Genomic DNA, 55891 nt, shown 5'->3' with positions numbered 1-55891 from the left:
CACGGCGAGGCGCGGACCCACGTGTGGGCCAACTGCTCGATGAGGTCGGTTTGGCCGGCACCGGCGCGGCGTTGCCCAAGCAGCTTTCAGGCGGCATGGCGCAACGCGTGGCGCTCGCGCGTGGCCTCTTCTCCCAACCCGACCTGTTGCTGCTCGACGAGCCGTTCAGCGCCGTCGACGCGATGACTCGCATGCGTCTGCAGGACCTCTTGTTGTCTCTGACGCGTGCGCACGGCACGGCGGCGCTGATCGTCACGCATGATCTGGATGAGGCGTTGTATCTGTCCGATCGCGTCCTGCTGCTCAACAGGGCGGGCCAGCGTGGCGCTCGGCTGGTGCGCGACATCGACGTTGCCGGACCGTATCCGCGTGACCGGCGCGACACGGCGCTCGCCGGCGTGCGAAGCGAATTGCTCGATGGGATGGGCGAGGCGCGCAACGCCTACGCGTAGTAACCCGACTCGGGTTGTGCGTTAGAAGCGCGAGCGAATCGCTCTTGGGCGCGAAAAACCACTACAGCCGGTCCGCCCGCCTGCGCGCGCGGACCGGTCACTGCTTTCACACCGGCTTGATGTCCGCCGCCTGCTTGCCCTTCGGTCCCTGCTTGATTTCGAAGCTGACCTTCTGGTTTTCCTGCAGCGATTTGAACCCTTCGCTGCGAATTTCCGAGAAATGGGCAAACAGATCCTCGCCACCGTCGTCCGGTGTGATAAAGCCAAAGCCCTTTGCGTCATTGAACCACTTCACTGTACCGGTTGGCATGTCGATCCCTCGTTTGCACCTTGGTTGATTGGGTTGCATTCGCCGGCTCCCGCCGGTTCCTGCTACTGCTGCTTGACTTTACGCCTGTTTGCGCGGCGCCGCTCACGTAACCCTCAGCTACCCGTTTGTCCACCGCGGCAATCGGAGTAGCAAAGCCCGTGCCGACCGCCGCCCGTGGGCGCTGCGCCGATGCAATCGCGCGCAATCAGATAAGATGATTGGTATCGGCAGTCCATTCTTGGTCGCGCAGCGTCAGCCCAATGCATCACGACCGCGCGACCTATCGTTCTCCCCATTTACAGGAACCCAGCATGGCCACCTCGATCTATACCGACACCCGTCTTCTGATCAACGGCGAATGGTGCGACGCAGCCAGCGGCAAAACCCTCGACGTCATCAACCCCGCCACCGGCAAGCCCATCGGCAAGGTGGCTCACGCCGGCATCCCTGATCTGGATCGCGCGCTGGCCGCCGCACAGCGCGGTTTCGAAGCCTGGCGCAAGATTCCAGCCAACGAACGCGCTACCACCATGCGCAAGGCCGCGGCGCTCGTGCGCGAGCGTGCTTCCGACATCGCCCGCCTGATGGTGCAGGAACAGGGCAAGCCGTTCGCCGAGGCGCGCATCGAAATGCTGTCCGCGGCGGACATCATCGAATGGTTCGCCGACGAAGGCCGCCGCGTCTACGGCCGGGTCGTGCCGCCGCGCAATCTCGCGGTACAGCAAACCGTGCTCAAGGAGCCGATCGGCCCGGTGGCGGCCTTCACGCCGTGGAATTTCCCGGTCAACCAGGTCGTGCGCAAGCTGAGCGCGGCGCTCGCGAGCGGCTGCTCATTCCTCGTCAAGGCACCGGAAGAAACCCCGGCGTCGCCGGCGGCGCTGCTGCAGGCGTTCGTTGAAGCCGGTGTGCCGGCCGGTACGGTCGGCCTCGTGTTCGGCGATCCGGCGGAGATTTCCAGCTACCTGATTCCGCATCCGGTGATCCGCAAGGTCACGTTCACCGGCTCGACGCCGGTCGGCAAACAACTGGCCGCGCTGGCCGGCTCCCACATGAAGCGCGCGACGATGGAGCTGGGCGGTCATGCGCCTGTCATCGTGGCAGAAGACGCCGACGTAGCACTCGCCATCAAGGCCGCAGGCGCCGCGAAGTTCCGCAATGCCGGCCAGGTCTGCATCTCGCCGACGCGCTTTCTGGTGCACAACAGCATCCGCGAAGAATTCGCCGCGGCGCTCGTCAAGCATGCTGAAGGCCTCAAGCTCGGCGACGGTCTGGCGGAAGGCACAACCATCGGACCGCTCGCCAATGCGCGCCGTCTCACCGCGATGAGCAAGGTGCTCGACGACGCGCGCAAAACCGGCGCGAAGGTCGAGACCGGTGGTGAGCGCGTGGGCTCGGAAGGCAACTTCTTCGCGCCGACCGTGCTGACCAACGTGTCGCTCGACTCGGACGTGTTCAACAACGAGCCGTTCGGCCCGATCGCCGCGATCCGTGGTTTCGACACGCTCGAAGAAGCGATTGCCGAAGCGAACCGTCTGCCGTTTGGTCTCGCCGGTTATGCGTTCACGAAGTCGTTCCGCAACGTGCATCTGCTGTCGCAACAGATGGAAGTCGGCATGCTGTGGATCAACCAGCCTGCTACGCCCTGGCCGGAAATGCCGTTTGGCGGCGTGAAGGATTCGGGCTATGGCTCTGAAGGCGGCCCGGAAGCGATGGAAGCCTATCTGGTCACGAAGTCGGTTTCTGTGACCGCGGCATAAGACGCCGCAGGCCATCGTCAGGCTTTAGGTTCAGGGCGAGGTTTCTGACTTCGCCCATCTGATTGATTGCTGTGCCAGGTCCGCGAGCGCTCGTTCGCGGACTTTTTATTTATTGCAACTTCTCCCTCACGTTCCTCACATTCCTCACGTCATGCAGCCCACACTGATCGGACAGGCCGTCGAACTCAGGCCACTTCTACCGGAACACGCCCAGGCATTGCTCGATGCCGCCGCGGACGGGCAATTGTGGAATATGAAGCTGACTGTCGTGCCGGGTCCTGAAACCGTCGGCAGCTATATTGCAACCGCGCTCGACGGGCGCGCGGCCGGCACCGTGATGCCGTTTGTGATCGTGAGGCGCGATACCGGGGCGATTGTCGGCAGCACGCGGTTCTGGAAAATCGACCGCGTGAACCGGAAGCTGGAAATCGGCCACACATGGCTGGGCGAATCGGTGCAGCGCTCGGCGGTGAACACCGAGGCGAAATACCTACTGCTGAGTCATGCCTTCGAAGCGATGCAGTGCGTGCGCGTGCAGTTCACGACCGACGAGCTCAACGAGAAATCAAGAGCGGCGATTCTGCGGATCGGCGCGAAACAGGAAGGGATTGTCCGGCACGAGCGGATCATGCCGGATGGACGCAAGCGCAACTCGGTGCGCTTTAGCATCATCGATGAAGAGTGGGCGGAGGTGAAGGCGATGTTGGAGCGGAAGCTGGGGCGGTGAAGCCCCGCCCTATCTCACGTGACTCGCTGCACTTCGTCGCGTTGAGGCGCAAACCAGCCGCCCCACTCCTTCAAACGTGCACGTCCCGCTCGTTGAGCGGCTGCGGCGGCGTCGTCGCAGCCGCAAACTCCTCACGCAGCGCATCGCGTGCATGATGCCGGCGCACCCATAGCGCGGTCAGAATCGGCACCAGAATCGCGGTCACGAGACATGCCGTCGCGACCATCGCCGTCGCCGCCGGCACCAGCGGCTTGAAGCGCGGAATCATCTCGCCGATGATCGCCGGATTTGCCACCGCAGCCCCCGCTGTCGACGAAGCCGCTAACCCCGCCGCCCCATTGCCGCCCGCGATCCAGCGGTCCGCGAGGATCAGCGGAATGCCCGTCACGACGATCACCCCGAGGCCGAGCACGATACCCGGCAAGCCGCTCGTGACGATCACATTCAGGTCGATACCGTTGCCGAGCGCGAAGCCGAAAAACGGAATCAGCGGATGCACGCAGCGGCCAAAGAACTCGCGCAGCTCGCTGTCCAGGTTACCCAGCGCGAAGCCGATCAGGAACGGCAGCACCGCGCCGACAAACAACCGCGGCTCGAAGAACGCAACGCCCGTCGCGCCGAGGATGATCATGCTGACGAGCGGCCCCGATTCGATCGACATCAGGACGAACGCGCCCGCCTCTTCCTTGCTGCCGTATTGCTGCATCACGGCTGCATAGAGACCGCCGTTGGTCATGTCCATCGACGTCGTGATCGCGAGCACCGAGAGGCCGGCGAACAGGCCCGCCTTGACGCCGTCGATCGGAATGAAGTGCGACGCAACGATCGTTGCAATCCACGCCACCAGCATTTTGGTCACGAGCAGCGTGCCCGACTTGCGCAGCACGACGCCGGTTGCTCGCAGGTCGATCGTCGCGCCCATGCAGAAGAACCACACTGCGAGAATCGGCACGGTGCCGGTAATCAAGCCATTGGTGAACGACCCGAGGTACTTCCCGCCGCCCGGCGCAAACGTGTGGACACAGGCGCCGAGCAGCAGCGGCACCAGCATCAGGCCGCCTGGAATGCGGTCGATGGCCTTCTTGAGCTTCATGCCTCCTCCATGGACTTTGCGTCCAGTTGCCGGGTGGATTACCCGATTAATGTCCCGTTCTTGCGCCGGGCGTCTCCCCTTTCGGCGCAATATAGCACCGCGATAGGAACAACGTTCCGATTTTGATAGACTTCCTGATCATCGTTTACCCGCGTGTCATTCAGAAGTCTTGCCACGCTTGATGTGGCGGCGCAATATTTTCGGACCGATGTTCCATATTTAAAATTCTGCGCTACAGTCGAGAACAGAACGCCGTCGTAAAACGGCACGGCTAGACACCCCATCCGATCGGAGGCAAGAGCAATGGAAGTGAGACAGAGCATCAACAGCGAGCACGCGAAGACGCTGGATACCGCCGGGCTGCGCAAGCAGTTCCTCGTCGAAGACGTGTTCGAACGCGACGCGCTGCGGCTCACGTACAGCCACATCGATCGCATCATCGTGGGCGGCGTTTGGCCGGCTACGCGCGCGGCCGAGGTGCCTGGTTCGCTCGGCAAGGCAATTGGCGTCGGCTATCTGCTGGAGCGCCGCGAGCTCGGCGCGATCAATATCGGCGGCGATGGCTGGGTCGACGTGGACGGCACGCGCTATACGGTGCGCAACGAAGAGGCGATCTACATCGGCAAGGGCAAACAGGCCGTCGCGTTCGGCAGCGACGATGCGGCGCGCCCCGCGAAGTTCTACCTGAACTGCGCACCCGCGCACGAGTCGCATCCCACCCGCACGATCTCGCTCGCACAAGCGTCACCTGAAACGCTCGGCGACCCCGCTACGAGCAATCGCCGCACCATCTACAAGTTCATCGTTCCCGAGGTGCTGCCCACCTGCCAGCTCTCGATGGGCATGACCAAGCTCGAACCGGGCAACCTCTGGAACACGATGCCGTGCCACACGCACGAGCGCCGCATGGAGGTGTACTTCTATTTCAACGTGGCTGACGACGCGGCCGTCTTCCACATGATGGGCGAACCGAACCAAACGCGGCACATCCTCGTGCATAACGAGCAAGCCGTGATCTCGCCGAGCTGGTCGATTCACTCGGGCGTCGGCACGCGCGCGTACACGTTCATCTGGGGCATGGTCGGCGAGAACCAGGTGTTCAGCGACATGGATCACATTGCGGTGCGCGATCTGCGTTGACGGCTCGCATGTTTCCATCCTGGACAGCAGATACCCCAACGTCGCCGAGGACCTACGCACAGTGAACAGCTTCGATCTGACCAGTAAGGTCGCCATCGTCACCGGCAGCAATACGGGCCTCGGTGCGGGCATGGCCATCGCGCTCGCCACGGCCGGCTGCGACATCGTCGGCGTGAGCCGCGCGGACGCCGGCGATACGGCCGCGCAAGTCGCAGCGACGGGACGCCGCTTCGCGGATGTGCGCGCCGACCTCACCTCGATCGCTCCGGTCGACGACATCGTGCGCGCCGCAGTCGAAGCGTTCGGCCGCGTCGACGTGCTCGTGAACAACGCGGGCATCATCCGCCGCGAGGACGCGCTCGACTTCAGCGAAGACGACTGGGACGCCGTCATGGACGTCAATCTGAAGAGCGTCTTCTTTCTTTCGCAGGCCGTGGCGCGGCAGTTCGTGAAGCAGGCAAGCGGCGGCAAGATCATCAACGTCGCGTCGATGCTGTCGTTTCAGGGCGGCATCCGCGTGGCGTCGTACACAGCGTCGAAAAGCGGCGTGCTCGGTCTCACGCGGTTACTCGCGAACGAGTGGGCCGCGCAGGGCATCAATGTGAACGCGATCGCACCTGGCTACATGGCCACCGCGAACACGGCGGCGCTGCGCGGAGACGCGCAGCGTAACGATGAAATCGTCGGACGTATTCCGGCGGGCCGCTGGGGCACGCCGGCGGATCTCGCAGGACCGGTCGTGTTCCTCGCGTCGTCCGCATCGGACTATGTGCACGGCCATACGCTTGCAGTAGACGGCGGCTGGCTTGCGCGCTAGCGTGATGGCAGCAGAGAGGTCACGCAGCCCGCGCGACGCGGTATGCTCTCGGCACTGAGAGCGATCGGCATCCGGCAGTAAGCGGACTTTGATCGGTTTGGCATCAACAGGGAATGACGGACATGGCAGCAATGGGCAAGCAGCGCAAAGACGATGACGACGCAAACATGCAGGAAGCGGACAGCGCGGGCGGCATGGCTAACGACAGAGGCGAATCGGCCTCGTCGATCGGCAGGGTCTTCGCGATTCTTGGCGCGATTGGCGACAGCGGGCAGATCGGCATCAGCGAATTGTCGCAGCGGCTCGGCATGTCGAAGACCACCGTGCACCGCGTGATCCAGACGCTGAAAGCGCTCGGCTATGTGACGCAGGAAATCGAAACCGAGCGCTACCGCTTGACGATCCGCCTGTTCGAACTCGGCGCGAAGGCGCTGGAAAGCGTCGATCTCGTACGCGAGGCCGATGTCGAGATGCGCCGCATCGGCCAGGTGACGCGCGAGGCGGTCCACCTCGGCGCCTTCGACGAAGACGCGATCATCTACATCCATAAGATCGACGCCGATTACGGGCTGCGCATGCAGTCGCGCATTGGCCGCCGCAATCCCCTGCACAGCACGGCGATAGGCAAGGTGCTGCTTGCGTGGATGGACCCGGCCGAAGCGCGCGAAGTCCTCTCGCACGTGGAATTTCGCAAGTCGACGCAAAAGTCGCTCGCCTGTGCCGACGCCGTGTTGAGCATCCTGCCGCGCGTTCGCGAGCAAGGCTACGGCGAGGACAACGAGGAACAGGAAGAAGGACTGCAGTGTCTCGCGGTGCCAGTGTTCGACCGCTTCGGCCGCGTGATCGCCGGCCTGTCGATTTCGTTTCCGACAATGCGCTGCGGCGCCGATACGAAATCGCACTACGTTGCGCTACTCAAGGAATCAGGGCTCGCGATCTCGACGCGGCTCGGGTATCGTGAAGCCACGGCGTCGGAACATGTAGTTACCGAAGGATTGGGCTGAAAACGCAGGCACCCCGCAGAAATTCGTCGAATTTTTGCGGGGCGCATTCATCACGTATGCAAGCGGTGTGAGCGGCATGCGCAGTGTGCGCATGCATAAGCGGCCCGCGACGTTCAGGCAGCCTTCACAGCAGGATTCGGTTCAACGCTGCGCGTAAAGCTGCGGCGACCATCGACGCTCACCGGCACGTCACCCTTCAGCGTCACGCGACGCACCACGCGGTGAGCATCGCCGTAATCGTTGACCGCATAGTGCTGGGTCGCACGGTTGTCCCAGATCGCGACGTCGCCCGTCTGCCAGCGCCAGCGCACGATGTTCTCGAGACGCGTCACATAGCCCTGCAGCAGTTCCAGCACATGCGCCGATGCGCTCGGCGTGAGGCCGACAAAGCTCTTCACGAAATGACCGAGAATCAGCGTCTTTTCGCCGGATTCCGGATGCACGCGCACGACCGGATGTTCGGTCTCATAGCGTGTCGACAGGAACACCTCGCGATAGCGTTTGAGCGCTTCGGCGTCACGCCCGCGCTCGCCGACGTTGCCGTAGTTCGCGTAGTCGTATTCGTTGCTGTGCACGGCCCACAGTTGCTCGGCGAGCGCTTTGAGCGGCGGCGGCAGATCGTCGTAGGCGGTGGCGGTGTTGGCCCAGACGGTGTCGCCGCCCACTTCCGGAATCGTCACGCCGCGCAGGATCGATGCTTGCGGATACGCGTCGACGAAAGTCACGTCCGTATGCCACGAATTCGCGCGGCCACCGCGATGTGAATCGAGTTCGAGCAGATAGTCGCTGCCGTCCACCACCGGCACCGTGGGATGCGAGACCGGTTCGCCGAGCAGCTTGGCGAAGGCTTCCTGATCGGCATCCTGCAGATGCGTCTGGCCGCGGAAAAAGATCACCTTGTGGCGTATCAGCGCGGCGCGAATCGCTTCTATCGTCGCCGATTCGAGCTGCCCCGACAGGCGCACGCCGCGAATTTCCGCGCCAATGCGGCCGGTGACGGGATGAATGTCCAATGCGTTGGACGTCGCGAGACTGAGATTCGACATGCGATGCAACTCCTGGGTTTGAGGACGAGACAGGTCAGCGCACCGGTTGAATCAACACTTGAGTGGCTCTGCCCGCTGAATCGATAAACCATTATCGGCAGGGTGAGCGCCGCGAATCTATCGCGCTTTGGACACTTGATAGAAGCGCTTTTTATATCGTTATGAGTTTTCTCACGCGGCGTCGCTCACTTCCCGCAATGCGTCCATATCGATCACGGTGATCCGGCTATAGCGCACGTCCACGATGCCCTGCTGCACGAGCCAGCGCAGTTCCTTGTTGATGCTTTGCCGGGAAGCCGCCAATAACGCGGCGAGATCCTCCTGCGAGAGCTTGATCGTCAACTCCACGCCCCGCTCCGTTTTCTTGCCGTGCCATTCGGCAAGCCCGAGTAACTGATCAGCGAGGCGCGCGCGGAATCCGGCCAGCGCCGTCTTGCCCATCCGGCTGTGCAGCGCCCGGCTTCGCAGGCAGATCAGATCGAGCACGTTGCGTAACAACGCCGGCTCGCGAGCGAACAGTTCGAACAGTGCGTTGCCGGGAATGTGGAACAGCGTCGTCGAGCCGTGCGCGCGCTGGTCGTGCATCGAGCCGCGCCGGTCCATCACCGGAATGAAGTTGATGACTTCGTTCGCCCACATGTACACCGCTACCGCACGCACGCCGGCCGAGTTGGTCCAGCTCATCTCGATCGCGCCGGAGAGGACGACCTGGATGTCGTCGCACGCTTCATCGCGCGCGAAGATCAACTCGCCGTTGGTCCAGGTGCGCAATTGGCCGGCGTCGCATAACGCGTCGATTGCGTGCGCGGGCCAACTTTTCAGGCACGGGTTGGCGGTGAACGCCGCGTGAATTGCAGCACGAACACTGACGTCGAGCGAGCGGCCGTCACGCCGCGACGCGAACAACGGCACGGGCCACGCAGGCGGAGGGACTACGGAAAGCGCTGCAGAGGGCGGCCCTGCGGAGCGCACGACGGACGAGCGCGCCGTGGAGGGCCGCCCCGCGGATGGCCGCCCCACGGATGGCCGCCCCACGGAATCCGGGTTGAATGCTTCGCTAAGTGTGCTCGTGGCTGACCGGCAAGAGAAGCGGTGGACCTGAATGACTGACAGACAGTCGATCCTCCGATCTAACCAGTGTTAGCGGCGCGCGTAAAAGACTTGTTTTTTATGTGCTTATCACGCACACGGGAGTGCGATCCCACGCCGATGCAATGACGTCGAAACCGCCACGATCCAGGCATCGGGAAGGATATCGGTGGACCCTGCTAGCCGCGGACGGAACCTGGCACACACACGAATGACAAGCCGCTAACGCACGCTAACGAATCACGGCAGCATCCGCTGCAAGGTCTGATCCTTGAGCACGAAACGATGAAACAACGCCGCCACGATGTGCAGCGCGATTAGCGCAAACAACACCCAGGCCAGATAGCCATGAATGTCGCCCATTTCATGCCCCACTGGCGAGCCGACCGCCGAGATGCTGGGATACGGCAGCACGCCAAGCAGCTTGACGGACCATCCGCGCGAAGACGCATTGGCCCATCCCAACAAAGGCACGGCCACCAGCGCGAGATAAAGAAGACCATGTGTGATGTGCGAAACGACGCGGAAGAAAGGTGACAGCGTTGCAGGCGCGGGCGTGTGCGTGAGACGCCAGACGATTCTCACCACCACGGCGGCAATCAGCGTTGCACCCACGCCGAGATGCCACGCGATCAACCCATCGGGCCGCGTGCCCTTATGAATATCCGGCATAGTCCAACCGATCACGAACTGCGCAGCGATCAACAGGACCACCAGCCAGTGAAGAAACCTGGCTACACCGTCATAGCCTGCTGCATAGCGTGAAAAACTGGCCGGGTCCGTTCGCATGGTCATGAGAATGTGTTAGCGGCAGTGAAGCCATTGGATGGAGAGAGCGTATTTGCGCCGAGCATACACCCATGCTGGGCGCGCTCACGCAGGATGCTACGGATCAAACCTTAAGAGAAGCTGATGCCGCGTTTGACGATCTTTTTCATGCGTATGAGGCTTTGACGTATCAACAACGCATCAGCGACCGCATAGAAAGTGCAAACAGCAACACATCGCGTCAACCCACATCCCTAGTCTGCAACTGAATGTATCCGTCCGGCATACACATGCCGACCTGCCACGCCCTGCCTGCTCCAGTCGTTCATACGCATGCACTTCCATCTGCCCGAACACCGCGGATGCATGAGGGCCCGACCTTTTTCATAGCGCGCTCAACGGGTTGCCCACCAATTTCTCGCTAGCGGAACGACTCATTGCAGCGCTGCAACGCGTCCCGATACCGTGTCACATGCGTGGCCAAAACGCGAATGAATCGACACGTCCTGTTACACACGAACACACCGGTAATCCAGCCGCTCAGTAGAGTTCGATCACACCTAAAAGGGAAGGCAACGTCATGAAACGAATTTTCGCGCTGGTGCTGTTGGCTGTCACTCTCGGGAGTGCATTGGGCGGTTGTATCGTCGTGCCAGAAGGCGGCTATCACGACCACTACCACGATCACGACCATTACTAATCGCTAAGCGCTGCCCGTGCGGCGCACTCCACTCTCAATCGTAAAACCCGAGAATAAAACATGAGCAATTCACGAAACCGCTGGCTGTCCATGGCGATCGTTGCAGGCCTGGGGATCGGTGCATCATCTGTCGCACTGGCGCACGTCGATGTGGGTGTGAACATCGGCATTCCTGGCGTGGCCTATGCGCCTGAGCCGGTCTATGCTCCGCCTCCGCCTGTCTACGCACCCGCTCCGCCGGTGGTGATAGTGAGTCCAGGCTGGTACGGCGAGCGCTATTACGACGGCCACCGCTACTGGGAACGACGCGAATGGGAAGAACGCCATCATGAGCGCGAGTGGCATGACGCGCGCGGCTATCGCGACGGCCCGCACGGCGACTGGCACGGGCACGGGCACGACGGCGACCATGGCGATTGGCACGGCCACGGCGATGACCACGGCCGGGGCGACCACTAATGCATGGGCCGGAGCAGCGTCGCTGACACCGGCACGCGCAGGCATTCGCGCCACACCTTTTTAGGAGCGACGATTTGCAACGCAGCGATCCACGGCGTGTAAGCGCACAAATCGACGGCACGCTGATTTCCGCCGAATACAGCGAACAAACCGGCCAATTGTGTTTGCGTCAGGACGGCGCCGTGCTCCGCGAATGGTTTCCCCCTCATTCGTGGATCGCGATTGCATCGGTAGCCGGCGCGCGGCACTGGGGTACGCGGCCCACCGACGATGACCTTCACGCTCTGCTGCGCAATGAGATGACCTTGTTGCGCACGCCGTAACAGGGTGACGGCCATGAAAAAAGGCCGGTCATCGGACTTGTTCCGATGACCGGCCTCTTATTTTCAACTCGCAGATTCTGAACGAGCCTGATAGCGCCGCAATGATCCGCGTGTTCTGTTGTGCCCTATCGTTGAGCCCTTAACGCGCGTTATAGATCGGCGGCGAATACGAGCTTACCGACATGTCATTGCCGTGACCTGCTTGCCACGTACCACGGCTGGCCGAACCATAACCGCTGGTATCGGCTTGAGCGGTGCCCTGCTGCGCGGAAACTTGCGCTTGCGTGCCCTGCGCGTCTTGCGGGGCCGGCTGATTCGATTGCGCAAACGAAGCGATCGGGGCGCCAAGAACAACTGCAATAGCAACAGCTTTGATGAGCGATTTCATGAAACCACCTCTAGAGAATGTCTTATACGCGCTGCAGACGTCACATATCGTGCAGTCGGTGGAAGCAGTCTAGAGGTCCATCAGGCGCGGATAAATCCTCCATTCCTGAATTCAGTGTTGCTTTTGAGACGACAATCGCGGAAGCCCGCCCATCAAGGGTTTGCAGGAGTGCGCGGGTCCCGCCGGGGTTCGCCCGAGCGAAAATTTCCCGCGCGCATTCTATAAACGCTGGCGACACAAAAGCTGCGCGCGCAGATCGCCGCCCCTCTTATACCGCAGCGATGCCCACGTAGTTCTCCGCCATCGAGGTAGCAGCCGCACGCGACGTGGTCACGTATTCGAGTTCGGCCACCTGCAACTGCTGTTCGAACGGCGATGCACCTTCAATGCGGTGCATCATGCTCGTCATCCAGTACGAGAAATGCTCCGCGCGCCAGATACGCTTGAGCGCGGTTGCACTGTAACTGTCGAGCAGATCGGTGCGATTTTCGACGTAGAACGCGTTCAGCGCCTGGGTCAGCACACGCACGTCGGCAACGGCGAGATTCATGCCCTTCGCGCCGGTGGGCGGCACGATATGCGCGGCGTCGCCGGCGAGAAAGAGCCGGCCATGTTGCATCGTCGCCGACACGAAACTGCGCATGCCGACAATGTTCTTCTGGAAGATCTTGCCGTCCACGATGTGCTGACCGTCGTGCGAATCGACGCGCGCGTGCAGCTCGGCCCAGATGCGATCGTCGGACCAGTTGTCGACGGAATCCTTGGGATCGCATTGGAAATACATGCGCTGCACATTCGCCGAGCGCGTGCTGACCAACGCAAAACCGCGATCGTGACGCGCGTAGATCAATTCTTCCGACGAAGGCGGTCCTTCGCACAAAATTCCGAACCAGCCGAACGGATAGACGCGTTCGAAATCCTTGCGCAATGCCTGCGGAATCGATGCACGCGACACACCTTGCGAGCCGTCGCAGCCGATCACAAAGTCGCATTGCAGTTCGCACGCTTCGCCTTCGTGGCGATAGCGGATCGACGGCTGATCGGTATCGATGCCGCGCAGCGACGTCTCCGTCACGCCGAAACGCAAGGCCCCATCGGCGGCGAGACGCGCGGCGACTAGATCCTTGATGACTTCGTGCTGCGCGTAGACCGTGATCGAATGGCCGGTGAGTCCGGTCAGATCGATGCGGCGCCGCTTGCCTTCGAAAGCCAGTTCAAAGCCGTGATGCAGCGCCCCTTCGGCCTTCATGCGCGCGCCGACGCCTGCCTCGGTGAGCAGGTCCATCGTGCCCTGTTCGAGGACGCCGGCGCGGATGGTGGATTCGATCTGTTCGCGAGTGCGCGATTCGAGCACGACCGAGTCGATGCCGCGCAGGTGAAGAAGATGGGAAAGAAGCAGGCCTGCAGGCCCGGCACCGATGATGCCAACTTGGGTGCGCATGAGTTGTCTCCTGAATGCGGCGTTTGATATGCACGCAGTTTGACGATCATGCGCTGTATCGCGCAACGCGATATCGAGGATATGCAGTATCTAGTTTTGAGATAACGGAGGTGCCGTTTCGAGCGGCCTGGGCACAGCTAAATACGCCATCCCGTTGCCCAGACGGCGCTTGCGCCTACTCGACCGATAGTTGAGCGTCCGCGTCGCTTTCCGCAGCCTCAAGGTAAACCCTGGTCAATTTCCTGATCTCGGCAAGCAATCTCCGGCGCACTGCGGGCTTCTCGTCGTTCGCCCCTGCGACTGCTTTGAGGACATGCAGCAGCACCACCGCCTTCGTCTCGGACTGCGCCTTCGTCAGATGCGGAATCGCGTTACGCAAAATCGTGGCGATGCTGCCGCGCGTCGTTTCGCGAAAACGTGCGCGCCGCTCGTCGCTGCCACCGCGCGCATCGACTAATGCAACAGCCAGACTGCGCTGCGATTGCAGCGACAGCATGAAATCGACGAATGCATCGGCGAGCTGTCCTGGAGTCATTGTCGACGCCTGATCGGCGAGCGCGGTAAAGCTGCTCGTCGTGTCCTCGACATAGCGCGAAAGCAATGCATCCGCCAACGATTCTTTGGACGGGAAAAACCGGTACAGCGAGCCAATCGCGGTGTTCGAGCGCGCGGCGATCTCGGTCATCGTGGCCGCGTCGTAGCCCTTCTCGGTAAACACCGCTACGCCCGCTTCCATGATTGCCGCGACCCGCAGATGCCCCCGTTGTCGTTTCGGCTCCTGCGCGCCGCTGGAAAGTGTCGTTGCCATATCGGTGAGTTTTAACTGCTGTTTGCTTGCGAGCCTGGCTTCGCGTCGTGATGTGGATTCCAGCGTGCATGTTAACCCCGCGGCTGGAGACGGCCAAGGCTAATTGCGCAGCGCGTGCGCCGTTGTTCACCGTCCGTAGTCGGGTCCGGTCAGGTTTGACATATGCGAGGGCATCCTCTACTATCTTTTGCGAGGATACCCTCGCATAACTGCGGCGCAGCCCTTGCCACCCGATCATGTTTTTCGCTAACCAGACAAACCATCCCATGAGCTATCTCGCCCTGTTTTTCTCCGGCGCGTTTCTGTGCAATTGCGTCCCGCACCTCGCTAGCGGCCTGCGCGGCGAGCCGTTTCCGACACCTTTCGCGAAACCGCGGGGTGTCGGCGATTCGTCGCCGTTGGTCAACGTGCTGTGGGGATATTTCAATCTGCTGGCCGGCCTCTATCTGCTCACGCGGCAGCCTGTCACGATCGGTGTGAATGCAAACTGCCTCGCGGTGTTCGCAGGTGCGCTGCTGTTAGGCGTGTTTATGTCCGTGCATTTCGGCAAAGTCTGGCAGGGTAAGCACGCTCGCTAACAAGCGAAGCAACGGCGCCTGTTGTCTTTTGCCAGGCGCCGTCTCCTGCCAAGCTGCAACTCGCCTTTCTATGCGAGGAACAAGCGGTACACCGGGTTCTGCGTCTCTTCCCAGCACGGGTAACCAAGCGTCGTGATAAAGCGGTCGAACTCGCTGTTCTCGCTCTCCGGCACCTGAATGCCGACCAGAATCGAACTGTAGTCCGCGCCCTGGTTGCGGTAGTGGAACAGGCTGATATTCCAGTTCGGCGCCATCGACGACAAAAACTTCATCAGCGCGCCCGGACGCTCCGGAAACTCGAAACGGAACAGACGTTCGTCATGCGCCAGCGGCGAGCGACCGCCGACCATATAGCGGATGTGCTGCTTCGACAGTTCATCGAACGTCAGATCGACGGTGGCAAAACCATGCGCTTCAAATGCGCCCGCGATCTGCGCGGATTCGCTGCGATTGCGGATCTGCACGCCGACGAAGATATGGGCTGAATTCGCGTCCGCAATCCGGTAGTTGAACTCGGTGACGCTGCGCGTGCCCACCAGTTCGCAGAAGCGGCGGAAACTGCCGCGCTCTTCCGGAATCGTTACGGCGAACACCGCTTCACGCGCTTCACCCACCTCGGCACGCTCCGCCACGAAACGCATGCGGTCGAAGTTCATGTTCGCGCCGGACGTGATCGCAATCAGCGTCTGGTCCTCGATGCCTTCTCGCTCGGCATACTGTTTGGCGCCGGCCACGGCCAGTGCGCCGGCCGGCTCCAGCACGCTGCGGGTGTCCTGGAACACGTCCTTGATCGCGGCGCATAGCGCATCGGTGTTCACGAGCAGCACGTCGTCGAGATATTCGCGGCACAGGCGGAAGGTTTCTTCGCCCACGAGCTTTACCGCGGTGCCGTCCGAGAACAGACCCACTTCATTCAACGTCACCCGTTCGCCGGCTTTCAAGGAAGCAGCCATCGCGCACGAGTCGTCGGTCTGTACGCCGATCACCTTGATCTCCGGGCGCACCGATTTCACGTACGCGGCCACACCTGCCGCAAGTCCTCCGCCGCCGATCGGCACGAAGATCGCATGGATCGGGCCCTGATGCTGGCTGAGAATCTCCATCGCGACCGTGCCCTGGCCGGCGATCACGTACGGATCGTCGAACGGGTGGACAAACGTCAGGCCGCGTTCTTCCTGCAGTTTCACCGCATGTCCATACGCATCGCTATACGACTCGCCGAACTGCACGACTTCGACGGTCGCCCCGCCATGTGCGCGTACTGCATCGACCTTCACCTGCGGGGTCGTCACCGGCACCACGATGATCGCCTTCACGCCCATGCGGGCCGCCGACAACGCCACGCCCTGCGCGTGATTGCCCGCTGACGCAGTAATGACACCCCTTTCAAGCGCGTCCGCCGGAATATGCGCCATCTTGTTGTACGCGCCGCGCACCTTGAACGAGAACACCGGCTGGTTGTCCTCACGCTTCAGATAAACCGGATTACGCAGCCGTGCCGACAGATTCGGCGCGCGTTCGAGTTCGGTCTCGCGAGCCACGTCGTAGACGCGCGCGGTCAGGGTTTTCTTCAGGTAGTCGTGGCGCAACGCGACGCTATCAGCGGCTTCGACGACCTGTTTGAGTTCGTGTAACGGCAAGGCAAGCTCCTGTGCGGCAAGGACAAATCATCAAAGAAATCACCAGGAGGCAGGCAGAAAGCGGACATAAAAAAACCCGCCTCGTGGGGCGGGTTTTTGTCACTGCGTATCAGACTATCAGACGCGCGCTAACCCACCATTCGATGAATGGTGCTAATAATCAGCGCAATACGGATGTCGAGGCAGTTCATGCGATCGATCTTCGTTGACTTGACGGGCTTTGTCAATCCCTGTTCGCTACATCGGGCAGCGTGGTCTAGAGGCCGCGCGAGGGCGGCCGCGCCGCGCAGCATCCTTAGTTACGCACGCCGCTTTGCTTGCGGAAAGCGTCCAGAATGCGCCGCTCCAGCGCGTTGTAGTCGCGGCCGAAGTGATGGTCGCCCGACGTACGAATCACCTCGACGCCGGTGTTGGCCAACGCCGGACACAAGGTGTCCTTCTCGTCTTCACCGTAGAAGCACTGCACGATCGTAGGCGGTACGCGTGCAAATTCCGGCTGCACCTTCAAGGCTTTGTCGCTCGCCGGCATACCGAGCCAACCGCCCACGCGAATCTGGAAATCGGCGTCGGGCGCGAAACCGAGCAACGCAATCAGCGACACTTTCGCGCGCAGCGCTTCAGGCAGGCGGTTATAGGCGAACGGCATCACGTCGGCGCCGAACGAATAGCCGACGAGCGCAATATGCTCCGCGTGCCAGCGCGCGCCATAGGTCTGCATCACGCGCGCGAGATCGCGGCTCGTCTGCGCCGGGGTCTTTTCGCTCCAGAAGTAACGCAGGCTGTCGATACCGATCACCGACACACCGTCTTTCTGCAAGGCGAGGGAGATGGTCTTGTCGAGGTCGCGCCAGCCGCCGTCGCCGGAAATCACGATCGCCATGAGGCCGTTCGGATGCGCTGCGGGCAATTCGATCAGCGGCAGATCGGAGACGTCGTCATCGTTCGTCGACGCTGTCTGCAAATGCGGCGTGACCATCGCCACGAGCCGCGTGCGATCGCCGTTGCCAGGGGTCGCCTTTTCGACGAAGCCCGGCACCTTGTCGCGGATGATCGTCGGGTCCGGCGGGCACGGTTGGAAGCGCGAATCCAGCGTGCGCTCCGCATCGACCGAGACCGCGCCGGCAACCGTATTCGACGGTGCCTGTTCGAGCACATGCATCGCCAGCGTCGCGCCCTGCCCCGTACCCGCGACGATCGGCGCGAAATAACGGCTCGATTGCGATTGCCGCTCGAGTTGATGGCTCAAGGCTTCAGCGTCGCCCACCAGTTGATGGCAGGCTTCCTTTTTCGCGCTCAGATTGGCCGCATAGCGCGCCGTATCTACGCCGACGGTCAACGCGCCGGCCTTTGCGAGCGCGTCGGCGGTTTGCTGGTCGGCAGCACTCCAGCCGCTAGCTGCGGAGTAAAGCACCACGAAGCCCCGCATGGGACCGGCCGGCTGCGTCACCGTCACGTCGCCATAACGGCCGCCGGACACGGTGGTGGTTGCTGCCAAAGCGGCCGCGCTGCCAACAACAAGGCCCGCCGCGACGGCGAGCCTGAAAAACGGATGCAATGTCATGAACGCCGGCCTCCTGCCAGCAATGACAGGTCCGCGAGCGTGAAGAACACGCCCATCGAACCTGACGCCGCGAGATAACGCGGCTCCCAATGCGGCTGGAACTTGCTCTTGAAAGCACGCAGTCCGCGGAAGTTATAGAAGCGGCCGCCGAAGCGCCACACGATGCCCGCCAGCCGATGCCAGCGCGACGCGAGCGGTGTCGGCTGCATGCCGGAGAGCGGCGCGATGCCGAGACTGAGCGAGCGGAACCCCGCCTGCTTCAGATGCAGCGCCAGTTGGGTGAACAGATATTCCATCGCATACGGCGACGCGCTTTCCACGTGCCGCATCACGCCGACCGTCGCTTCGGTGTTCATATCGGTCGTCATGAAGGTCACGAAAGCGGCCGGCTCGCCGTTCTGGCGCACCAGCATCACGGATTGCGCCGCGAGGTATTCGTCGGTAAACGCCGCCACCGAGAAACTCTTTTCGCGCGCGTCGCGGCTATCGAGCCAGCCGTCGGAAATCTCCCGCAGCGTCTCGAGCGATGCAGGCACATCGGCCTGATCGATCACTTCAACGGTAAAGCCGTCGCGTTCGCCACGCTTGAGCGCATAGCGCAGATGCGCGCGGTGCGAGCCCTTCAGGTCGAAATCGTCGAGCACCACGTGGGCCTCTTCGCCGAGTTTCATCAGCGTGAGGCCGGCGTCGAGGTAAAGCGGCAAGGCATTGGCGCGTACTTGATAAAACGCCGCGCGGCCGCCGTGCGCATGCGCGAGCGCGACGAACTTGCTGATCAAGCCGGCCCACTCCTCGCGCGGTCCAACCGGATCGTGAAGCGCGGCCCACGTGCGGCCATTTTTTGCGTACATCAGGAAGGCTTCGCGCGATTCGGAAAAGAGGAAGCTCTTGTCGCCCATCAGCGCGAGGCCGGCGTCGCTACGCTCCTGGGCGCGCACAATGCGCGCCGCGTCCTGCAGATCCTGCGGAGCGGGCATGACAAAACGGCCCGCCGCTGGGCGCAGCAACTGCCAGAAAGAGAACGTGGCGGCAAACAGGCTGGCGGCCAGGGTTGCGCGGAGCGCACGCGGTGCGCGTTCGTCGAAAGCGAATTGCCACCACAGGTCGCGCGTGTACGGCACGTCGCGGAACGCAAACAGCATCACCCACACAGCAAGCGCGAGCACCATCGCCACCGAAACCAGCCAGCCCGCCGTAAAGCGCTCGGCAAACAGCGACGAATGACGGTTGAAACGGCGGCGCGTGGACAACAGCAGCGCGATCAGCATGCCAAGCACACTCGCTTCCACGAACGCGAGACCTTTGGTGAGCGAGAGCGCGAGGCTCAGCACCGCCAGCAGCAAGGTCATCCACCAGGCGGCATCAAGACGCCGCAGCAAACCGCGCGCGACGAACAGCAGCAGCACGCCGAGCACGCTGCACAGCATCTGCGAGCTTTCGAGCACCCACAGCGGCAGCACGTCGCGCAAAATCCGGATGCGTTGCCAGAACGCGGGGGTCGCGCTGGAAATCACCAGCATGCCGCCCACGACGAAAGTCACGAGGCTCAGGAACAGCGGCGCGAGTTTGTACGCACCTGCCGCGTGTCGCAGCGGTAAGCGGCTTTTCAACGCGCGGCCTTCAAACCCCGCGAGCAACGCCGCCGAGACGATCAGCGGCACGCCGAAGTAAATCGCGCGATATGCGAGCAGCGCCGCGACCATCTGATGCGTTTGCACGCTGCCGTTCAGCGTGAACACCATCGCGGCTTCGAACACGCCGACGCCGCCAGGCGTGTGGCCGATCATGCCGAGCAGCATCGCGGCGGCATAGACGGTGATAAAGGTCACGAAGCTGACGTCCGCATGCGGCAGCAGCGCCCACAGCGCGAGACCCGCGGCCACCACGTCGAGTACGGCGAGCGCCACTTGCGCGAGCAGATCGCGGCGCGCCGGGATATCGAACGACAGCCACTGCCAGCGCGTACGAATCGGGCGTGTGTCGCGCCGGCAGGCCGCGGCCCCGAGTGCCAGCACGACTAGCAGCGCCGCGCCGCTCCAGCGCAGCGTGAGCGGCGGGAGATGCAGCATCGCCGCGAGCGAATCGGCGAGGCACACCATGCCGAGCGCCGTCATCAGCACCAGCGCGAGCGCCAGCGAGACGCTCGTGAACACCGTCATGCGGCCGATCTGTGCGGGCGTGACGTTCGACACCCCGTAGACGCGCACGCGCACGGCGCCGCCCGTCAACGCGCCGAAGCCGGTCGCATTGCCGAGCGCGGAGCCCGCGATCGCGCCGATCCACAGTGCCGCGCGCGGCACCGCCACACCCAGGTAGCGCAAGCCGACTGCGTCCCGCCCGACCAGCGCGATATAACTGAGCGTGGTCGCACCGAGCGCCGCGGCCCACTCACCCGCCGTCAGGTGACGCAGTTGGCGCATGATCGAGCGATAGTCGACCGCTTGTGAAAGATGTTGCAAGACGAGCAGCAACAGCCCGCAAATAACGAGTGCGAGCAGGGGCGAGAGGATGCTCCGTTTGCCAAGCGTCTTCGATATACGGTCGAACATCGCGCCTGACTGGTCGAATTTGTAGTTATACCGGTGGAACATGGTCAATGCGGACCTTCGAGAGCTGTCGTGGCGACGGGTCGTCTGTCACGGCGTCGCCTTACTTTGGCGATTACAAATGGATAACGGCAAAGTGTTGAAAAGGTTGACAGTGTCAGCCAATGTCAGTGAATTCGTCGGGTTTTAACCTGGGCCGGTCGTTGAAACTGAACGCGCTTCGCGGCGTGACGAGGCGCTTGGCTGCGCAATATGGCCGATAAAACGGTCGATATTGCCGATTGGCTTGGCGTGCTGAACGTGCTGACGAGGCCCGCTGCGCTCGACAAGGGGCTGAATTTTAAACGCTTATTGAAGATCGCGAGACAAAGATTCGACATGAGGTCGATATCGCTCGATCGTGCACCGTTTTAAAGGCTGATTCGCTCCATCAAGATTTTCGCTTCGCGTGCCGTAATCGAGATCAAGAGCACGGCGCAATGTTGGGTTTTCGCGGCGGGAATGTTGGCAATTGAAGGAGAACGATGATGGCAGATCAGGATTGGGTGATGGCCGGTGTGTATCTGGTCGGGTTGGTGTCGATTGCGCTTCTGATGAGCGCACTGTCCGCGCGAGCGACCAAAGTGCAGCGCGTGGTTGCATCGCGTATCAGGAAGTAACGCACGGGCTCTGCGCGTGCCGGCAATCCAGAGGTGGCCCTCCAGCGCCCTGATGCGGTTTGGTGCTCTAATCGATGACGATGCATCGATTCCGAAGCACGCTTCCCTCAGGACAGGAGACACGGATTGACGAACGAACAACAGCTGGAACGCTGGCTCGCACGCGAGCAGGAAGTATTGGCGAAGCTTAACGCCGGCCCGGGCCCGGGCGTCGCAAGCCCCGAACAGGTGGCGGGCAAGACCGGCCTGGAAGTCATGCAGGCGATGATGAACGCGGAGCTGCCCTACGCCCCGATTGCGCGCACGCTCGACTTTACGATCGTCGAAGCCAGTGCCGGGCAAGCGGTCTTCCAGGGCACGCCGCTCGCGCAGCATCTGAATCCACTGGGCACCGTGCACGGCGGCTGGATCGCCACCTTGCTCGATTCCGCGCTAGGCTGCTCGGTGCACACGATGATGCCGCCGGGCCGCGGCTACACGACCGCGGAGCTGAGCGTGAATTACGTCAAAGCCGTCTCGCCGCGCGTGCAACGCGTGCGCGCCGAAGGCAAGGTGATTCATTGCGGACGGCAACTGGCCACGGCGGAAGCTCGCCTCGTCGGCCCCGACGGCACGCTCTACGCGCATGCCACGACGACCTGTCTGGTGTTCGAGATCCCGAGCCGCTAAACGATACGGTTACGGTCGAAACCGCCGGTTGCTTGCCACGGCGGTGACCCTGGCGGCAGTCCGGCTATGCAAGCGTCCGTGCTGACACTGGCGCGTCGCGATGCTTACTGCGGACGGCGATGCGCTTCGGCGATCACAGCGCAGTTTTGCAAATGCAGGTTCAGCGCGTGCAGAGCCAGTGCGCGGAGCTTGCCCAGAAACGTGTTAGCGGCGGGTGCAGTGCGGACAGCGGCGTTGGAAGCGGTGTTCATGGTGGACTCCTGTATAGGGTTTATACCTAGGCAATAACCCGATTATAGTCCTCTCGTGCCGCACCGCAACAAATATCAATAATCTCGCCGGCATGTTGTGCGACGGTCACATCCGCGATCCTCGCAATCTCGAAAAGGGTCGGCATCAGGCGCTCCACTATTAACCATCCGCACCGTACAGGTGCAATAATGTCGCCTTTGCCTGCGGCCTTCCGCCGCAGATCGCCCGCCCCTCCATGACCGTCGTTCAGAAAGCCCTGATTGCGCCCCTTATCGTCGCATGTGCGATGTTCATGGAAAGCGTCGATGCGAATGTGATCGTCACCGCGTTGCCGGTCATGGCGCGCGACTTCGGGCGCGATCCGGTCACGCTGAAAATCGCGGTAACGAGCTACGTGCTCGGTCTCGGTGTGTTTATCCCGGTGTGCGGCTGGCTTGCGGACCGTTTCGGTGCGCGCACGATTTTCCGCACCGCGATCGGCATCTTCGTGACTGGCTCGCTGCTGTGCGCCGCGTCGAACTCGCTGGCCACCTTCACCCTCGCCCGCTTCGTGCAAGGCGTCGGCGGCGCGATGATGGTGCCGGTCGGGCGGATCATCATCTTCCGCGTGGTACACAAGTCCGACTTCATCCGCGCGATGAACTATCTGAGCGTCCCGGCGCTGCTCGGACCGGCCGCCGGACCGCTGCTCGGCGGCTTCATCACCACCTATCTGCACTGGCGCCTGATTTTCTTCATCAATGTGCCGATCGGCATTCTCGGCATCTATCTGACCAACCGGTATATCGCCAACACGCGTGAACCGGATCCGGGACCGCTAGACTGGATCGGTTTTTTTCTGTCGGCGGCCGGCGCGGTGCTGCTTCTGCTCGGACTGTCGCTGGTCGGCGGCGAACTCATGTCGAACCGGGACGCGTTCGGCATGTGCGCAAGCGGCGCGGCTCTGCTGGTGGTCTACGTCGCGTACGCCCAGCGCGTGAAATTGCCGTTGCTCGATCTGCGCTTCTTCAAGGTGCCGACTTTCCAGGCGAGCGTGCTCGGCGGCTCACTGTTTCGCATCGGCCTCGGTGCGCTGCCCTTTCTGTTGCCGTTGATGCTGCAGGAAGGACACGGCATGAGCGCGTTCGAGTCCGGCCTGATTACCTGCGCGTCCGCGTTCGGCGGCATGTTCATGCGTACGTTCGCCTCGCGCGTGCTGCATCGCTACGGCTTCCGTTCGGTGCTGGTGGTCAACGCGGCGTTGTCAGGGATTGCGATCGCGGCGTGCGGATTGTTTTTCCCCGGCACGCCGACCTGGATCATCTGGTTTGTGGTGTTGCTCGGCGGCTTCTTCCCTGCGCTGCAATTCACGAGTCTCAACTCGCTGACTTACGCGGAAATCGCCAGCCGCGACGTGGGCCGCGCGACAAGTCTCGGCAGCGTCGTGCAGCAGATGTCGCTCGGCCTGGGCGTGACGGTGGGCGGTATCGTGCTACAGATTTCGCGCGTGCTGCACGGACATCCAGGCATCATGTGGTCGGATTTCTGGCCCGCGTTTCTGGTGGTGGGCCTGTGCTCGTTCGCGTCGATTCCGGTCACGCTGCGCATGCCGCATCGCGCGGGTGAAGAGATCTCGCGAGGCGGTCGAGGCTAGCGCGCGCGTTTATCCCGTCCCGGTCGCCCACGCGAGAAGCGTATCGCCGAAACCATCGCGTGCGCGCGTCACCGTGCGCGCGCTCGTGATCACGCGCGGCGCGGCGCTCCATGCGATGCTGGCGCCCGTTTCGATCAAGCGGTCGACAAGCGCGACGTCTTCGCGGCATGTGAGCGGTGGAAATCCACCGGCTCGTCGATATGCCTCGGCTGAGACGCCGAGGTTCGCGCCATGCACGTGGCGATGACCGTCCGCGTCCACATAGGTCTTGCGAAAATATTCGCGCACACTGTGCGGATGGGCGGTCCAGTCGTCGACGGCAATCGAGCCGCACACCGCGTCCGTGCCCAGCGACAACTGCGCGACCAGCCAACCTGGCGACACGCGGCTGTCGGCATCGGTGAAGGCAAGCCAGCGAGCGCCATCCGCCAGCAGGTAGTCGGCCCCCGTCGCACGCGCGATACCGACATTGCGCGCCTTCAGCGTCAAAATCTCGACACCGTAAGCACGCACGATCGCCTCGGAAAAATCGCTGCAGGCGTCGAGCACGACGACGAGCCGCACGACCTCGCCGGCCAGATCGGCATGTCGCGCTGCTTCGATCAATGCGGCAAGACAAGGCGCCAGCAACGCCTCTTCGTTATGCGCCGGAACGATCACACCGATCATAGAAGCCCCTCGCGCTGCGCGACCGAACGCGCATCGCGCGACCAGACGTCGATCAGCAGATCGGCTTCGTCGTGATGCGCGAGACGCGTCAAACCGCAGCGCGCATCGAATAACGCGTGCGCGGTATCGGCATTCTCCAGCGCCTCCGTAAACGGACGGCGCCAGTGACAAGCGAGCAGCGTGCCGTCCGGCGTGAGCGATCCAGCGATTCGCGCGGCCAGCGTTTCAAGGTCGGCGGCATCAAGGTAATAGGCAAACTCGCTGATGACGATCAGGTCGAACGGTGCCGTTGCGGTCGGCCATTCGTGCGGCACCGTGCACTGCTCGACGCGAACCTGCCGCATACCGGCAACACGTTCGCGTGCAAGACGCACCGCTGTTTCGTGCAGATCGACGGCGAGTAACCCATCACAGCGGGTCGCGAGTTCAGCCGTCAGTTCCCCGTTCGCACAGCCCGGCTCGAACGCGTTGCGATACCGCGGACGCGGCAACAGCGCCAGCGTGAGCGAACGCTTGCGGTGCTCGTACCAGCCCTGGCGCAACTTCCACGGGTCGTCGCTGCCTTTGTAGAGTTCATCGAAGTACGCCGCGGTAGAGCTCATGTCAGCAGCCCTCCATGTATCGCGTCAGAGCGTCCACGGTGCACCTCCGGCTGCGGCGTTGAAGTCGAACGTTGCCTTGACGGTCAACTCGCCGAGCGCGGCAAGATCGCGTTCGGCGTGGCTTTGCCTCAGAAACACCGGCAGGTCCGCCAGCGCGCGAGCGAAGCGCCCATCGCGGCACAAGGGACCGGCGCCGAGCGTGCGCGTTGCGTGACACATCACGGCCGCCGCCGCTTCTTCAACGACGAGGCGTGCGCGCATGACCTCACGCTGCGAGTCGGCTTGCGGGTTCGCGTCGATATGGGCAGCGGTTTCGCGCAGCACTGCGGCGGCTCCCGCCAACGCGACATCGACCGCGCCGAGGTGGGCGAGCCGATGTGCGTCGGCACGTTGCGTGGACGCTTCGCGCAACGTCCGGCCGATCTGCGTGGCGGCGCCATACCAGCACGCGGCAATGCCGGCGCCGCCGTGCCAGAAGCCCGGCCGGCGCACGTAGGCATGGGCTGCGCCCACGCGTGTGGCGGGTGTCTGGTCGAAGCTGACGTCAGCGCTAGCGGTTGCCTGCATGCCTATCGCCTGCCACTTCGATGTGTCGATCGAAATCGACGCGTGATCCATCGCGACGGCCGCCAGCACGGGTTCGTCGTCGAGCCACGCAGTGACGAGCGCATGACTGACTACGCCCGCGCCCGAACACCAGGCTTTTGTGCCGCTCAGATACAGTTGCCCGGCATCCTCTGTTTCCGTACGAGTCACGCACTTGCTGGCCCGCACGCGCGTGTCAGGCGGCTCCGCGGCCCACACGCCCCAGCGGCTACCCAAAGACGGCGTGGGTCCGTGCAGCTCGGCGAGAATCGCCAGCGCATCGGTGTGCCCTTCGAACAGTTTGACCAGACCGAGATCGCACGCCGCGACCGCGGCGAGGGTACGCCAGCGCACCAGTGTCTGCCCGTGCCCGGGCAGCGGTGCGAAGGGCAAACGATCATAGCCTCGCCGGATCAATGCACGCAAAACATCGCCTAACGCGGCGGGGTCACTCGCGTCGAAATGCCTGTCATGCAGAAAATCTTCAAGCGGCTCGGCAGAACGCATAGCGTCCTCTCCGGCGAGTGCCTGATGAGAATCGCGAGTGCGAGTTCTGCTGATTTTTTCCGGTGGCCGCGCACTCACGCCGGCCGCACGATCACGCGTATCGAGCATCGCGTCTCCCTGAATCTGTTCGATCTGTGCGCACGGACTTTTGCTAGCCGCAGCGCGTGCAGACCGACAGCAAGCGGCGTGCCGCAGGTGCCTGACACCTGGGACACGCCGCAATATTTCAGGGCTTATAGCGCGCTGAGGACAACGCGCCGCGCACTCGTATGAAGGAAGCGCGCGTTGACGGCTAGCCGGGACTGCGCGGACGGCGCCGCGTTTCCGCCTGCTCCAGCACCGCTTCGAACAGCGCGAGTTCCACCGGTTTGACCAGATGGGCGTGAAATCCCGCCGATTGGGTCCGTTCGCGATCGCTTGCGTGACCGAAGCCGGTCATGGCGGCGAACACCGTGTCGGAGAGCGCGGGCATCGCGCGCAACGCCTCGAGCGTCGCGTAACCATCCATTTTTGGCATCGCAAGGTCGATCAAGGCAAGGTGGGGTGCGAGGCGCGGCGCAACGGCGAGCGCCTGCGGGCCGTCGTAGGCGATGCGGACTTCGTGGCCTTTGAGTTCGAGCAGCATGGCAAGGCTGTCGGCGGAGTCGCGATTGTCGTCCACCAGCAGAATACGCAGCGGTGACACCTCGTTTTCCGCCATGCCGGCCTGATTGGCCTGCTCCGCGGGGAGCACTGAGGCAAACGGCAAACTGAGCGTGAACGAGCTGCCGCGCCCCGCGCCCTCGCTGCTCGCGATGATGCTTCCGCCATGCAATTCGACCAGCGATTTGCACAGTGTGAGGCCGATGCCGAGGCCACCTTCGCCGAGGCTTTGCCCTTCCTTTTCCTGCGCGAACAGCTCGAAGATCGCATCGAGCGAACGTGCCGGAATGCCGCGGCCATGATCGCGCACCTCCAGCACGGCCATCTGATGATCGACCCGTCCGAAGATCTCGATGCGGCTACCAGGCGGCGAAAACTTCGACGCGTTATGCAGCAGGTTTTGCAGCACCTGCACGAGCCGCGTTGTATCACCGTGCACGATCAGCGGCTCGACCGGCATATGCGTCCCCACACTCTGCTCCCGTGAGTCGGTAAACGGCCGTGCCGCTTCGATCGCACGTGCCACCACCTCGGCCAGATCGACGCGCGCGAGGCGCAACTCGACCTTGTCCGACATGATGCGGCCGACGTCGAGCAGATCGTCGACGAGACGCGTGAGGTGCGTGACCTGGCGGTCGATGAGATCGCGCGAGCGTGCCAGCGTTGGACTCACGCCCGCTTCGAGTTGCATCACGCCGATCGCGTTACGCACCGGCGCAAGCGGATTGCGCAATTCGTGCGCGAGGGTCGCGAGAAACTTGCGCATGCGCTCGCTGGAGCGCGCCAGTTCTTCGCGCTCACGGCGCTCGGTCAGATCGCGTGTGACTTTCGCGAAACCACGCAGCCGGTTCGATTCGTCATACACCGCCGTAATATTGACGTTGGCCCAGAAGGTTGTGCCGTCCTTGCGCACGCGCCAGCCTTCGTCTTCGACCTTGCCGAGCTGCCTCGCGATCGCCAGTTCGCGCGCGGGCTTGCCGGCCGCGGCTTCTTCGCGCGTGTAGAAGTTCGAGAAATGCTGGCCGACGATTTCTTCGCGTGTATAGCCTTTGATGCGGGCGGCGCCTGCGTTCCAGCTGACCACATAGCCGTCCGGATCGAGCATGAAAATCGCGTAGTCTTTCACGTTGTCGACCAACAGACGGAAACGCTCCTCGCTCTGCCGCAACGCCTCCACAAACGCGCGCTGGCTGGTCAGATCGCGAGTAATCTTGGCGAAGCCGGTCAGCACACCCGCCTCGTTGCGCACCGCCGTAATGACCACGTTGCACCAGAAGGTCGTACCGTCTTTGCGAACCCGCCAGCCTTCGTCCTCGAAGCGGCCAGTCAGCGCGGCTTGCTGCAACTCGTACGCGGGCCAGCCGCGCGCCACGGCTTCGGCAGGGTAGAAACGCGAGAAGTGTTCGCCGATGATTTCGTGCGCCGCGTAACCCTTCAGTTTTTGCGCGCCGGCATTCCAGCTGACGATATATCCCTTCGGATCCAGCAGGAAGATTGCGTAGTCTTCGATCGATTGGACCAGCGACCAGTAATCGACCTCGGCTGGCGCGTCCGCACGGAGCACGGGTGGCTCGTCAGCGGCCTCGCGGTTGTCTCCTGCGGGGTGGACGTCGGTCTTGTTCATGATGAAAAGCGTCTATTGGTATGTTCAGGCAGCATACACTGGCTCACCTCCATGTTTGGGGTATTGCCCACTCATTGTCCAACGTCGTTGACCAACGTTAGTGGGCTGAATCAGACGACGACCACGCAGCGGACCTCCGACCCTCAATGCCCCCCGGCGCCAGCCGCCGCGGCCGCGCTCGCCTTGTCCGGCTTCGTCAACCAGATCAACGGAATGATCACCACGAAAATCACGGCTGAAAGCCAGAAAATATCGTTCAGACCGAGCATCGCAGCCTGTGCGTTCATCGACTGTTCGAAGAACGCCATCGCCTGAGAAGCGCTTCCGCCCAGCGCCGCTTGTGCGGCGTCCAGAGCGGAAGTGAACGTCGGATTGTTCACACTCGTTTGCTCGGCAAGCTGCGCATGATGCAAGATCGTGCGGTCATTCCAACCCGTAGTAGCAAGCGACGTTCCCGCTGCCCCCGCAAACACCCGCGCAAAGTTCGACAATCCCGCGGCGGCCGGAATCTTGTCGGGGGTGAGGCCGGAAAGAATGATCGCCGTCAGCGGCACAAAGAACAATGCGGTCGGAATACCTTGCAGCAGAGTCGGCAAAACCAGGGTCCACGTATCCACGCCCGTCGTGTAATGCGAGCGCATGAAAAACACGCTGGCAAACCCGAGAAATGCCAGCGTCGCCAACACTCGCGCATCCGACTTCGGCATGATCTTCGCCATTACCGGAGCAAGAATTACAGCAAAAACGCCAAGCGGCGCGGTAGCCAGACCGGCGTCCACCGACCGGTAGCTCAGATACTCCTGCATCCACTGCGGCAACAGAACAAGGTTGGAGAAGAACACCGCGTACGCCACCGAAATCGCAATCGTGCCGCCCAGAAAATTACGCCCTCCGAACAATCGCAAGTCGATGATCGGATTCTTCTCGGTCAGCTCCCAGATCAGAAAGAACACAAAGCTGATCGCTGCGAATACGGTCAGCGCGACAATCACGGGCGAGTTGAACCAGTCGAGGTCCTTGCCCTTGTCGAGCATGATCTGCAGCGAGCCCACCCATGCGATCAGCGAGAGCAGCCCTATCTTGTCGATCGGCAGGCGCTTCGTCGGGGTTTCGCGTGTGCGGTAGATCGCCCACGTCACGCCTGCTGCAAAGAGGCCAACCGGAATATTGATGTAGAAGATCCATGACCACGAGTAGCTATCGGTGATCCAGCCGCCGAGCGCCGGGCCGGCGATGGGGCCGACCGTTGCCGTCATGGCCCACAACGCCAAAGCGTGCGAGCTTTTTTCCCGCGGATACGAGCCGAGCAGAATCGCCTGCGACAGCGGAATCAACGGACCCGCCACCGCACCCTGCACGATCCGCGCCGCGAGCAGTACCGGCAGCGTCGGCGCAATGCCGCACAACCACGACGAGAGGACGAACAACAGAATTGCCCACACGAACAGTTTGATTTGCCCGACGCGCTGGGTGAGCCAACCCGTCAACGGAATCGCAATCGCGTTGGCCGCTGCGAACAGCGTAATCACCCACGTCCCCTCGTCCACCGACACACCAAGATTGCCCGCAATGGTCGGAATCGCGACGTTCGCGATCGACGAATCAAGCACGTTCATAAACGTGGCCAATGCCACGGCAAGCGTCGCCAGCACGAGCTTGCCGCCGGTCAGAGGCGGGAGCGCTGCGGCGTTGGGCGATCCATTCATTTCGTCACCTATTGAAGAAGGCTAATGTCTGACTTGTCAGCTAATTGCTTAAAAAAACGGGCGTCGGGAGAGCGCCCGTTCAACCTGCTATCCGTGCTGCGTTCTTTGGTGTCGCGCTTGCCGCTACAGCACGTGCCGACGGCATGTTCTGCGCGATGATCCTGGCGATTTCGGCATCGGCGTCGGCGCCGTACTGGGCGAACACGTCCGTGTGATAAGTGGTGTTGATTGCCGCGCCCAGTTGGGTGCCCGACTCGTCGCGCGTTTCGACATCGACTTGCATCGACAGGCCGATCCGCAGCGGATGAGCGTTCAGTTCGCTCTGGTCGAGCTGGATTCGCGCCGGGAGGCGCTGGACGACCTTGATCCAGTTGCCGGTCGCGTTCTGCGCGGGCAACACGGCGAATGCCGCGCCCGTACCCGCCGAGAAGCCGACCACGTGGCCGTGATACTTGACGCTCGACCCATACACATCGGCCGTCAGCGTGACCGGCTGACCAATGCGCATGTGTTTCAACTGGCCTTCCTTGAAGTTCGCATCGACCCACACACCGTCGAGCGGCACGATCGCCATCAGCGGCGTGCCCGGCGCAACGCGTTGGCCAACCTGCACTGAGCGACGGGCCACATAGCCCGTCACCGGCGCGGGCAAGGTGTTGCGCGCGTAACTTAGGTACGCGTCGCGCACTTTCGAGGCGGCGGCCTGTACGTTCGGATGCTGTTCGACCGACGTGCGGTCGGTCAGCGCATGGTTGGCTGCGGCCTGCTGGCGAGCGGCGTCGAGCGCGGCTTGCGCGGAGCTGACCGCGTCGTGTGCATGGGCGATGTCCTCGCCGGATACCGCGCCAGTTTCGGCAACGGCCTGGCGGCGCTTGAGGTCGTCTTCGGCGCGCGCGAGATCGGACTGACGTTGGGCAACGGTCGCGGCGTAGAAATCGTTGTTCACGTAGAGGCCGCTGACCTGTCTCACGGTCTGGCCGAGTGTCGCTTCGGCGTTCGAGAGCGCGACTTTCGCATCGGCGTTATCGAGCGTGACGACCGGTGCGCCCTGCTTGACGATCTGCGTGTCGTCGGCGTTCACCGCCACCACGGTGCCGCTCACTTGCGGCGTTAGCTGCACGAGATTGCCGTTGACGTAGGCATCGTCGGTCGACTGATGGTACTGGCCGTTCGTGATGTAGTAGGCGCCGTAGCCCGCGCCGGCCAACACCACGGTGGCGGCCAGCAAGGAGAGCAGCAGCTTGCGCTTCGCAGGGGCCCGCACTTGCTGGGGTTGGTCAGCGTCCGCCGTCTCGCGGGTGGTGGTGATCGTATCGCTCATTTTGTGGGTCCTGACAGAAAGTGAAAGCGTCGCGATGGCGTCTTAGCGGGTGGCGACGACGGGGTTGGTTTGTACTGCCGAACTGGCCGAAGTAGCCGAAGTAGCCGAAGTAGCCGAAGTAGCCGAAGTAGCCGAAGTAGCCGAGGTTGTCGACGCGGCCACGCTGCCCTGTGCGCCCGAATCGGCGTTGTCCGTATAGCCGCCGCCCAATGCAGCAGCCAGCGCAATCTGCTGATCGCGGCGGTTCATCTTCAGATTCGCGACCTGCTGGTCGGCAGCGAGCGCCGTGGTGTCGGCATTCAGTACCGTCAGCTGATTCGTAAGACCGGCCTTGTACTGCGTGAGCGCCAATTGATCGGCGCCGCGGGCGGCTTCCTGAGCGGCTTGCGCATCGCCGAGTTGCTCTTCGGTGGAACGGATTTGCGCGAGTTGCGTCGCGACTTCCGAGAGCGCGGTGACGAGCGTCTGGTTATACGCCGCGACGGCGTAATCGAAGTCGGCATACCGGCCCTTTAGTTGCGCGCGCAACTGACCGCCGTCGAAGATCGGCAGATGGATCGCGGGACCCGCCGATGCCGTGCGGCTCGCTGCGCTCAGAAAGCGGCCGAAGCCGAACGCATCGAGACCGATCGCGGCGCTCAGGTTGATGTCGGGATAGAACTCGGCTTTGGCTTCCTTCACGTCATGCGTAAGCGCGTCGACGCGCCATCTGGCAGCGACCAGGTCCGGGCGGCGGCTCACCAGGTCGGCAGGCAGGTTCTCCGGCAGACTTACTTCGTCGCCGATTCCGAGCGTTGGGCGCGCAATCGCGAGGCCACGGTCCGGGCCGGCGCCAAGCAAAGCGGCCAGCTGATAACGGGTGGTGAGGATGCTGCCGTCGAGCGACGCCAACGTCGCGCGACTCGTGGCGAGGTTCGCTTGCGCCGTCTTGCGCTCGACCTGGGTGTCGAGCCCTGTTGCAATGCGGCCGGCGGTGATGCGGTCGATCTGCTCGCGTTGCGTAACCTCCTGCTGCGCGATGTCGCGTAACGCGTACAGACGGGCCAACTGGTTATAGGCCCGTGCCGTTGCGGACGTCAGCGACAATCTGACGACTTCGGCATCCGCTTCGCTCGCCTGCAGTTGAGACAGCGAGGCCTTGAGCGCTTCGCGATTCTTGCCCCACAAGTCGAGATCGTAGGAAGCGGATAACAGGCCCTGGTTCTCCGATTGCCATGAACCGCCATACGGCGGCGGCACCAGCGCCGTGCCCGAATACTGCTGGCGCGTGAACGAATACGTGGCACCGACTTGCGGCATCGTGCTGGCCTTCGCCGTGTCGCTATACGCAGCGGCCGCGGCAACGCGTGCCCGGGCCTGTTCGATCGACGGATTGCCCTTCAGCGCTTCCACAAGCAAGGCCTTCAGTTGCGCGTCGCCGAACTGATCCGCCCAATCGGCGGCGGGCCAGTGGCCGTGATCCGCGGGGAGGCCTTGTTGCGTCGCGTAGGTCTGCGGCTGCGCCATCTGTTTGTCGCTCGAGATGCCAGCGTAGTTCGCGCAAGCCGACAGTACGGCCGCGAAGATCACCGTCACGCCCGCCTTCGCGATGTGTGACCTGGCTGCCTGCCTATTTAGCTGCAATATCATTTGCTGACCTGTCAGATATTAAGGTGAAAAAATGGCTGCGATCGTTCGCAGCGCTGTTTGCCTCGTCGCTTGCTAGTCTTCGAGAAACTTGTTCAGCAGGCGGCGCAATTCCTCGAATTCGGTTTTGGTGAATTTCCTCAAACGCCCGTTGAGCACCGCCGGCGCAATCTGCGGAAGTTGCGCCGCGATGCCCTCCCCGGCCTTCGTCAACTTCAGATTGACGACGCGCCGATCCTCGATACTGCGCGAGCGCTCCAGCAGCCCCTTGGTCTCGAGCTTGTCGAGCATGCGTGTCATCAAACCCGTGTCGATACCGAGATGTTTGGACAACTCGAACGGCGTGGTCGCAATGTCCTGACGCAACGACAGCAGGATGCCCATTTGCTGGCTGGTGACATCCAGATCCTTGAGCGCAGCGTCCATTTCCGTAATCAGCACGTTGCGCGCCTTGTTGATGGCGAATCCCACGCTGTTTGTCAGACCGAAACTCTCCGGCGTGTAGTGCTCCATGCGCAGCTCCTTCTTGGTTGGGAGCAATATATCTGCAAAGTCAGATATTGTCAAATTTAAATTCGCAGAAGTCAGATTTCTCAACAAAGGGGGGACGGCAAGTATGGTCAGACGAATACACGGCACGTGGCCGACGTTCGCGGGGAGGACCGCGGAGCATGGCCTCCCGTGCCCGCTGAACGGTTGTCCCCCGGTCAGCCCGCCGCGCCGACCTTTTCCGCCAGCTTCGCGTCGTAACTGGAATGGACGTGCACCCGCTTCTTCTCCGGATAGGCGTACGTGTACGCCTTGCGCAGCGCCAGCGACGCCTCGTGAAACCCGGACAGAATCAGCTTCTGCTTGTTCGGATAGTTGGCGATGTCGCCGACCGCGAAGATGCCGGGCCGCGAGCTCTCGTAGTTGGACGTATCCACATCGACGCGGCCGCCGTGGATCGACAGATTCCACTGCGCGATCGGCCCGAGATCGGCGACCAGGCCGTACAGCACGACGAGGTGCTCGGTGACGAGTTGCGTTTCGCCTTCGATATGCCGCAGCGCGATCGATTTCAGCGTATCGCCTTCTACATTGAGCCCCGAAATCGCACCGACGATGAAGTCCATCTCCCCTGCCTCGACCGCGCGCCGCATCGACTCGACACTCGAATCCGCCGCGCTGAAGCCGTTGCGACGATGCACCAGCGTCACACGCCCCGCGACCTTGCGCAGGGCCAGCGCCCAGTCGAGCGCGGAATCGCCGCCGCCGGCCACCACCACCGTCTTGCCGGCGAAATCGGCGAGACGTTGCACGCTGTAGTGCACGTGACGCGATTCCAGCGGCACGGCCTCGGCGAGCGCCAGTTTTTGCGGCACGAACGCGCCATTGCCGGCGGCGAGCAGAATCGCGGCCACGTCGAATACGAGGCCGCGGTCGGTGCGCACGGTCCAGCGCCCGTCGTCGCGCTGCTCGACCGACTCGACCCGTTGCTCGAGATGGATGGGCACATCGAACGGCTTGCATTGCGCCATCAAACGCTCGACCAGTTCGCGCGCGGTACATGAGGGAATCGCGGGGATGTCGTAGATCGGCTTGTCCGGATAGAGCTCGATGCACTGCCCGCCTACCTTGTCGAGGCCATCGACGATCTGGCATGACAGGCCGATTACACCGGCTTCGAAAGCGGCGAAAAGGCCGACAGGCCCGGCTCCGACAATCAGGACATCGGAGCGAATCGGTTGCAAAAGCGGTTGCAAAAGCGGGTCTGTTGCGGACGTCATTCGGAGTCTCATGGGGTAGATCGATGACCCACCATACAGAATCGCCCGAAGCCCGGCAACGATGCCATTACAGGTGATAAGGACGCTTGGGCTCAGCAGGCATCGGACCGACGGCGCGCCGACGGTGGCCAGCGGAGACCTCATTGAATAGATTAAATTTATAGAACTATAAGAAAACAACATTATTTTTATAGACGACGGCTTCGTATAGTCGAGCCCAGTTCGAATGCGCCCTCCGCTCGGCGCCCTCCTTTCCCGCTACTGGACCACGATGAAACTACTCAAGTTCGCCCCTCTCGCGATCGCCGGCGCGCTCTCCAGCGCCGCCCATGCGCAAAGCAGCGTGACGCTGTATGGCCTGATTTCGGCGGGCGTCGGCTATGCGACGAATCAGGGCGGCAAGAACGCGTGGCAGGCACTTTCGGGGACCAACCAGAACCCGCGCTGGGGTTTGAAGGGCGTCGAAGATCTGGGCGGCGGCACGACCGCGATCTTCCAGCTGGAAAACGGCTTTAACGTGATGACCGGCACCGCGTCGCAAAACGGCCGCGAATTCGGCCGGCAGGCGTTCGTCGGGCTCGCCAGCAAGACGTACGGTACGTTGACCTTCGGCCGTCAGTACGACACGGTGCACGACTACGTCGGCCCGGTGATCATTGCCAGTAACGGCGTGAACATCGGCGACAACGACAACGGCTATAACGACATCCGCGTGCAGAATGCGGTGAAGTACGTGACGCCCGACTACCACGGCCTGAAGGCCACCGCCGAATACGGCTTCAGCAACGCCACCGGTTTCGCCAACAACAATGCATACAGTTTCGGCGCCGGTTACGAGAATGGCCCGCTGAAGTGGAGCGTGGTCTACGCGCAGTACAACAACCCGTTTAGCGCGACCAATCCGGACGGCGCGATTTCGAACGACTATGCGTCGTCGCTGCTGATCTTCGCGAAGAGCGCGCTGCATCCGGCTGCGTATGCGAGCAAGCAACGCATCTTCGGCACGGGTGGCTTCTATACGGTCGGCCCCGCGCAATTTGCAGCGCTTTTCACCGATGTCCGCTACGATTATCTCGACGGTTCGCATCTGCATTTGCAGAACTACAACCTGAACCTGAATTACCACGTGACGCCCGCGCTCGTTCTCGGCGCAGCGTATGCCTTCACTGACGGCAAATACGATGTGATCAACACGAGCCCCAAATGGCATCAGGTCAATCTGCAAGCCGACTATTTCCTGTCGAAACGCACCGACGTCGCGCTGACGGTGATCGCGCAGCAAGCGGCTGGCGACGCGCAACACGCGCAGATTTTTGCTTATGCGCAATCCACCGGCATCCGTCAGATGATCACGACGGTCGGCATGCGCCACGTGTTCTGACGATGATGAATGCCTTCGATCCAACGCAGAACCGTCGCGCGTTTTTGCGCACGGCCATGGGACTGGCAGCGGGTGCATCGGCGTGGCCGATGCTCGCCGCCGCTGCAGGTGGTGCCGGAACAGCAGACGCGGCCAGTGGCACGTCCGCTTCGAGCGCCGCCGCTTTGCAAAGTGGCGCGCGCCGCAGCGTGATCATCGATTGCGATCCCGGTCAGGACGACGCGATCGCGATCCTGTTCGCCCTCGGTGCAAGCGATCGGCTCGACGTGCGCGCGATCACGACGGTCGCGGGCAACGTGCCGCTCAACCTCACCGAACGCAACGCGCGTATCGTGCGTGACTGGGCCGAGCAAACGCAATCGCTGCCGGTCTATGCCGGCTGCCCGCGCCCGCTCACGCGCGAACTGATCACGGCCGCCAACGTGCACGGCAAGACCGGTCTCGAAGGCGTGCCGCTGCATGAACCGCTCGCGCCTCTCGCGTCGCAGCACGCGGTTGCTTTTCTGATCGACACCTTGCGCGCGGCGCCGCCGCATAGCATGACGCTGTGCGCGCTCGGGCCGCTGACCAACCTCGCCACCGCGTTCACCGAAGCACCGGAGATTCGCAACGGCATCCGCGAAATCGTGCTGATGGGCGGCGCCTTCTTCGAGCGCGGCAACATCACGCCCGCGGCCGAGTTCAACATCTACGTCGACCCGCAGGCCGCGCAAGTGGTGTTTGCGAGCGGTGTGCCGATCGTCGTGCTGCCGCGCGACGTCGCCGTGAAAGCGCCGATCACGCCGGCCCGGATCGCGCCGATTCGCGCGCTCGGCAATCGCTGCGGCACCATGGCGGCCGATATCATGGCCGCGGAAGTCGCGTATCAGAAGGGACGCCGGGGCGTTGAAGAAGCGCCGATGTATGACCCCTGCGCGACGGGCTATCTGATCGAGCCGTCCCTGTTCAAGGGGCGCGAGGTCAACGTGATGATCGAGACAGTCGGCGAATGGACGCTCGGTGAAACCGTGGTGGACTGGAGCGGACACAGCGGCCGCAAGCCGAACGCGACCTGGATCACCGAAGTCGATGCGGATGGTTTTTATGCCGCCTTGCGCGCGCGGCTCGCCACGCTGCCGTGATCCGGCGCACGCGCGAACCCGTGAATGGCTCGGCAACGGTCGTGCCTAGCGCACACGTTGCGTCAGATATGCGCGGCAAGCCATTCGCGGCAAGCACGCACGTGCGGGCCGCGATCGTCGCCGGCAAGCGAAATCAGTGCGATCGAACGGGTGACGCGCGGCTTGTCGAGACGCAACGCGACCAGTTCCGTGTCGTGCAGATGCATGGTGTAGAGACTGGGCAGTACCGCAATCGCCAGGCGGTTGCGCACGAGTTCGTACAAGGGCTCGGTGTACTCGACGCGGTAAGCGACTGTCAGTTGCAAACCTTCGGCCCCGCCGGTGCGCTGCAACGCGTCGCTGACACTGCCGCGCACGAACACCGCGAGATCGCGGCCCACCAGCTTCGCCCACGCAAGGGTCTTTTTCTGCGCGAGCGGATCGTCGCGCCGCACCACCACCACGATCTGATCCTCGAACAGGTCCTGGTAGCGCAACGCGGCTTCGCCATCGTTGTCCGCCGCGGCCGCATCGGGCTCGTGCACCCCCACGCCAAAATCGACTGCCCCTTGCCGCACGGCATCGATCAAGGCGGTGTTCGGCATGTCGTTCAGCGTAAAACGCAGCGACGCCTGCTTTGCGCGCAACAAGGTGAGCGCGGGCAACAGACGCGCCGCAGCGGACGGAATCAGTCCGATGCGCACCGTCTGCACGCGTTCGGCGAAGGTGCTCGCCATATCGTCGAAGGTGCCGCGCGCCTGATTGAGCAGACGCTCCGCGAGCGGCAACACGCTGGCGCCCGCATGCGTGAGCGTCAACCGATGCGCGGAGCGCGCGAACAACGGGCCGCCGAGCAGGAACTCGATCTGCCGGATCGCCGCGGTCAGCGCAGGCTGCGTCAAGGCGAGCGACTGCGCGGCCTGCGTGAAACTGCGTGCATGCGCAAGCGTCACGAAGTACTGGATTTGCCGCAGCGTGAGCGCGGGCAAGAGGGACGAACGGTCGGTCATGGAGAGCAATGCATCGACGCAATGCGCAGCAGTATAAATGGCGTGGTAACAGGATGAATCAATTGATCAATAACGAATCTTCAATGCCGACAGCAAACAACATTGCAGCCGCCGCGCGCGGCGGCTGGCTCGAACGGCGCTTCGCACTCGCCGAGCGCAAGACCAGCGTGCGTATCGAAACGATTGCCGGCATCACGTCGTTTCTGGCGGCCGCCTATCTGCTGGTAGTGATTCCGTCGCTGCTGTCGGCGGGCGGCATGGATCGTGGCGCGGCGACGACCGCAACGATTCTGGTGTTCGTGCTGAGCACGGTGCTGATGGCGCTGTACGCGAATCTGCCGTTTCTTGTGGGACCCGGCATCGGCGGCTCGGTGATTCTCGGCATTACGCTCGCAGGCGAGCATGTCGCGTGGCAAACGGGCCTCGGCATCGCCTTCGTGTCCGGCGTGCTGTTTCTGATCCTGACGCTGGTGGGCGCGCGTAGTCTCGTGGTGCAGCTAATTCCGGCGCAAATCAAACTCGGGCTCGGCGCCTCGATCGGTTTGTTCATCGCGGTGCTCGGCTTCCGTAACGCCGGGATGGTAGTCGCCAACGCGAAAACCAATGCGCTCGCGCTCGGCGACTTCTCGCGCCCGGGCACCCTGGTCGCTTTGATCGGCCTCGGCGCGGCAGTGGTGCTGCAAGGCCGCCGCGTGCCCGGCGCGATCTTGTGGGCGATCCTGATTGCGGCCGCCGCCGGTGTGCCGCTCGGCGTCACGCATATGCCCGCGTCGTTTCTGTCGTGGCCGCATAGCATCGCGCCGATCGCGTTCAAGCTCGACATTGCGAGCGCCTTGAGCGTGGCCGCGATTCCGTATCTGTTCGTGTTCTTCGCGGCGGAGTTTTTCTCGACGCTCGGCACCACACTCGCGGTCGGCGCCAAAGCGGATCTGCTCGACGAAAACGCGAATCTGCCGAACATCAACCGCCCGTTTCTGGTCGATTCGATTGCGGCGACGCTCGGTCCGGTGTTCGGCATCCCGGCGCTCACAGCGCTGGTGGAATCCGCGGCAGGTGTTGAAGCGGGTGGACGTACGGGCTTTTCTTCGCTCGCGGCCGCCGCGATGTTCGCACTGATGCTGTTGTTCGTGCCGGTCGCGCTGGCCATTCCGAAGGAAGCCACCGCGCCCGCGTTGATCCTGATCGGACTATCGATGTTCAGCACGATTCGCCACACGCATTTCGACGACTTCAGCGACTCGCTGCCCGTTCTCTCGATGGTGTTGCTCACATTGATGTCGAACAGTTTCGGCACCGGTATTGCGGGCGGCCTGCTCTGCTATGTGCTAGTCAAGCTGCTCGCCGGACGTTTCCGTGAAGTACCGTGGGGCCTCTATGTGCTGGCCGTGCCGCTCGGCTATTACTTCTATACCGTGGTGAAGCCGCATTGAGATTTGCACCGTGGCAGCCTGGTTACCCGGCTTTGCCGCACATTGTTATCCTGCATTCGCACTAAACTGAATTAGCGTCGAGTTTTACGCACTACCGAAAACCATACCGACATGAAAGAGACATTGGGCAACGTGCCCGCATCGCGCCGTGGCATTACGCTCACCGATGCCCATCGCGCCTTCTTCACCGCCCTGCCGAAGGTCGAATTGCATTGCCATCTGCTGGGCGCGGTGCGTCACGAGACCTTTATCGCGCTCGCTGAAAAGAGCAACGCGCCGATCGACCGCGAAGAAATCGACGCGTTCTATACCCGCGGCGAAAAACCGGTCGGCGTGCTGCGTGTGCTGCGCGCGCTCGACGAGCATCTGCTCACGCATGCGGACGACCTGCATCGCATCGCCTACGAATATCTCGCCGATGCCGCCGCGCACCAGGTGCGTCATAGCGAATTCTTCTGGAATCCTACCGGCACGGTGCGCGTCTCTAAGATTCCCTATGCGGATGCGCAAGCGGCCATCGTCACCGCGATTCGCGACGCCGCGCGCGACTTCGGCATCAGCGCGCGCCTGATCCCGAGCATCGACCGCGAAGCCGATCCCGACGAAGCGGTCGCGTTAGTCGACTGGATGTGCGCGCATCGCGCGGACGAAGTGGCGGGTCTCGGGATCGATTACCGCGAGAACGACCGGCCGCCTGAGTTGTTCTGGAAGGCGTACCGTAATGCGCGCAACGCCGGCTTCAAAACCACCGCGCATGCGGGCGAATTCGGCATGCCGTGGCGCAATGTCGAGACGGCCGTCGACCTGCTGCATTGCGACCGGATCGATCACGGCTATACGATCGTCGATAACCCTCAATTGGCGGCCCAATACGCGGAACGCGGCATCGTGTTCACCGTGGTGCCGACCAACTCCTACTATTTGCGCACGCTCGCCCCGGAAGTCTGGGCCGAACAGCATCCCATGCGGCGCATGCCGGGTCTGGGCCTGAAAATTCACCCGAACACCGACGACCCGACGCTGCACAAAGTGACGCCAAGCGAAGCATGGCAATTGATGTATAGCCACTTCGGCTTCAGCATTGCCGAGTTGCGCGAGTTCATGCTCAACGGCATCGACGGCGCATGGGTCGACGAAGCGACGCGCCACGCATGGCGCGCGGCGTGGGGTGCGGAGTTTGACGTGTTGGCGACGGCCTTGCCCGCTTAAGTGCGGACTGCGCTTCGGCTCAGGCTAGCCACTCCCGCGCGGCTTCATTCACCAATCCACGAACCGCGCAAATCGCTGTCGTGCAGCAATTGCAGCAACGTGCCCGCCGGACGGCTCAGCCGTTTGGCGGCCAGCGCGATAAATTCCACCGAGGGCAGCGTCGGCAGACTGGCTGCGTTGAGCGGCGGTGTCAGGCCTCGCGCGGCCAGATACTGCGGACGAACCGTGATACCGAGCCCGCCGCGCGCGGCCGCAATACAGCCCGAGTGACTGCTGCTCGTACACACCACCTGCCAGCTAAAACCGGCTTCGGCGAGCGCGTCGAGCACCACCGCCCGCGTCACGCTCGGCTCGGCGACCAGAATCAGCGGCAGCGGCTGGCTAAGATCGACCAGGGTGCCGGTGCGCGCCAGCCACTCCAGCCGCCCCGTGAATAGCGGCACGCCGCGCCGGTCACCCAGACGCCGCTTGCCGACCAGCAGGTCGATCGAACCGGCATCCAGCAATTCATAGAGCTTGCCGGTCATACCGATCGTAATTTCCAGCTCGACATCGGGATGCGCGTCGCGAAACGCCGCCAGCACCGTGGGCAGCGGCCCGAGCGCGACGTCGTCCGATGAACCGAGCCGCACACGCCCTTTCAGGCGCGGCGCGCGAAACTGCGATTCGGCCCGCGCGAGCGCCTGCAGGATCACGCTGGCGTGCGCGAGCATGGCCTCGCCGTCCGGGGTCATCGCGAGCGAATGGGTGTCGCGCACGAACAGGCGCCGCCCGACGCTCTGTTCGAGCCGGCGGATATGTTCGCTGACGCTCGACTGCGTGAGATCGAGTTGCCGCCCCGCCTCGGTGAAGCTATGGCAGGCCGCGACTGTCGAGAAGGTCTTAAGCCAGATGGGATTGAGCATGCGTCATTGTGGTCCTGGTCATCGACAAAGTCGATAACAGTCAACAACTCTAGTGGGGTTCCCGATTGACGTCGATGTCAATATCATGACGGAATCCCCCCAACGATCGCTCCGAGCTCGGCCCGCCGGTCCGTCCGCCCCGCCGCCCCCGCAGCTCAATTGAACATGAACAAGGATTCCGCCCAGACCGCACTGCTCTGGATCGTCGCCGCCGGTTTTTTCATGCAGTCGCTCGACACCACGATCGTCAACACCGCGTTGCCGTCGATTGCGAACAGCCTGCACGTCGCGCCCCTCGCCATGCAGCCGATCGTGGTTGCCTACACGCTGACCATGGCGATGCTCACTCCCGCATCGGGCTGGCTCGCCGACCGCTTCGGCACGCGGCGCGTCTATTTCGTGGCGATTCTTGTGTTCGTGCTCGGTTCGATCTGCTGTGCGAGCGCGCACACGCTCGGCCAACTGGTGATGGCGCGGGTCCTGCAAGGCCTGGGTGGCTCGATGCTGCTGCCAATTGGGCGGCTCGCCGTCCTGCGCAGCGTCTCGAGCGAGCAATACGTGTCGGCGCTCGCGTTCATTTCGATTGCCGGCCAGTTGGGGCCGATCGCCGGTCCGACGCTCGGCGGCTGGTTCGTCGAGGCCATCACCTGGCACTGGATCTTTCTGATCAATGTGCCGATCGGCGCGATCGGTCTCTACGCGGTGCAGCGGTATTTGCCCGCGCATGGCGAAACCCAGGCGCCGCCGTTCGACTTTGTCGGTTGTGGGCTGCTGTCGCTGTGCATGATCGCGTTTTCGCTCGCCGTCGAGGCGCCGGTCGCAACGCATCGCGCGGCATGGTCGGCGGGTCTCTTCGCGCTCGCGGTGGTCAGCGCGCTTGCCTACATTCCGCACGCAAAGCGCCGCGACAATCCGCTCTTCAAACTCTCGCTCTTTAGCGAACCGAATTTCAGCGTCGGCCTGATCGGCAACCTGGTGTGCCGCATCGGCTCGAGCGCCGTGCCGTTTCTCGTGCCGTTGCTGCTGCAATTGCAACTCGGCTACACACCGCTGCATTCCGGCCTGATGATGCTGCCTGCCGCACTTGCCGGCACTCTCACCAAGCGCTGGATTGCGCCGCTCGTGCGCCGCTATGGCTATGACACGTTCCTGCTCGTCAACACGATAATCGTGGGGTCGGCGATCGTTGCGTTCGCATTGATTACGCGGGGTACGCCGCTCATCGTCGAGATCGTGATTCTGGCGGTGTTCGGCGGCGCCAACTCCATGCAATTCGCGGCGATGAACAGCGTCACGCTCAAAGGCCTCACGCATGAAGATGCCGGCAGCGGCAACAGCCTCTTTTCGATGGTGCAGATGCTGGCGATCGGCTTGGGTGTCTCAATCGGCGGCGGGCTGGTGAATCTGTTCTCGGCGCAATGGGGATCGGCGGCGCTCGGGTTCCGCCTGAGCTTCGTGTGCGTTGGCGTCATCACGCTGGTGTCCGCATGGGTGTTTCGCCATCTCGACGAAGCGCCCGTCGCGCGCGGCGTGCGTGGCCAGGCGACCCAGGGCGCGGGGCGCTGAATTTCAGTCCGGCAAACGGATACCGGAAAATCCCTCGCACGCTTCGATCAAACGCTCTTGCACCGCGACGTCGCGGACCGCCGGGTGCGTCTCGCGCGGCTTCTTATGATAGAAGTACGCGCCGCTGACGGTGGCCGATGGTTCATCGCTGACAGCAAGCCACACCTGGGTTTTCGGCGCCGCTTGCAGATCGTCCGGCGCGCCTGCTCCACCCATTTTCGTCGCTACCCAACCAGGTTCCAGTGCGTTCGACAGTACCGCCGGCCAACGGCGCGCCATTGCGAACGCCAGCAGCGCGTCATGCAGCTTCGAGTCGGAATAGGCAGCCGTGCCCTGCCACGGCCGCCGGTCCCATGCCAGATCGACGAGGCTCGCGTCGCCGCTTCGATGCAAGCCCGAGCTGAGATACACGAGCCGCTTCGGCTTGCTGATCAGCGCGGTCAGGATGTAGGGGGCCAGCGTGTTGATCGCGAACACATGCGGCAGACCGTCCACGGTGGCAATCCGGCGCGGCTCCTGGTATCCAACCGCCGCGTTATGGATCACCGCGTCGAAGCGGCCAAGTGTGTTGACCTGCTCGGCCAGTGCGACTGTCGCTGCAATGCTCGACAGATCGCCTGCTAAAGCAGTTTCCGCTTCCGGCACGGCCTTCAACGCTTCTTCGGCGCGCGCCGCATTGCGCGCGTGCAAAACCACTTGATGACCGGCGTCGATAAGCAGACGCGCGGCCATCTGGCCAAGGCCGTCGGCGGAACCGGTGATAAAAACTCGCGACATGATGGTGCACTCCGTTGATCAGTCATATATGCCTGACGCATGGTGAGAACCGTGTTCCATCGTGCAGCAGGCGAACCTGTGCAGATTAGCGCCAAACGAACGCCTGACGCGATAGCGTGGCTGTCATTCCACTCATGATGCGGTGTCATTAATTGGCTCGGACAGGTGGCGTTTCCCGGCGTCGTCGCATGAATTCAAACAGTATTTCGCGTTAGCATGTCATGCATTAATGCATAACAAAGGAATATCACATGCCATTTGACGAGCGCATGCTGAACGGCATGGGCGTGCTGACGGCGATTGTCGACTGCGGCAGTTTTGCAGCGGCGGGCGAAGCACTCGACATGTCGCAATCCGGCGTCAGCCGTTCGGTTGCACGGCTCGAAGCACGCCTCGGCATCCGGCTATTCGACCGCACCACTCGCTCGGTCACGCTGACCGACGAAGGCCGGCGCTTCTACGAACAGATCGTGCCGCTGCTCGGCGGACTCGAAGAAGCGGCGGCTTCGGCGGCGCAGGGCGCCACGGCGGTTCGTGGACGTCTGCGCGTGAACATGGACCCGTTCTTTTCGCGTCTCGTGCTGGGGCCGAGGCTCGGCGGTTTCGTCGATAAGCATGCCGATCTGCAGCTCGAGTTGATCACGCGTGACCAGTTGGGCGATATGGTTGCCGACGGTTTCGATCTTGCGATCCGTTTCGGTGACCCGCCGGTTTCGTCGCTCATTGCACGCAAGCTGCTCGATACTCGGGTTCTGACCGTCGCCGCGCCCTCGTATCTGAAGAAACATGGCCATCCGGCGAGCCCGGCCGAACTCGAAAGCGGCAAGCACGTGTGCATCAAGTTTCGTGATCCGCTAACGGGCTATCCGTTCAGCTGGGAGTTTCACCGCGGACGCAAGAAGACGACGATTACGCCGCAAGGCCGCCTGACCGTGAACGACGTCGGTACCTTGCATAGCGTGTGCGCCGCCGGCCAGGGCGTCGCGCAGATTCTCGCGTTCGGCGCCGAGTCGTTGCTCGCCAACGGCAAACTGGTCGAACTGTTTCCCGACTGGCGCGACGAGGTTTATCCGCTGTATGCGCTCTATCCTTCGCGACATCATCCGCCGGCCAAGGTGCGGGCATTCTTCGACTTCATCGTTTCGCTGACTGGCGGCCCGACACGCGAAACGGCCGCTTGAATGGCGGCCAGGCGAGCGTGACATCTCGCCGGCAGCCATCGAGCGGCATCCGTGCGTTTATCGGCGTGGAGTTTGTCGGCGCAGAAAGCGCAACTTCGCATCCTGTACGGTAGCGGGCAGACACAATCCCGCGATACGCGCGGGCTATGTGAAGGCACTCACTGCGCGTACGGAAAAACTATGTCGAACTACCCATTTGAGAGCGAGCTCGCCCATCTCGAACAGATTATTCCCTTTCTCATGACTGCTCCGCCCTTGGGCTTGCCCTACTGGCGGCGCCGGATTCTCGCCTTGTCTCCGCCTGAAGGACGCCTGCCGGCTAGCAGCGTCAAACGTATCGGCAGGTTAATGGACGTGTTCGAGGAGATCGAACGCAAGGCTTCACCGGACACGGCGCCCAGAGCAACGACAACGACACGCTAGCGTGCTGGACGGCGAGCCGGATCAGCAAGCAGTGCTCGTGCTCGCCCTCGCTTCGCCGCGGGGCGTTCGCTAGATCGCCTGCAACGCCGGCAACAACCGGTCGAATTCTCGCTTGACCACCGCGTAGCATTCACACACGTGGGTTTCCAGACCGGGCCGGTCCAGCACGGTGATATGGCCGTGGCTATAGCGGATCAAGCCGGCGTTCTGCAGTTTCAGCGCCGCCGCGGTAACACCGGAGCGGCGCACGCCGAGCATATTGGCAATGAGCTCCTGAGTCATGCGCAATTCGTTCGACGGCAAGCGGTCGATGCTGAGCAGTAGCCAGCGGCACAATTGTTGATCGATCGAGTGATGGCGGTTGCAAACCGCGGTCTGCGCCATCTGGGTAATGAGTGCCTGCGTATAGCGCAACAGAAGGCGCTGCATCGGGCCGCCGCGATTAAATTCGTCTTTCAGCATGCGCGCATTCAAGCGCCAGGCGCGGCCCGCGCTTTGCGCGATCGCGCGGCTCGGCGTGGTCTCGTCGCCCATGAACAGCGACACGCCGACCATGCCTTCATGTCCCACGATGGCGATTTCCGCCGAGGCGCCGTCTTCCATCACATAGAGCAACGAAATAATCGACGTGGTGGGGAAAAAGACATGTTCGAGCTGACCGCCGGACTCGTAGATCACCTCACCCAACGGCAAATCGACTTCGACCAGATGCGGCTCGATGCGCGCCCACTCCATTTCGGGCAACACCGCCAACAGCTGATTCGCTTTTGGGTCACCCTTGAGCATCGGTGGCTCCTTGCTGGGTTCCGGACGCGCCAGCGGCGCGGCTTACGCATTGATCTGCGGAAACGGCGCAAGCACACGTTCCGCCACAACGGTGATTATGAACCGCGCGCAGGACACGCGGAATCGGATAAAGCGACCGCTTCACTGCCGCCGTGAGCTTCAACCGGCACGGCACAAATAGAAAAACCGGCTTGACGCCGGTTATTTTCGTTCCGCATGCCTACAGAGCGACGGGTTTCTTTTTGAGCATCAAGGGTCGGCGCGTTTCCATCAGCGTGCGTTTCGCACCGAGCCACTTCGTCACGTGCTTGACCCATTGCTTCGGCGCGGTTTCAATGCCCTCGGCCTGCTGCGGCCCGTTTGCCGTGGGTGCGGCCGTTTTTTCGCTTTCGGCAAGGCGCTCTGCTTCGCGCCGGCGTTTGCTGTCGGCAATTTCTTCTAGATTGACCTGGTCATCATCCATGCTGTAACTCCCGCGACAAAGCACGACGAGGCGCCGGTGGGCGCCACATTGCTTCGGCTGTGGAACAAGGCGGCGCACGGCAGGTCCGGTTGGATCTACCGCGCCGCGCTCGCTGTATCAAGAAATCGTGTAGCGGTTTTGCGGACCGCCGACATACAGACCGCGAGCGAGCGTGAGGATTTGCTCGCGATGACGGTCGAAGGCTGCCAGCACAGCCGGCTCGTCTGAGCCTGCGCTCGGACTCAGATTCGAAATGACCGAATTGTCGACAGTGAAGGCGATCTCGCGCGCATTGTCATAGCCCCAGAAATTGACACAATGACGGAAGGCGTCATAGCTGCGGCTTGGGTTCGGGAAGTTGAGGGACATTTCACGCTCCCGTGGTGTTTTCCTTCTTCACGGTGCGCTGAATATGGGGCGCGGTCAAGGTGTTGTTTGTAAGTGTGAGTGTTGATCGGGTCCATGCCTTGCTGTTCTGTAGGTGTTCTCACACCAGGAGCATGCAATGAGCGAAACCAAAGAACGCAAAGGCGCAAAGCCGGCCGACATCGAACATCCGCAGCCCGCCACCCATAGCGACAACGAAAAGAGCAAGCTGCCCGAACGCCACGACGAAGGGCGCGATCAGTCGCCAGCGGACCGTCCAGGAAAAAAACCCGGCGAAGGTGAACCGTCAGTGAGTTGAATTATTACGCGCTAGCCCAACGCCTAGCCCAAGCGGCTTTGCTACGTTTTTTGCATCAAAGCCGCATAAATTCTCCCCTTCGAACCGCTTTCACAGCGCGGACATTTCTTCCTATTTATTACGGATTATTTTTCCCCTGCGATGGACTATTTTGCTGCATGCAGCAATGTGTGCGCGAAGCGAACCGGCTGCCGCCCCTTAACAGATAAGAACGGAGACGCCCGTGTTTACCTTCTCCACGCCCCCGTCCGGCCCTTCCCGTCCCTCTTCCAAGGTTTCCATTTGCCTGCCCACCTGCAATCGGCCTGAGTTGATCGCCGAGTGCATCGATTCTTGCCTCGCGCAGACGTATGGGAATCTGGAGATTGTGATCGGCGACGATTCAAAGGACAAACGCACCCAGCAGTTGATCGCGCAACGCTACGCGAACGAGGCGCGCGTCCGCTATGTGAAGAACCAGCCGGCACTCGGCCAGGCTCGCAACGTTGCGAGCCTGTTCGCGCGCGCACGCGGCGACAAGATCCTGCTGATTCACGACGACGACCTGCTCACCACCGACGGCGTCGAAAAACTGGTGTCGCTATGGAAGCTTCATCCGCAGCTCGAAGTGGCCTTCGCCGATCAGTATGAGGCCGACCACACCGGCGCCATCGACTTTGAAGGCAGTGCACGCCTGAACACCGCGTTTCGACGCACTCGGGAAGCTGAAGGCTTGCAGACTTTGCCGGGTAGAACCGGGCTGATCCAGATGTTCCCGAACAACGGCTGGATGGCGAACGCGGACCTCGTCAAGCGGATCGGCTACAGCGATCAGTACGGCATGTGCTGCGATTTCGTGTTCGGCACCGAACTCTGTCTCGCGGCGCGCGAGGTGTTTTATCTGCACGAATACGTGTCGGTGTACCGGAAGACCGCGACCTCGATCTCGCATAGCACGCGCGGCACGACGGTTGCCGCGACCGTCAGTGCGTATGCGTTCGTCAAGGCGCTGAAACTGCCGGCGCAACTGGAACCGTCACGCAAGCTGGCGTTGCGCCGTCTCGCGCCGATCGTCGTCTCGGTTCATGCGAAGAATCGCCAGGTGATGCCGGGGTTGAAGATCGCGTTCACGCATCTCTTCGCCTATAACTATGGTTTCAGTACGCGGCTCTATTACCACCTGCTCATGCTCTCGCGCGCGGCCGTGAGCATGCGGCAGCGCGCAGCGGTGGCCGCGGTGGTCGCGGCAGCGCCGACTGTTGTCGCCGAGCCAGCCGCCGCTGTGACGGAACTCGTCACTGACCTCGTGACCGATCGATCCGAACTGGTCTGACGCTGCCGTAGCTGGACGCGACTGTCCGTTCTTTCGCCACAGCGCGTCCCGTCAGCCCGATCACCGGACAAACATCGCTGTGGGTTATAAGGCTTTACGGCTAGCCATTCAGTCGCCAGACAATGCCTGCGCGGCGGCCGGTGCGCGTGGCCGCACGATGCGCTTGCGCCGCGTCAACGCATAAGTGGCGACGCGGTCAAGCGCCGTGCACAACACCAGATAGATGAAACCGACGAACAAAAAGATCTGCGCGGGATACACCATCAGCCGATTGCTGACCTGCGTCGCGACGAACGACAACTCGCCGACGCCCACGATATACGCGAGCGAGGTGTCCTTCACCAGCGACACCCATTGATTCACGAACGACGGCGCCATGATGCGCATCGCCTGCGGCAGCGATACATAGCGCAGTGTTTGCATCCGCGTGAGACCGAGCGAGAGCCCGGCTTGCCACTGACCGTCGCCGACCGCACGAATGCCTGCGTGCACCGAGTGCGCGAGGTACGCACCGCCGATCAGCGAGAGCGCGCAGACGACCGTTGCGAGTCCGGGCACATCGACATGGAAGACCATCGGCAGCAGGAAATACGTCCAGAAAATCAGCATCAGCACCGGAATCGCGCGGAAGAAACCGATCACGAGCAGCAAGGGCACACGGACGGTGCGCCCCGCCAACGCCAACGCAATTCCACCCGCGATGCCGAGCACGGCCGATGCAAGCGCGGAACACAAAGCCAGCACCAGCGTGAGCGCCGCGCCGCCGAGCGGTCCTTGCGGAAATGCGCCGACCAGCAGATACGGCAGGTTATGGGCGAACAGTGTCCACGTCATGCTCAGCGCCTCGCGAATGAACGGTCGCGCGCATGCGCCACTGTATGCGAGACGGCTTCGATCAACGCGATAGCGACGATATACAGCACGGTTGCCACACCGAACGCCTCGAACGTTTTAAAGCTCTCCGTCTCGACCTGACGCGACGCGTACGATAGTTCGGCCAGACCAATCGCCATGGTCAGCGATGAATTTTTCACGAGGTTCATGTATTGGCCGAAGAGCGGCGGCAGCGAAATGCGCACGGCTTGCGGCAAAACGACGTAGCGGAACGCCTGCAATGGTGTGAGCCCAAGCGCCGCGGCCGCGGCGTGCTGACCACCCGGCACGCCGCGCAAACCCGCCTGGAACTCCTCGGCGATGAAAGCCGCCGTATAGCACGTAAGCCCGAGCCATCCGGCGATAAACTCGAACGACGGCCAGCGCAACACGTACGTGCCGAGCTGCACGCCATGCGGCGCGTTCAGCCAGTGCATCAACGCGTCAGGCATCAGCGTGGCCGCGCCGAAGTACCAGAAGAACAGTTGCACCAGCAACGGCGTGTTGCGAAACACCAGCACATACATGGCCGTTGCGCGACGCAGCCAGCCATATCGCGCATGACGCGCGATCGCCAGCACGAAGCCGGATACGGTGGCCGCAAGCGCCACCGTCAATGCGAGACCGACAGTGACACCGAAGCCTTGCCACAGCCACATCAGATACTTTGGAGCGAGCCACGCTTGCATCTTTGAACCTGCTTCCTGAAACCTGCTTCTTTAAATCCGCTCTTGCGAAAACGCCGACGGGCACGTTGCCAACGTGCCCGTTCATTGCCGGGTGCCTGGGTGCTACAGCGACACGGCGATCAGGTCTTGTCGCCGATCTTGAAGATGCGCGCGAGCGGAGTCTTCGTTTGCGGACCGAACCAGCGGTTGTAGATCTTGGCGGCCGAGCCGTCGGCTTCCAGCCCCTTCAGCGTGTCGTTCACGAAGCCGACGAGGCGCGTCTCGCCCTTCGGGATCCCGACACCCATGTAGTCGTTCGAAATCGTGAACGCCGGAATCTCGTAGTTCTGCTTGTCCGGCACGTTCGCGAGCAGACCGACCAACTTCGGACCATCCTGCGTGATCGCCTGCACGTTGCCCGCACGCAAAGCCGCGAACGCGAACGGCGTGTCGTCGTACGCGACGATCGTGGCTTGCGGGAATTTCTCGCGCAGCGTGATTTCGTTGGTGGTGCCCTTGTCCGCGCCCACCCGTAGGCTGTTGATCTGATCCGTCGACTTCAGCACGCCCTTCTTCGCCAGGAACTGCTGGCCCGACGAGAAATACGGAATGCTGAAATCGACCTGTTTGGCGCGCTCGTCGGTGATCGTGAAGTTGGCGAGCACCAGGTCCACTTTCTTCGACGTCAGGAACGGAATGCGGTTGGCCGGGTTGGTCGGTTGCAGTTCGAGTTTCACGCCGAGTTTGTCGGCGAGCGCCTTCGCGTAGTCGACGTCGAGACCGACAATCTGGTTGCTGCTTGCGTCGACGTAACCGAACGGCGGATTGCTGTCGAAGGTCGCGACGCGCAGTACGCCGGCCTTCCTGATGTCGTCGAGACGGTCGGCATAGGCGAGCCCTGGCGCCGTCAGCGAGAGTCCCGTCAGTGTCATTAACCAGGCAGCGAGTATTTTCGATTTCATTTTTATGGATCTCTTGGTTTGTGCGTGATGCTTGTTCAATATGCGTGCGATGTTTCTAAAAACGGATGCGTGGCGGCGATATCCGTCGTCAATCCGTCGCAACCGCGAGGTGCAACCGATGGCCACGCATGGGCGTCACATTAGCAGCGACGCCGCACGCTCCGAACCAAGAAATGCTCCTGTAGTAAGCGCGTTTTCTGCTAAGCATCCACTCATTAGCAAACGTGTATTTGTCGCTTGGGCTTGCACGTGCGGCTGATTAGGATGGACCTCGAACCGTCATCAGCCCGGAGTTAATCGCCATGTCCGACAGTGCCTGTTTCAAGCCGCGTGTGATCGAGCCGGTCGTCGTCAATCAGCCGGAAGGATTGGGGCTTGCCGTGGAGTTGTGGCTTGCGCATCCCGTCGACGGGATTGCGGGGCGCGCCGTGCAGATTCATCTGCGCAGCGATGCGAAGATGGCGCAAGCGGAGTCGCTGCGCGACCTGCTTCATGCGCTGGGAACGGAGATCGTGGTGGCGTGAGCGTGCGCTTCGCGCCGGGTTTGCCGTGCTTGCCGGCGGGATAAAAAAACGGCGGCCGGGTTGCCCTGGCCGCCGTTTTCAAAGAGCGCTCATGTGCGCTGTTCGAGCCTATCGTTCAAGCTCAAGCTCAAGGCTCGTTACGCAGATACCCTTCTTTCGAAGGATCGCGCATGCGCAGCGACACGAGACCTGCGATCGCGCACAGCGCGGTCACATACCAGTAGAACGTCGACTCGCTGCCCACCGATTTCAGCCACAGTGCGACGTATTCCGCCGATCCGCCGAAGATCGCATTGGCCACCGCATACGACAACCCTACGCCCAGCGCGCGCACTTCCGGTGGGAACATTTCGGCCTTGATCAGGCCGCTAATCGACGTATAGAAGCTGACGATCGCGAGCGCCACGACGACAAGGCCGAAGGCCGCATACGGGCTCGTCACGTCTTTCAACGCATGCAGCAACGGCACCGTGCCGATAGTCGCAAAGAAACCGAAGAACAGCATCGAACGACGGCGGCCGATGCGATCCGACAACGCGCCGAACGCCGGCTGCATGATCATGTAGACGAACAGCGCCGCGGTCATCACGTTGCTGGCCGTCTTGGCGTGCATACCGGCCGTGTTGACCAGGTACTTCTGCATGTACGTGGTGAACGTATAAAAAATCAGCGAGCCGCCGGCCGTGAAGCCGAGCACCGTTGCGAATGCACCCTTGTGCTGCCACAAGCCGCGCAGCGTGCCGGCTTCCTTGCGTTGACGCGTTTCAGCCGTGGTCGTTTCTTCGAGCGATTTACGCAGATACAACGCGACCAGCGCCGCCAGCGCACCGATCACGAACGGCACGCGCCAGCCCCACGCTTTCAGTTCTTCGGTGGAGAGGGTTTGTTGCAGGATCACCAGCACGAGCAGCGCGCACAACTGGCCGCCGATCAGCGTAACGTACTGGAACGATGCGAAGAACCCGCGACGGCCCTTGAGCGCGACTTCACTCATATAGGTGGCGCTGGTGCCGTATTCACCGCCCACCGACAGGCCCTGGAACAGCCGCGCGACCAGCAGCAGCGCCGGCGCCAATGCGCCGATCTGCGCATACGTGGGCAACACGGCGATGACGAGCGAGCCGCCGCACATCATGAACACCGACACCATCATCGCGGTCTTGCGGCCGTGCTTGTCGGCGAGCCGGCCGAAGAACCAGCCGCCGATCGGGCGCATCAGGAAGCCCGCGGCGAAGACGCCGGCGGTGTTGAGCAACTGCGTGGTGGTGTTGCCGCTCGGGAAGAAAGCCGGTGCGAAGTACAGCGCGCAGAACGAGTACACGTAGAAGTCGAACCACTCGACTAGATTGCCCGATGAAGCGCCAACGATCGCGAAGATGCGGCGCCGGGTGTCGTGTGCGTCGTAAGTCGTGGCCACGGTTTGGTCGGTCAGGTCGGTCATGCTGTTGTCTTTCCTTGTCTTTTAACGGAGGTAGCGGTCGTGGCGCCGCCTTCACAACACGCGCATCGAGGTGCCGCGCTGGCACCTATAGCGCGCGTGCGCGAATTTTACAGAATTGCAAGGGAGAGATGGGGACTTGTTAGGGGCAACGAGGCACTGGCCGGCATGATGCTGCAGCGCGGCAGCGGTTATGACTTGTCGGCTTTCAGCGCGTACCAGCTTGCCCATTGCTGCTTGATCAGTGCCTTGACGTTGCCAACGCTCGCGATCAGGTCTTCGACAGCCTTAACCGATGGCGGCGGCGCAGGTGATTCATAGATTTTCTCGTTGCGTTGCCGCGCGGCGTATTCAATCTCCGAACGGTCGTCGAGATCGAGATCCGGTTTGACGTGATCGAGCAAGGTTCCGATTACCTTGATACGGTGGCCATCGCCGCCACCTGGCGCCAGGCCATGGATGTAAATAAATCCAACCGCCAACGCGTGTACCGCTTCATAGGCATTGGCATAGCGCACGATGGGCGAATGTCTGTCGTCCTTTGCCGCCTGGAAAAACGACGCGGCGTTGCGGCGAAACTGCACGGCGTTCGCCGCGGTGAACGGCGTCTTACGCGCGTACCCGGCGTTGAGCATGCCGGTTAGCTTTTCAGTCAGTTGAAGTGGAAACATCGAGCATGATTTTCGGGCCTTGATCGATCGACTCTAGCACGGGATCCGAGCGGCGCTTTTGCTCCCACTCATGCTCCGGGTACACGCTCACGTGGATTTCCCTGCCAAGCGCGTCACCTGCCGCGTCGAGTTCACGTTGCACGCGGCCGAGGCGCGCGTCGCCGATCACCATGACGTCAATGTCACTAGCGGACCTGGCCGTTCCAGCAGCCATCGAGCCGAAGATGAACGCATACTTTATTTTGTCGCTGATGTTGGCCAGCGCGCGCTCGATCGGCTCCTTCAGGCCAAAACTCTTGACCGCGATTTGTTGTAGTTCTGGGTAAAGCGGATGCTGCGTGTTCGCCTGGTAAAGCGCACGTCCGCCGGACTGCTGAAGGACCACGTCACCGCCAAGCAATTTCGCGACAAAGTCCTGAGTGGAGCTTCGGCCGCCGCCGCTCAACTCGAACAATTCAGAAAGCGAATAAGCGCGCTCCGGGTTCAGAACAAACGCACCCAGAATGCGCTGCTGTTTAGGCGTGAGAAGAAAGTCCGCGAGCATCAAATACCCTTTTTCGGTACTTTGTTACCGGAAATCGGTATTTGAAGTTAAATACCGGAAACCGGTAAAATAGTACCGCTTTCCGGTAAAAGTCGCAATACGACAGCAGCGGCATGGGCAAAAAAGCCAGTTCGGGGAATCACTTGCGGCCCGCCTCCGTCGGCGATTCGCAGATCCGGCGGATGTCGCTCATCCCGAGAGGCTCGTTGAAAGCTCCTCGAGTGCTGCTTCGTGCGCGTCGCGCATCAGCGCTTCGACTTCAGGCAAGGTGCGGCGCACAAGGGCACGCGCCGATCGCGGAAGTTCAGCGCAGGCGTCTTCGATGTCGCCGGTGCGATGTTCGCCGAGCATGGCCAGCAATACCGACGCCTGGTGCACATCCTTTTGCGACTTGACGAGCGTGTTCGTTCGCAGCCGCGACACGAGTAGCTTATGGATGGCAAAGCGGGCCGCGTCAGGCACGCGCACGGGCACGGCGCCATGCCGTGACACGAGCGTTCCGGCCTGGGACCGGCCTAGCAGGTAGGCCAGATACGGCAAGCCCGTGGCATGCGCATTGAGCTCAGCCACAGGCACTGTGGGAAACGAGTCGTCATGCGAGGGAACCAGCAAATCGACATGGAAGCGCGACTTCCCCGCTTCTGTAAACGATGTGGACGCCTCGCCGCGTTTCATGGCAGGGACCGGCACGAAGTTAATGCCGGTCTCCTTGAGCATCGCAAGCAGTCCGCCTTCGGGGAGGTTGACGAGCGCGAGCTGATGCCGGCGCGCGATATCGATGTCCTCAGTCTCGTATGAGACGGCCTTGATACCGAGCGAGTTGAGAATCACGGCGTAAGCGTGCGAGCCGACCAGCACAGCGCCGGCCTCGAAAAGGCCGTAATTGTAAAGAACGCCGACGGTAGCATAGGTTTTGTTGTCTGCCAGTTGAAAACCTAGTTTGCCGAGGTCGCGGATCCGCGAGATCAGATCCTTGCTCAGATCGATGCGTTGCCGCACCTCCTCTACCCGGCTATCCACCTCTGGATCACCCTGTGGACCGCCAAGGCTCTCCTCCTGCTTCTTGCCTTCC

General features: G+C 62.3%; 57 protein-coding genes (2 of these 57 only partly in view). 23 read left to right on the top strand and 34 right to left on the bottom strand.

Annotated elements, in window-relative coordinates; translation table 11 throughout:
- Positions 1 to 452, top strand: partial view of an ABC transporter ATP-binding protein gene (locus KHO33_RS33090; RefSeq protein WP_407946207.1) — the 3' portion only. Its footprint begins 271 nt before the window's first position; the window shows 452 of its 723 coding nt (coding positions 272-723); the start codon falls outside the window, past its left edge; its stop codon occupies positions 450 to 452.
- Between the two features lie 106 nt (positions 453 to 558).
- Here KHO33_RS33090 and KHO33_RS33085 read toward each other — a convergent pair whose 3' ends face one another.
- On the bottom strand, positions 559 to 762 hold the full coding sequence (locus KHO33_RS33085) for a cold-shock protein (protein WP_007181784.1): 204 nt from the start codon (positions 760 to 762) through the stop codon (positions 559 to 561).
- 311 nt (positions 763 to 1073) lie between these two features.
- On the opposite strand from KHO33_RS33085, the gene KHO33_RS33080 reads away from it, so the two are divergent.
- Entirely contained in the window at positions 1074 to 2519 is a 1446-nt protein-coding gene (locus tag KHO33_RS33080; protein ID WP_200566829.1) for an NAD-dependent succinate-semialdehyde dehydrogenase, read from the top strand.
- Between the two features lie 151 nt (positions 2520 to 2670).
- A complete protein-coding gene (locus KHO33_RS33075; protein WP_200566828.1) occupies positions 2671 to 3246 on the top strand; it encodes a GNAT family N-acetyltransferase in 576 nt (191 codons plus the stop codon).
- A gap of 70 nt (positions 3247 to 3316) precedes the next feature.
- Here the strand turns inward: KHO33_RS33075 and kdgT are convergent, their stop codons facing one another.
- Positions 3317 to 4339 (bottom strand): 2-keto-3-deoxygluconate transporter, encoded by a 1023-nt coding sequence (kdgT, locus tag KHO33_RS33070; RefSeq protein WP_054039654.1) that lies wholly within the window; start codon positions 4337 to 4339, stop codon positions 3317 to 3319.
- 303 nt (positions 4340 to 4642) lie between these two features.
- On the opposite strand from kdgT, the gene kduI reads away from it, so the two are divergent.
- The 3 genes from kduI to kdgR all read left to right on the top strand — a co-directional run bounded on the left by kduI (position 4643) and on the right by kdgR (position 7300).
- The gene (gene kduI / locus KHO33_RS33065) at positions 4643 to 5479 is read left to right on the top strand and encodes a 5-dehydro-4-deoxy-D-glucuronate isomerase (RefSeq protein WP_200566827.1); all 837 of its coding nucleotides are present in this window, start codon (positions 4643 to 4645) and stop codon (positions 5477 to 5479) included.
- Positions 5480 to 5540: 61 nt separating this feature from the next.
- Entirely contained in the window at positions 5541 to 6296 is a 756-nt protein-coding gene (gene kduD, locus KHO33_RS33060; protein ID WP_200566826.1) for a 2-dehydro-3-deoxy-D-gluconate 5-dehydrogenase KduD, read from the top strand.
- Positions 6297 to 6418: 122 nt separating this feature from the next.
- Positions 6419 to 7300 (top strand): DNA-binding transcriptional regulator KdgR, encoded by an 882-nt coding sequence (gene kdgR, locus KHO33_RS33055; protein ID WP_054039673.1) that lies wholly within the window; start codon positions 6419 to 6421, stop codon positions 7298 to 7300.
- Positions 7301 to 7413: 113 nt separating this feature from the next.
- Here kdgR and KHO33_RS33050 read toward each other — a convergent pair whose 3' ends face one another.
- The 3 genes from KHO33_RS33050 to KHO33_RS33040 all read right to left on the bottom strand — a co-directional run bounded on the left by KHO33_RS33050 (position 7414) and on the right by KHO33_RS33040 (position 10230).
- Positions 7414 to 8346 carry a TauD/TfdA dioxygenase family protein gene (locus KHO33_RS33050; RefSeq protein ID WP_200566825.1) on the bottom strand — a complete coding sequence of 311 codons (933 nt, stop codon included), beginning with the start codon at positions 8344 to 8346 and terminating at the stop codon, positions 7414 to 7416.
- A gap of 171 nt (positions 8347 to 8517) precedes the next feature.
- Complete coding sequence (locus tag KHO33_RS33045; RefSeq protein WP_200566824.1) at positions 8518 to 9258, bottom strand: Crp/Fnr family transcriptional regulator; 741 nt, start codon at positions 9256 to 9258, stop codon at positions 8518 to 8520.
- A gap of 417 nt (positions 9259 to 9675) precedes the next feature.
- Positions 9676 to 10230 (bottom strand): cytochrome b, encoded by a 555-nt coding sequence (locus tag KHO33_RS33040; RefSeq protein WP_234477120.1) that lies wholly within the window; start codon positions 10228 to 10230, stop codon positions 9676 to 9678.
- A gap of 733 nt (positions 10231 to 10963) precedes the next feature.
- On the opposite strand from KHO33_RS33040, the gene KHO33_RS33035 reads away from it, so the two are divergent.
- Both KHO33_RS33035 and KHO33_RS33030 read left to right on the top strand, forming a co-directional pair.
- A complete protein-coding gene (locus tag KHO33_RS33035; protein WP_200566823.1) occupies positions 10964 to 11362 on the top strand; it encodes a hypothetical protein in 399 nt (132 codons plus the stop codon).
- A 74-nt stretch (positions 11363 to 11436) separates the two neighbouring features.
- On the top strand, positions 11437 to 11685 hold the full coding sequence (locus KHO33_RS33030; RefSeq protein ID WP_200566822.1) for a hypothetical protein: 249 nt from the start codon (positions 11437 to 11439) through the stop codon (positions 11683 to 11685).
- A 139-nt stretch (positions 11686 to 11824) separates the two neighbouring features.
- On the opposite strand, the gene KHO33_RS33025 is transcribed toward KHO33_RS33030, so the two are convergent.
- The 3 genes from KHO33_RS33025 to KHO33_RS33015 form a co-directional block, all read right to left on the bottom strand.
- Positions 11825 to 12073, bottom strand: coding sequence for a hypothetical protein (locus tag KHO33_RS33025; RefSeq protein ID WP_200566821.1), 249 nt, complete (start codon positions 12071 to 12073; stop codon positions 11825 to 11827).
- Between the two features lie 268 nt (positions 12074 to 12341).
- On the bottom strand, positions 12342 to 13514 hold the full coding sequence (locus tag KHO33_RS33020) for a 4-hydroxybenzoate 3-monooxygenase (RefSeq protein ID WP_200566820.1): 1173 nt from the start codon (positions 13512 to 13514) through the stop codon (positions 12342 to 12344).
- A gap of 175 nt (positions 13515 to 13689) precedes the next feature.
- Entirely contained in the window at positions 13690 to 14322 is a 633-nt protein-coding gene (locus tag KHO33_RS33015) for a TetR/AcrR family transcriptional regulator (RefSeq protein ID WP_200566819.1), read from the bottom strand.
- 266 nt (positions 14323 to 14588) lie between these two features.
- Between KHO33_RS33015 and KHO33_RS33010 the strand changes: the two genes are divergently transcribed.
- Positions 14589 to 14900, top strand: a complete 312-nt coding sequence (locus KHO33_RS33010; RefSeq protein ID WP_054039640.1) for a hypothetical protein — start codon at positions 14589 to 14591, stop codon at positions 14898 to 14900.
- 68 nt (positions 14901 to 14968) lie between these two features.
- On the opposite strand, the gene ilvA is transcribed toward KHO33_RS33010, so the two are convergent.
- The 3 genes from ilvA to mprF form a co-directional block, all read right to left on the bottom strand.
- Positions 14969 to 16540: a threonine ammonia-lyase, biosynthetic gene (ilvA, locus tag KHO33_RS33005; RefSeq protein ID WP_200566818.1), complete on the bottom strand. Its 1572-nt coding sequence runs from the start codon at positions 16538 to 16540 to the stop codon at positions 14969 to 14971.
- Positions 16541 to 16835: 295 nt separating this feature from the next.
- Entirely contained in the window at positions 16836 to 18101 is a 1266-nt protein-coding gene (locus tag KHO33_RS33000) for a virulence factor family protein (protein ID WP_200566817.1), read from the bottom strand.
- Positions 18098 to 20650, bottom strand: coding sequence for a bifunctional lysylphosphatidylglycerol flippase/synthetase MprF (mprF, locus tag KHO33_RS32995; protein WP_234480727.1), 2553 nt, complete (start codon positions 20648 to 20650; stop codon positions 18098 to 18100). The genes KHO33_RS33000 and mprF overlap by 4 nt, the downstream gene beginning before the upstream one ends.
- Positions 20651 to 20899: 249 nt before the next feature.
- Between mprF and KHO33_RS32990 the strand changes: the two genes are divergently transcribed.
- From KHO33_RS32990 to KHO33_RS32985, 3 genes are all read left to right on the top strand, one after another.
- Entirely contained in the window at positions 20900 to 21061 is a 162-nt protein-coding gene (locus tag KHO33_RS32990; RefSeq protein WP_200566815.1) for a hypothetical protein, read from the top strand.
- Positions 21062 to 21171: 110 nt separating this feature from the next.
- Positions 21172 to 21306 carry a hypothetical protein gene (locus KHO33_RS42680; RefSeq protein ID WP_267915510.1) on the top strand — a complete coding sequence of 45 codons (135 nt, stop codon included), beginning with the start codon at positions 21172 to 21174 and terminating at the stop codon, positions 21304 to 21306.
- 126 nt (positions 21307 to 21432) lie between these two features.
- Positions 21433 to 21975, top strand: coding sequence for a PaaI family thioesterase (locus KHO33_RS32985; RefSeq protein WP_200566814.1), 543 nt, complete (start codon positions 21433 to 21435; stop codon positions 21973 to 21975).
- A 104-nt stretch (positions 21976 to 22079) separates the two neighbouring features.
- Here KHO33_RS32985 and KHO33_RS32980 read toward each other — a convergent pair whose 3' ends face one another.
- Positions 22080 to 22226: a hypothetical protein gene (locus KHO33_RS32980; RefSeq protein WP_167378516.1), complete on the bottom strand. Its 147-nt coding sequence runs from the start codon at positions 22224 to 22226 to the stop codon at positions 22080 to 22082.
- A gap of 236 nt (positions 22227 to 22462) precedes the next feature.
- On the opposite strand from KHO33_RS32980, the gene KHO33_RS32975 reads away from it, so the two are divergent.
- Complete coding sequence (locus KHO33_RS32975) at positions 22463 to 23860, top strand: MFS transporter (protein WP_200566813.1); 1398 nt, start codon at positions 22463 to 22465, stop codon at positions 23858 to 23860.
- 9 nt (positions 23861 to 23869) lie between these two features.
- On the opposite strand, the gene KHO33_RS32970 is transcribed toward KHO33_RS32975, so the two are convergent.
- The 9 genes from KHO33_RS32970 to KHO33_RS32930 all read right to left on the bottom strand — a co-directional run bounded on the left by KHO33_RS32970 (position 23870) and on the right by KHO33_RS32930 (position 34911).
- On the bottom strand, positions 23870 to 24529 hold the full coding sequence (locus KHO33_RS32970; protein ID WP_200566812.1) for a glycosyltransferase: 660 nt from the start codon (positions 24527 to 24529) through the stop codon (positions 23870 to 23872).
- Positions 24526 to 25131 (bottom strand): class I SAM-dependent methyltransferase, encoded by a 606-nt coding sequence (locus KHO33_RS32965; protein WP_054039630.1) that lies wholly within the window; start codon positions 25129 to 25131, stop codon positions 24526 to 24528. Before KHO33_RS32965 ends, KHO33_RS32970 begins: the two co-directional genes overlap by 4 nt.
- 24 nt (positions 25132 to 25155) lie before the next feature.
- Positions 25156 to 26223 (bottom strand): acyl-CoA dehydrogenase, encoded by a 1068-nt coding sequence (locus KHO33_RS32960; RefSeq protein WP_234480722.1) that lies wholly within the window; start codon positions 26221 to 26223, stop codon positions 25156 to 25158.
- Positions 26224 to 26515: 292 nt separating this feature from the next.
- The gene (locus KHO33_RS32955) at positions 26516 to 28489 is read right to left on the bottom strand and encodes a PAS domain-containing hybrid sensor histidine kinase/response regulator (RefSeq protein WP_200566810.1); all 1974 of its coding nucleotides are present in this window, start codon (positions 28487 to 28489) and stop codon (positions 26516 to 26518) included.
- Positions 28490 to 28632: 143 nt separating this feature from the next.
- Positions 28633 to 30195, bottom strand: a complete 1563-nt coding sequence (locus KHO33_RS32950; protein ID WP_200566809.1) for a DHA2 family efflux MFS transporter permease subunit — start codon at positions 30193 to 30195, stop codon at positions 28633 to 28635.
- Positions 30196 to 30274: 79 nt separating this feature from the next.
- Positions 30275 to 31516 carry an HlyD family efflux transporter periplasmic adaptor subunit gene (locus tag KHO33_RS32945; protein WP_200566808.1) on the bottom strand — a complete coding sequence of 414 codons (1242 nt, stop codon included), beginning with the start codon at positions 31514 to 31516 and terminating at the stop codon, positions 30275 to 30277.
- Positions 31517 to 31558: 42 nt separating this feature from the next.
- Positions 31559 to 33145 (bottom strand): efflux transporter outer membrane subunit, encoded by a 1587-nt coding sequence (locus tag KHO33_RS32940; protein WP_234480721.1) that lies wholly within the window; start codon positions 33143 to 33145, stop codon positions 31559 to 31561.
- Positions 33146 to 33217: 72 nt separating this feature from the next.
- Complete coding sequence (locus KHO33_RS32935) at positions 33218 to 33655, bottom strand: MarR family winged helix-turn-helix transcriptional regulator (RefSeq protein WP_200566807.1); 438 nt, start codon at positions 33653 to 33655, stop codon at positions 33218 to 33220.
- A 194-nt stretch (positions 33656 to 33849) separates the two neighbouring features.
- Positions 33850 to 34911 carry an NAD(P)/FAD-dependent oxidoreductase gene (locus tag KHO33_RS32930; protein ID WP_200566806.1) on the bottom strand — a complete coding sequence of 354 codons (1062 nt, stop codon included), beginning with the start codon at positions 34909 to 34911 and terminating at the stop codon, positions 33850 to 33852.
- A 271-nt stretch (positions 34912 to 35182) separates the two neighbouring features.
- Between KHO33_RS32930 and KHO33_RS32925 the strand changes: the two genes are divergently transcribed.
- Together KHO33_RS32925 and KHO33_RS32920 are read left to right on the top strand one after the other, a co-directional pair.
- Positions 35183 to 36292, top strand: coding sequence for a porin (locus KHO33_RS32925; RefSeq protein ID WP_200566805.1), 1110 nt, complete (start codon positions 35183 to 35185; stop codon positions 36290 to 36292).
- A gap of 5 nt (positions 36293 to 36297) precedes the next feature.
- Complete coding sequence (locus KHO33_RS32920; RefSeq protein ID WP_407946208.1) at positions 36298 to 37413, top strand: nucleoside hydrolase; 1116 nt, start codon at positions 36298 to 36300, stop codon at positions 37411 to 37413.
- 62 nt (positions 37414 to 37475) lie between these two features.
- Here KHO33_RS32920 and KHO33_RS32915 read toward each other — a convergent pair whose 3' ends face one another.
- Positions 37476 to 38402: a LysR family transcriptional regulator gene (locus KHO33_RS32915; RefSeq protein ID WP_054039623.1), complete on the bottom strand. Its 927-nt coding sequence runs from the start codon at positions 38400 to 38402 to the stop codon at positions 37476 to 37478.
- 83 nt (positions 38403 to 38485) lie between these two features.
- Between KHO33_RS32915 and KHO33_RS32910 the strand changes: the two genes are divergently transcribed.
- Positions 38486 to 39832 (top strand): NCS2 family permease, encoded by a 1347-nt coding sequence (locus KHO33_RS32910; RefSeq protein ID WP_200566804.1) that lies wholly within the window; start codon positions 38486 to 38488, stop codon positions 39830 to 39832.
- A 111-nt stretch (positions 39833 to 39943) separates the two neighbouring features.
- A complete protein-coding gene (gene add / locus KHO33_RS32905) occupies positions 39944 to 41041 on the top strand; it encodes an adenosine deaminase (protein WP_200566803.1) in 1098 nt (365 codons plus the stop codon).
- Between the two features lie 44 nt (positions 41042 to 41085).
- Here the strand turns inward: add and KHO33_RS32900 are convergent, their stop codons facing one another.
- Positions 41086 to 41946, bottom strand: a complete 861-nt coding sequence (locus tag KHO33_RS32900; RefSeq protein ID WP_200566802.1) for a LysR family transcriptional regulator — start codon at positions 41944 to 41946, stop codon at positions 41086 to 41088.
- 165 nt (positions 41947 to 42111) lie between these two features.
- Between KHO33_RS32900 and KHO33_RS32895 the strand changes: the two genes are divergently transcribed.
- Positions 42112 to 43512 (top strand): DHA2 family efflux MFS transporter permease subunit, encoded by a 1401-nt coding sequence (locus KHO33_RS32895; RefSeq protein ID WP_054039621.1) that lies wholly within the window; start codon positions 42112 to 42114, stop codon positions 43510 to 43512.
- A 3-nt stretch (positions 43513 to 43515) separates the two neighbouring features.
- Here KHO33_RS32895 and KHO33_RS32890 read toward each other — a convergent pair whose 3' ends face one another.
- Complete coding sequence (locus tag KHO33_RS32890; protein ID WP_200566801.1) at positions 43516 to 44289, bottom strand: SDR family NAD(P)-dependent oxidoreductase; 774 nt, start codon at positions 44287 to 44289, stop codon at positions 43516 to 43518.
- Between the two features lie 251 nt (positions 44290 to 44540).
- On the opposite strand from KHO33_RS32890, the gene KHO33_RS32885 reads away from it, so the two are divergent.
- Together KHO33_RS32885 and KHO33_RS32880 are read left to right on the top strand one after the other, a co-directional pair.
- Positions 44541 to 45470: a LysR family transcriptional regulator gene (locus KHO33_RS32885; RefSeq protein ID WP_200566800.1), complete on the top strand. Its 930-nt coding sequence runs from the start codon at positions 44541 to 44543 to the stop codon at positions 45468 to 45470.
- Positions 45471 to 45650: 180 nt separating this feature from the next.
- Positions 45651 to 45893 (top strand): hypothetical protein, encoded by a 243-nt coding sequence (locus KHO33_RS32880; RefSeq protein ID WP_054039668.1) that lies wholly within the window; start codon positions 45651 to 45653, stop codon positions 45891 to 45893.
- A 69-nt stretch (positions 45894 to 45962) separates the two neighbouring features.
- Here KHO33_RS32880 and KHO33_RS32875 read toward each other — a convergent pair whose 3' ends face one another.
- The 3 genes from KHO33_RS32875 to KHO33_RS32865 all read right to left on the bottom strand — a co-directional run bounded on the left by KHO33_RS32875 (position 45963) and on the right by KHO33_RS32865 (position 47511).
- The gene (locus KHO33_RS32875; RefSeq protein WP_200566799.1) at positions 45963 to 46679 is read right to left on the bottom strand and encodes a Crp/Fnr family transcriptional regulator; all 717 of its coding nucleotides are present in this window, start codon (positions 46677 to 46679) and stop codon (positions 45963 to 45965) included.
- A 220-nt stretch (positions 46680 to 46899) separates the two neighbouring features.
- The gene (locus KHO33_RS32870; RefSeq protein WP_211607021.1) at positions 46900 to 47220 is read right to left on the bottom strand and encodes a hypothetical protein; all 321 of its coding nucleotides are present in this window, start codon (positions 47218 to 47220) and stop codon (positions 46900 to 46902) included.
- A 39-nt stretch (positions 47221 to 47259) separates the two neighbouring features.
- Positions 47260 to 47511, bottom strand: a complete 252-nt coding sequence (locus KHO33_RS32865) for a DUF1488 family protein (RefSeq protein WP_054039615.1) — start codon at positions 47509 to 47511, stop codon at positions 47260 to 47262.
- A 136-nt stretch (positions 47512 to 47647) separates the two neighbouring features.
- On the opposite strand from KHO33_RS32865, the gene KHO33_RS32860 reads away from it, so the two are divergent.
- A complete protein-coding gene (locus KHO33_RS32860) occupies positions 47648 to 47827 on the top strand; it encodes a hypothetical protein (protein WP_200566798.1) in 180 nt (59 codons plus the stop codon).
- A 223-nt stretch (positions 47828 to 48050) separates the two neighbouring features.
- Positions 48051 to 49139 (top strand): glycosyltransferase family 2 protein, encoded by a 1089-nt coding sequence (locus KHO33_RS32855; protein ID WP_200566797.1) that lies wholly within the window; start codon positions 48051 to 48053, stop codon positions 49137 to 49139.
- A gap of 108 nt (positions 49140 to 49247) precedes the next feature.
- Here KHO33_RS32855 and KHO33_RS32850 read toward each other — a convergent pair whose 3' ends face one another.
- The 3 genes from KHO33_RS32850 to KHO33_RS32840 form a co-directional block, all read right to left on the bottom strand.
- A complete protein-coding gene (locus tag KHO33_RS32850; protein ID WP_200566796.1) occupies positions 49248 to 49973 on the bottom strand; it encodes an amino acid ABC transporter permease in 726 nt (241 codons plus the stop codon).
- 2 nt (positions 49974 to 49975) lie between these two features.
- Positions 49976 to 50701, bottom strand: coding sequence for an amino acid ABC transporter permease (locus tag KHO33_RS32845; RefSeq protein ID WP_200566795.1), 726 nt, complete (start codon positions 50699 to 50701; stop codon positions 49976 to 49978).
- A gap of 119 nt (positions 50702 to 50820) precedes the next feature.
- Positions 50821 to 51642 carry an ABC transporter substrate-binding protein gene (locus KHO33_RS32840; protein WP_054039608.1) on the bottom strand — a complete coding sequence of 274 codons (822 nt, stop codon included), beginning with the start codon at positions 51640 to 51642 and terminating at the stop codon, positions 50821 to 50823.
- 302 nt (positions 51643 to 51944) lie between these two features.
- Here KHO33_RS32840 and KHO33_RS32835 point away from each other — a divergent pair, with 302 nt between their 5' ends.
- On the top strand, positions 51945 to 52166 hold the full coding sequence (locus KHO33_RS32835) for a hypothetical protein (protein WP_054039606.1): 222 nt from the start codon (positions 51945 to 51947) through the stop codon (positions 52164 to 52166).
- Positions 52167 to 52293: 127 nt separating this feature from the next.
- On the opposite strand, the gene KHO33_RS32830 is transcribed toward KHO33_RS32835, so the two are convergent.
- The 4 genes from KHO33_RS32830 to KHO33_RS32815 all read right to left on the bottom strand — a co-directional run.
- On the bottom strand, positions 52294 to 53607 hold the full coding sequence (locus tag KHO33_RS32830; RefSeq protein ID WP_200566794.1) for an MFS family transporter: 1314 nt from the start codon (positions 53605 to 53607) through the stop codon (positions 52294 to 52296).
- A 188-nt stretch (positions 53608 to 53795) separates the two neighbouring features.
- On the bottom strand, positions 53796 to 54275 hold the full coding sequence (locus KHO33_RS32825) for a hypothetical protein (protein WP_200566793.1): 480 nt from the start codon (positions 54273 to 54275) through the stop codon (positions 53796 to 53798).
- Positions 54253 to 54819, bottom strand: coding sequence for a nucleotidyltransferase domain-containing protein (locus KHO33_RS32820; protein WP_054039602.1), 567 nt, complete (start codon positions 54817 to 54819; stop codon positions 54253 to 54255). The genes KHO33_RS32825 and KHO33_RS32820 overlap by 23 nt, the downstream gene beginning before the upstream one ends.
- Positions 54820 to 55008: 189 nt before the next feature.
- On the bottom strand, positions 55009 to 55891 hold the 3' portion of the coding sequence (locus KHO33_RS32815; RefSeq protein WP_236074741.1) for a GSU2403 family nucleotidyltransferase fold protein. 350 nt of this gene lie beyond the right edge of the window; 883 of the gene's 1233 nt are visible here — the last part of the coding sequence; its start codon lies beyond the right edge, outside the window — the gene reads right to left on this strand; its stop codon occupies positions 55009 to 55011.

The organism is Paraburkholderia nemoris, from assembly GCF_905221015.1.
GTDB classification, from domain to species: Bacteria; Pseudomonadota; Gammaproteobacteria; order Burkholderiales; family Burkholderiaceae; genus Paraburkholderia; species Paraburkholderia nemoris.
This window is presented reverse-complemented; position numbering and strand designations above follow the sequence as displayed.

Coding starts and splice junctions, on each gene's coding strand:
- KHO33_RS33085 (WP_007181784.1), bottom strand. CDS start 762: ATGCCAACCGGTACAGTGAAGTGGTTCAATGACGCAAAGGGCTTTGGC.
- KHO33_RS33080 (WP_200566829.1), top strand. CDS start 1,074: ATGGCCACCTCGATCTATACCGACACCCGTCTTCTGATCAACGGCGAA.
- KHO33_RS33075 (WP_200566828.1), top strand. CDS start 2,671: ATGCAGCCCACACTGATCGGACAGGCCGTCGAACTCAGGCCACTTCTA.
- kdgT (WP_054039654.1), bottom strand. CDS start 4,339: ATGAAGCTCAAGAAGGCCATCGACCGCATTCCAGGCGGCCTGATGCTG.
- kduI (WP_200566827.1), top strand. CDS start 4,643: ATGGAAGTGAGACAGAGCATCAACAGCGAGCACGCGAAGACGCTGGAT.
- kdgR (WP_054039673.1), top strand. CDS start 6,419: ATGGCAGCAATGGGCAAGCAGCGCAAAGACGATGACGACGCAAACATG.
- KHO33_RS33050 (WP_200566825.1), bottom strand. CDS start 8,346: ATGTCGAATCTCAGTCTCGCGACGTCCAACGCATTGGACATTCATCCC.
- KHO33_RS33040 (WP_234477120.1), bottom strand. CDS start 10,230: ATGACCATGCGAACGGACCCGGCCAGTTTTTCACGCTATGCAGCAGGC.
- KHO33_RS33035 (WP_200566823.1), top strand. CDS start 10,964: ATGAGCAATTCACGAAACCGCTGGCTGTCCATGGCGATCGTTGCAGGC.
- KHO33_RS33025 (WP_200566821.1), bottom strand. CDS start 12,073: ATGAAATCGCTCATCAAAGCTGTTGCTATTGCAGTTGTTCTTGGCGCC.
- KHO33_RS33020 (WP_200566820.1), bottom strand. CDS start 13,514: ATGCGCACCCAAGTTGGCATCATCGGTGCCGGGCCTGCAGGCCTGCTT.
- KHO33_RS33015 (WP_200566819.1), bottom strand. CDS start 14,322: ATGGCAACGACACTTTCCAGCGGCGCGCAGGAGCCGAAACGACAACGG.
- KHO33_RS33010 (WP_054039640.1), top strand. CDS start 14,589: ATGAGCTATCTCGCCCTGTTTTTCTCCGGCGCGTTTCTGTGCAATTGC.
- KHO33_RS33000 (WP_200566817.1), bottom strand. CDS start 18,101: ATGACATTGCATCCGTTTTTCAGGCTCGCCGTCGCGGCGGGCCTTGTT.
- mprF (WP_234480727.1), bottom strand. CDS start 20,650: ATGTTCGACCGTATATCGAAGACGCTTGGCAAACGGAGCATCCTCTCG.
- KHO33_RS32990 (WP_200566815.1), top strand. CDS start 20,900: ATGGCCGATAAAACGGTCGATATTGCCGATTGGCTTGGCGTGCTGAAC.
- KHO33_RS42680 (WP_267915510.1), top strand. CDS start 21,172: ATGATGGCAGATCAGGATTGGGTGATGGCCGGTGTGTATCTGGTCGGG.
- KHO33_RS32980 (WP_167378516.1), bottom strand. CDS start 22,226: ATGAACACCGCTTCCAACGCCGCTGTCCGCACTGCACCCGCCGCTAAC.
- KHO33_RS32975 (WP_200566813.1), top strand. CDS start 22,463: ATGACCGTCGTTCAGAAAGCCCTGATTGCGCCCCTTATCGTCGCATGT.
- KHO33_RS32970 (WP_200566812.1), bottom strand. CDS start 24,529: ATGATCGGTGTGATCGTTCCGGCGCATAACGAAGAGGCGTTGCTGGCG.
- KHO33_RS32965 (WP_054039630.1), bottom strand. CDS start 25,131: ATGAGCTCTACCGCGGCGTACTTCGATGAACTCTACAAAGGCAGCGAC.
- KHO33_RS32960 (WP_234480722.1), bottom strand. CDS start 26,223: ATGCGTTCTGCCGAGCCGCTTGAAGATTTTCTGCATGACAGGCATTTC.
- KHO33_RS32955 (WP_200566810.1), bottom strand. CDS start 28,489: ATGAACAAGACCGACGTCCACCCCGCAGGAGACAACCGCGAGGCCGCT.
- KHO33_RS32950 (WP_200566809.1), bottom strand. CDS start 30,195: ATGAATGGATCGCCCAACGCCGCAGCGCTCCCGCCTCTGACCGGCGGC.
- KHO33_RS32945 (WP_200566808.1), bottom strand. CDS start 31,516: ATGAGCGATACGATCACCACCACCCGCGAGACGGCGGACGCTGACCAA.
- KHO33_RS32940 (WP_234480721.1), bottom strand. CDS start 33,145: ATGATATTGCAGCTAAATAGGCAGGCAGCCAGGTCACACATCGCGAAG.
- KHO33_RS32935 (WP_200566807.1), bottom strand. CDS start 33,655: ATGGAGCACTACACGCCGGAGAGTTTCGGTCTGACAAACAGCGTGGGA.
- KHO33_RS32930 (WP_200566806.1), bottom strand. CDS start 34,911: ATGACGTCCGCAACAGACCCGCTTTTGCAACCGCTTTTGCAACCGATT.
- KHO33_RS32925 (WP_200566805.1), top strand. CDS start 35,183: ATGAAACTACTCAAGTTCGCCCCTCTCGCGATCGCCGGCGCGCTCTCC.
- KHO33_RS32920 (WP_407946208.1), top strand. CDS start 36,298: ATGAATGCCTTCGATCCAACGCAGAACCGTCGCGCGTTTTTGCGCACG.
- KHO33_RS32915 (WP_054039623.1), bottom strand. CDS start 38,402: ATGACCGACCGTTCGTCCCTCTTGCCCGCGCTCACGCTGCGGCAAATC.
- KHO33_RS32910 (WP_200566804.1), top strand. CDS start 38,486: ATGCCGACAGCAAACAACATTGCAGCCGCCGCGCGCGGCGGCTGGCTC.
- add (WP_200566803.1), top strand. CDS start 39,944: ATGAAAGAGACATTGGGCAACGTGCCCGCATCGCGCCGTGGCATTACG.
- KHO33_RS32900 (WP_200566802.1), bottom strand. CDS start 41,946: ATGCTCAATCCCATCTGGCTTAAGACCTTCTCGACAGTCGCGGCCTGC.
- KHO33_RS32895 (WP_054039621.1), top strand. CDS start 42,112: ATGAACAAGGATTCCGCCCAGACCGCACTGCTCTGGATCGTCGCCGCC.
- KHO33_RS32890 (WP_200566801.1), bottom strand. CDS start 44,289: ATGTCGCGAGTTTTTATCACCGGTTCCGCCGACGGCCTTGGCCAGATG.
- KHO33_RS32885 (WP_200566800.1), top strand. CDS start 44,541: ATGCCATTTGACGAGCGCATGCTGAACGGCATGGGCGTGCTGACGGCG.
- KHO33_RS32880 (WP_054039668.1), top strand. CDS start 45,651: ATGTCGAACTACCCATTTGAGAGCGAGCTCGCCCATCTCGAACAGATT.
- KHO33_RS32875 (WP_200566799.1), bottom strand. CDS start 46,679: ATGCTCAAGGGTGACCCAAAAGCGAATCAGCTGTTGGCGGTGTTGCCC.
- KHO33_RS32865 (WP_054039615.1), bottom strand. CDS start 47,511: ATGTCCCTCAACTTCCCGAACCCAAGCCGCAGCTATGACGCCTTCCGT.
- KHO33_RS32860 (WP_200566798.1), top strand. CDS start 47,648: ATGAGCGAAACCAAAGAACGCAAAGGCGCAAAGCCGGCCGACATCGAA.
- KHO33_RS32850 (WP_200566796.1), bottom strand. CDS start 49,973: ATGACGTGGACACTGTTCGCCCATAACCTGCCGTATCTGCTGGTCGGC.
- KHO33_RS32845 (WP_200566795.1), bottom strand. CDS start 50,701: ATGCAAGCGTGGCTCGCTCCAAAGTATCTGATGTGGCTGTGGCAAGGC.
- KHO33_RS32840 (WP_054039608.1), bottom strand. CDS start 51,642: ATGAAATCGAAAATACTCGCTGCCTGGTTAATGACACTGACGGGACTC.
- KHO33_RS32835 (WP_054039606.1), top strand. CDS start 51,945: ATGTCCGACAGTGCCTGTTTCAAGCCGCGTGTGATCGAGCCGGTCGTC.
- KHO33_RS32830 (WP_200566794.1), bottom strand. CDS start 53,607: ATGACCGACCTGACCGACCAAACCGTGGCCACGACTTACGACGCACAC.
- KHO33_RS32825 (WP_200566793.1), bottom strand. CDS start 54,275: ATGTTTCCACTTCAACTGACTGAAAAGCTAACCGGCATGCTCAACGCC.
- KHO33_RS32820 (WP_054039602.1), bottom strand. CDS start 54,819: ATGCTCGCGGACTTTCTTCTCACGCCTAAACAGCAGCGCATTCTGGGT.